Here is a 52,810-nt window from a genome sequence, read left to right on the forward strand (position 1 = left end):
ATTTCTTGTTGTTTATTGGGATAGATTCGAAATCGATAGGCTTTGTTTACCAGCAAGATTACTTCACTCCTAACAAGGAAACGTATGTTCTAATTATACACCACCAGCTTGTGTTTTGGGAAGTAATAACCTCATTTTCGGACAAGGAAGATGACTATTGTCATCTTTTGTCCGAAGGCGATTCATCTCCACCCTGGCTTCGCCTGAGGATGGAGTCTTCTCGCCTAAATCGATAAATATTGAATGGTGGAACTCACCTGATGAACGCGTGCAGCCGCCCGATAAACGTGAACGTGAGCAGCCGCCCGATAATTTATAGACTTACGCTTGCCGAGAGACCGAACTTCAGCAGTTTACGGTCATACTTCAACAGTTATCAGACAATCTTCAGCAGTTTACAGGCGAACTCCAGCAGTCAGAGCGCCATCTTCAGCAGTTAGAAGAAAATCCTCAACAGTCAGCCGCCCACCTTCAGTAGTTAGCAACCACTGTTCAGCAGTGAGCGGACCGACTTCTGCAGTCAGCGACCAATCTTCCGCAGTCTAACTTCAGTGTCGGCCTGCTCCTTTCCATTCTCTTGATTTTGATTCCGACCTGCTTTCTTCAAGCTTCTTTTGCAATTTAAGAATTCAACTGAACTTCTGAGCTGTATGTTTTTCCATTCTGGACGACTTGGACGATAAGGTACTGGCTTGACTCGCTCATTTCGTCAATTTGGATGGTCGCTTGAAATTTTCCTTCATTAATATTCGTTTCTTCAAGAATCGAATTTGTTTCAGAAAAATCATCTGAAATAATTGCGACTTCCAATTGCTCGACTTCTTCGGCTAAGTATACGGATAAGTTGTATTTATTTTCTTTAAATGGGATAGGCTCCAGTTCGATGCCTGAAATTCGTGGGTAGTCTGCTTCTTCTGTCACCAATGTATAGGGTAATGATACGCGTTCATCACCAACGCTGACGTAAACGTATCCTTCTAAAAGTTCTTGCGTTAATCGATCAGTCGATACACGCAATTCAACTGGAAAGCTTTCCGAGGTGCCGGGTGCAATCTCTGTTGTGAATGGTAACTTCCACTGGATTCCTGGTTGCTTTCTCGGTATTTCCCATCTAACGAGCATCGGATCTTCTTCATGATTTTCAATTGTAATTGAGCGTTGAATGGTTTGATCATCTTGATCGACTTTCCCAAAATGAATCGCTTTATCTTTTATCGTGTATTTTCTCTCTACGCTTCTCGCGATATCCGCTACTCCTGCCCCTTGGTCGATGGCAGATTGATTGAGTTCGTCTATTGGATTGGCATGAGAAATTAAGCGGTTTTTTAACTCTTCTGGTGATGCGTCTGGATCTTTTTCAATTAATAGCGCAAGCAGACCTGTTATATAAGGTGCCGCCATGCTCGTCCCTTGCAATTCAGCATAGCCGCCTGGAACGGTACTCAAAATGTTCACGCCCGGTGCAATAATGTCTGGTTTGCTTTGCCAGTTTGATGTGACCGGTCCTCGTGAACTAAACGTTGCAAGTTTGTCCGTTAGCTGTTCATATTTTGTCGTAAACCAATTACCTGCAGATTGTAGCTGTTTCGCATCATCCTTTGAAATATAGGCGACCGGAATTGGCAGTTCAACAAACTCCCAAGAATTCGGGTCTTCCTCACTGTACACAATTACTGCTGATGCTCCTTTTTCCATGATCGCCGCCATCATTTCAAGGTACGTCTTTTCTTTTTCGATTAAAATTACGCGGTCGTTGATGCTTTTTTCCAATTCCTCAACAGATGAGACTGTCTCTAATGGCATTCGTTTAGAAAAATTCCAAGCAGGACTCAAAGGAACTTGTGCTAAATCGATTCGATACGAATTGGCCAGTTCGATATATGGTTGATGCTGCACTGGCGCATAGGCTCCCACAGACATCGCTTTCTCTGCCGTCGCTGGTGAACCGACCGTCCATAAATCAGGGCCGCTATTTCCATTTGCTACAACGACGGGAACACCCAACTCGACCGCACGATTGACCGCTTCTGTCATGGGACTATCGGGACTGTTCACTTCGTTTCCAAGGGACAAATTGATGACGTCCATCCCATCGTCAACGGCTTCTTCAAGTGCTGCGATAATTTCAGCCGTCGTTCCTGTCCCACCTGGACCAAGTGCGCGATAAGCATAAATTTCAGCATCGGGAGCGACACCCGTGATCTCTCCTTTTGCTGCAATAATGCCCGCCACATGTGTTCCATGCATCGTCGGCACACCTTGTTCAACCGTCGTTTCCATCGGGTCTTCATCGAAATCGACCGTGTCGAATCCCGCTTGGTAATTCGCCTCTAAATCAGCATGTGTATAGTCAATACCTGTATCGATGACACCGACTTTTACGTTTTTACCTGTTTGCTCAATGTCTTCTGGATGATAGTTTGCTTTTGGTAAGGCTGAATTTTTTGTATGGGCGTGAGGCACTTGATACGTTTGTGCCGAGTGAATGGTTGTGACGAACGTTTCTTCATATAATTGCTCGATGTGCCGCTCTTTCCCTTGAACGGCAACCGCTTCAAGCAGCGTGTCATACATATGAAGAACTTCAATGAATGGATAATCTTTTTGCAGGATCGCTTCTAAGTCTTCTGGCGCATTTTCCATTTCGATGATCCATGTTTGCTCTTCGTCTGCTTGGACGATGTTGGGTAAAAAAATTAGCGCAATGATTAGTGTCATGCAGAATTTCTTATGCAACAACTCACCTCCGTTTCGCTCGGAGTTTAGTTTGTGCAATTAATGGAAATTCATGAGAGCGATTCTTATGTATGAAAATAAAACGTAACTAAGATGAAGGTCAACATGAGGTGAACGTGATCTGCTTCTTCGACTGTTGGCTGATAAGTGAATTGATAGCCTTTTTCTCTAATACCCCTACCGATTAACCTGTCATCGGCATATACCTCCACAGTATCACTCACGCCATATGTTTGAAATTTATATTGCTTTCCTTCTATGATTGCTTCAATCAGACCCTTTAATTTACTAGCATTTTTCATAGAAAGATCTGTTTGTACGCGACCAATTGCTTCCCCGTTTTTTTGAAGAATCCATTGATCATTTCCCCAAAGCTTATTTTCCTCTTGATTGACGAAAGCGAAATGGTCCCCATTCTCCATCTTTGCTTCTAGGTTTAAATACCAACGACCGGTGGAGCGCATGATATCGGCAATAAACATTTTCCAAGGAGATCTGTAAATTCTGCGGAAATTTCCTTTGCATTGTTGATGTGCATAAATTGGTTTCCAATTTGGCGTAATCGCATTTCCTAGCCGGAACATCCATTTCCCTTCACTGTTGAACGGTTGAAATGCTTGGTCTCTTCTCGTTTGATTTCGCAGAAAAAAGTAAAGGAGCACCGCAACCACCGGAAACACCAGCAAGATTGCGAGTTGGTAAAGTTCAAATTTGTCTAAGATGATAAATCTTAATGAAAGTCCAATCATTCCTGCTACAAACAGACTGATTAAATATCCCACAATAACATACATCCTTCCAACTCATCATTCGTACATTAATCTTATTATGACACAGGTACATATCATAAAAAAAGCCGATCCCTGAAATAGAGATCAGCCGCACCATCTATTATTTTGTACCAAAAAGTCTGTCACCAGCATCGCCTAAGCCTGGAATGATATAGCCTTTTTCATTCAGTCTTTCATCAAGTCCTGCAATATAAATATCGATATCTGGGTGCGCTTCTTGAACAGCTTCGACGCCTTCAGGTGCTGCAATTAAGCATACTAAACGAATATGTGATGCGCCACGTTTTTTCAACGATTCAATTGCTTCAATCGCCGAGCCACCTGTTGCGAGCATTGGGTCGGTTACAATTAATTCTCTTTCATGGATATCGGATGGTAATTTCACGTAGTATTCAACTGGTTTCAATGTTTCTGGATCACGATAGAGACCGATGTGGCCAATTTTAGCAGCTGGAATTAAGTCAACGATTCCATCAACCATACCTAAACCGGCACGAAGGATGGGAATGATGCCTAACTTTTTCCCTGAGAGGACTTTGGATTTCGCTTTTTCGACGGGGGTTTCAATTTCAATTTCTTCTAATGGCAATTCACGAGTGATTTCAAACATCATTAATGCGGATACTTCATCAACCAATTCACGGAAAGCTTTTGTTCCAGTATTTTTGTCTCTGATGAAAGTGAGTTTATGCTGGATTAACGGGTGATCAAAAACATAGAGTTTTCCCAATCTGAACAGCTCCTTTTTTTCACATATCCATTGAATTGTAGCGAACTATTGACCATATTTCAACATGCATCGACAAATTAAACGAAATGCGAAATTTCTCACAAATTGTTGTTGTTTAATTGCTGTGTATGCATAGCTTGTCTTAGTGGATTATGTAGAGAAAGAGCCCGAACTACTCGTTTAGTCCAAGCTCTCTCGTTGTATTACGATTCCGGGTCTTCCCCAATGATTTTCACTTCGCGTTCAAGTTCGACGCCGAATTTATCTTTCACTGTACGTTGCACCATATGAATAACATCAATGTATTCCGTCGCCGTTGCATGATCTTTATTAATGATAAAGCCAGCGTGTTTTGTAGACACTTCTGCCCCACCGATTCCTTTACCTTGTAGATCACTGTCTTGAATCAATTTTCCAGCAAAGTAGCCTGGTGGTCGTTTAAACACACTACCGCAAGATGGATACTCAAGCGGTTGCTTCGATTCACGCTTAAATGTGAGATCATCCATGACTGCTTTAATGTCTTCGTAATTTCCTTCTTTTAAATCAAAGCGAGCTTCCATGACGATATAACCATTGTCTGGAATATTACTCGTTCGGTACGCTAGATCTAAGTCTTCCGCTGCGAGTGTTTTCAGATTCCCTTCTCGATCGACGACGACAGCTTCTGTCAATACGTCTTTAATCTCACCGCCATAGGCACCTGCGTTCATAAATAACGCGCCGCCTACCGTTCCAGGAATTCCACATGCGAATTCAAGACCTGTTAATGATTGGCTAAGGGCTTCTCTAGAAGCATCGATAATACGCGCTCCACTTTGTGCAACTAAACGTGTACCGTCGACTTGAATGTCGTCAAGTTTTTTCAAGCTCAACACAATACCACGAATCCCGCCATCTTTGATGATCATGTTCGAACCATTTCCGATTAACGTAAACGGAACATTATGTTCATTCGCAAAACGAACGACTTGCTCTACTTCCTCATAACGACTTGCCGTAACGAATACGTCGGCATTTCCACCCATTTGGGTATACGTATGAGCATTGAGCGGCTCATTCACTTTTATATTCTCCGTTTTTACGATTTCAGATAAATCACGGATAAACGCATCATTGATTGTTACCACTGTCATTTCTCTCCTGACTCTTCACGTATGTTTCTATTGTAGTTTATTCACCTATTCAGTATTTGTTAAACCCTATTTATTCTACCATGAAACCGCGTGGATGAGTGATTTGTAACAAAATTGAAAGAAACATGTTGTCCTGTTAGTTTAGCATTTTGTAGCGAAAATATGAATGTGGGTTATATTTTGGGTTTGGTGGTGCGTTGGATTCGGTGAGTGTTTGTGTTTTTTGGCAGATTTAGGCTTGTTATCGGCGAGTTTTTGCATTTTATTGGCGGATTCTCGAACTTTATTGGCGGCTTTGAACGTTTTATTGGCGGGTTCTCGAGCTTTATCGGCGCCTTCGAACGTTTTATTGGCGGGTTTGCACGTTTTTTCGACGGGTCCAACGCTGAATTCGACGGCTGCTCGCGATTTTCCGACGGCTTCACAAAGTTTTTCGGCGGCTCGATCGCTTTTTTCGACGGCTCCTCAAAATGAACTAAAAAAGCAGCGGGATCACCGCTGCTTTTCTTTTTTATTCATACATTGGGAAGCGATCTGTCAACGCTTTGACGCGTCGTGTCGCTTCTTCTAGTTTATCCTCGTTACCAAGATTGTCCAATGTCAGTTTCATGATAGCTGCAATTTCATCCATCTCTTCAATTCCGAAGCCTCTTGTCGTGACGGCTGCTGTTCCGATACGGATGCCGCTAGTCACAAATGGACTTTCTGGATCGAAAGGAATCGTATTTTTGTTCGTTGTAATACCGACATCATCCAACGCTTTTTCGGCTACTTTTCCAGTTAAGCCGAGTGGACGTAAATCTAATAATAGTAAATGATTGTCCGTTCCACCGGATACAAGGCGAACGCCTTCTTTAACGAGCGCTTCACCAAGTCGTTTGGCGTTATCGATAATTTCTGCTGCGTATTCTTTAAATTCAGGTTCCAATGCTTCTTTAAATGCAACGCCCTTTGCAGCGATTACATGCATTAATGGACCACCTTGCATCCCTGGGAATACATTACTATCGATTTTTTTCGCGAATTCTTCTTTACAAAGAATCATGCCACCGCGAGGACCACGTAACGTTTTGTGCGTCGTCGTCGTCACGAAATGTGCATGCGGAACTGGGTTTGGATGCAATCCAGCTGCAACGAGTCCTGCGATGTGCGCCATGTCTACAAGTAAGTAGGCACCGACTTCATCCGCAATTTCGCGGAATTTCTCAAAATCGATGACGCGTGGGTAAGCTGAAGCTCCTGCAACAATCATTGCTGGTTTTACTTCGCGCGCACGCTCACGTAACGCCTCGTAGTTAATAAGTTCATCGTCTTCATTTACCCCATAATCAACAACATTATAAAGTTTTCCACTGAAATTCACCGGGCTTCCATGAGTCAAGTGGCCTCCATGATTCAAGTTCATGCCGAGAATGGTATCGCCTGGTTTTAATACAGAGAAATAAACGGCCATATTCGCTTGGGCTCCAGAGTGCGGTTGAACGTTTGCATGATCTGCACCGAACAGTTCTTTCGCCCGGTCACGTGCTAAGTTTTCTGCAATATCGACATATTCACAACCACCGTAATAACGACGGCCAGGATAGCCTTCTGCATATTTGTTGGTCAATACAGAGCCTGCTGCTTCCATTACCGCTTCAGAGACAAAGTTTTCTGATGCAATCAGCTCAATTTTATCGTGCTGGCGGCCTTTCTCTTTATTAATTGCTTCAAGCATTTCTGGATCGATTTCTTTTAATTTGTTTTTTAAGTGACTCATGTAACCCCTCCTTATTTATTGAACGCCAATCAATTGGCTGAAATCTTATTTTCGATGCACCGCACGTTCTCCACCAATCAGTTTTGGTCGAGTGAATGCATGGGTGACGTGTGCATTGCCGAGTTGCTTCGTTTTTAGCCGAAGTGGTACAACGACTGGTTTCAAATGCATTCCAATCAACGTGTCACCGATATCCATACCGTAATCAGCTTGGACATTTTCCACTAACACGGGATCGTCCATCTGTTGATAAGCATGGCTCGCCATCGAACCTCCAGCTTGTGGTTGAGGTATAGCATTCACCTCTGGAATTTGTAAGCGCTCTTGCACTTTTCGCTCCAGCACAATTGCTCGGTTCAAATGCTCACAGCACTGAAAGGCTAGGGAGACACCTGTTTCTTGTTGAAATTTCTTCATTGCTTCATAAATTGCTGAGGCAACTTCCTCACTACCTGCTGTTCCGATTTGTTCGCCGACAACTTCGCTCGTTGAACAGCCTATTAAGAACAGTCCTTCATCTCGAATGAAATCTTGATTCTTCCATTCTTCCATCATTGTTTGAAGGTCTTGTTTTACGGTTTCGATGGTCGTCATTTTGATTCCTCCTAGAATCGAAGTCATCCATATACTAGTGTAACAAATTTTCAGTCATTTTGGGTTGAAAATTTGACTATGTTTTTATGATAAACTAATTAAAGAATTCTTTACGATTTAGGACGTGTGTAAAAAATGTGGCTACTAGTGTTTTTGATCTTTATCTTCATTATTTCCATCAGTTTGATTTTTCCTATGGTATTCAAAGGTGAGCGGAAAGAAGCTACAGATGAAAAAGCCAGTATGTGGCTGGTCAGTTTCGTCTCTACCCTCCTGGCCTTACTCATCACTGCCATTTTCGGTGGCTTATCGCTCGTGTTGCTAGGTGCATTAAATGTTGCAAATATCGTGTTATCAATCGATGTATCGTCGTCAAAATTAATCGTGTTGACAGTTTGCTATTTTATTTATTTGTTTACGATTGAAACCGTTTTTGAAACAATCATTAACTTTCTTATTAGCATAAAATTATTTCAACAAATTCTACTAGCGCTTGTCCGAATTCTCGTCTTCGGACTCATTGCCACGTTAGTAGGTTTGAGCTACGACCAAGCTATACTGATTGCTACGGGTAGCGCTGCAGTTCTTTTAGTCATTGAACTACTTTATGAATTCAAACAAAAACCCGACCAACCTTCTCATTAAATGAAAAACTGGACGCCTTTTTCAGACGACCAGCAGCTTTTTACTGTTCTTCAAATTGTGTAATTTTATTCACGCGGTTTTCGTGACGACCGCCGTCAAACTCTGTTTCCAAGAAGTGTTTCACGATTTCATTCGCTAGTCCTGGTCCAATGACACGCTCACCCATCGCTAGCATGTTCGCATTGTTGTGCTGGCGGGTTGCTTTCGCACTGAATACATCATGCACTAATGCACAACGGATTCCTTTCACTTTGTTGGCGGAAATGCTCATACCGATTCCTGTTCCGCAAATGACGATTCCATAGTCGAACTCGCCTTTCGCAACACGTTCGGCCGCTGGGATGCCGTAGTCAGGATAATCAACTGACCCTTCACAGTCACATCCGATATCTTCAAATTCGATACCTAGTTCTTCCAGTAAATTCGAAACTTCTTGGCGTAAATTTTTTCCGCCATGATCTGATGCTAAGATGACCTTCATTGTGAAGTCCTCCTTCAAAGTCTATTCCATTCGATCGATGTGTTTTTCAATCTCATTCAATGTTTCGATATACGTATCAATCGATAACCCAATCGGGTCGGAGATACTGATATTTGTATTTTCTTCATGAACTGGCTGAACATATTCTATTAAAGTGAAAATTTTATCTCGATCGCTTGGGTAATCACTCATCAACATGACTTTATGATCTTCTGTCATTGTTAAAACTAAATCTGTCCAATCGATTAAATCCTTCGTAAGCGGTTGAGAGGCATGATTAAAGTCGATTCCTTTTTCTTGTAGCGCCTCGATCGCTTTTGGATTGGCTGCTTGTCCGTGACCCGCAAAAACCCCTGCGGACTGCACTTCCAAATCTGGACGTTTATGCTTTAATATTGCCTCGGCCATTGGGCTCCGGCACGTATTCCCTGTACAAACGAATAACACTCGATTCAATCCAGTTCCCTCCTGTCGACGTCTATTCAAAATATACCATACATTGTCCTGAAAACGGTAGCTATTTGCTGGAATTATGAGCATAAAAAATGCTCGGATCCGTTAAACAAATCCAAGCATAAATGATTACATAACCATTTGAATGCCGAGCCATAATAAAATCAAACCACCAATCGCTTCAGAGTACTGACCGAATAAATTTATTCCTTTACGTGATAAAATCATCCCGAGTGTCGCCAATAGAACACTCATCAAGCCGATCAATAGTACGACAACAAACTGGGAAATTCCACCCATTCCCATACTTAATCCAACCGAAAAACTATCCAAACTTACAGTTAGCGCAAGAGCCGCCAAGCCAGAATAATTCACGTATTTTTTCATATCTTTTTCAAAAACTGTCGCCAAAATCATTTGAACACCGATCATAATGAGTAGCCATCCGGAGATAATGTTTGCGATTACTCCGAGTTGATCGGAAATGATTTCACCGAGAGTAATTCCAATTAAAGGCATCAAAATATGCAACAAACCAACGACTAAAATAAAAAACAAAACCATTCTCAGACGAATCTTCATCAGACCTATTGAAAGACTAACAGAAAAAGCATCCATGCCTAGCGCAAAAGCGATTAGAACAAAGGGTGTGAATGTATCAAAAACAGCCATCATCATTTCCATCTCCCATCAACCGGACATGCTATTTCAATGTATGCATGTTTGTTGATGTTTAGAAGAAATTTTGAATGGCTGATACTAGGGTAAATTGTAGCCTTTTCCTTGAAAAGACTTCCATTGATTTTTGCTGGTGTAGCGGTAGCAAACGGATATGTGCCCTTTGGTGGAATTTATGTTCCCTTGAACAGATTATATGCTACCTAACCTTTCACATATGGAACCAAAGGCAAAATTTATGGGCCCATTCGAATGATATATGCTCCCTTTTTGGGATTATATGTGCCTTAGCAAGATTGATCACTGATGACCTGTGATTTTCACATAATATACGGCCAATCGTGTGATTTATGCTCCCATGAATGGGTTATATCCTACCTAACCTTTCACATATGGAACCAAAGGCAAAATTTATGGGCCCAACTATGGATAGATATGGGCCCTCCAACCAAATATATGTGCCTCGGAGCTACTTGATCTCGCTCGCCGCTCGTTCCAAACGATTCATTAATGCTTCACCGATTCCTTCTTTCGAAAAAGATTCAGCTAAGACGACGTCGTAATCATGCTCATCAATCTCTCTTAATCTTTGATAGAGCTGCTGGGTAATTTCAGCTATGTTTTCTCGTGAACCTAAAATAAATGGCTGTTCCAAGTTCATTTCGTGTGCGCGTTCTAAACTGACAAGGTAGCCAACTTTTTTCCCTTGGCCTTTCAACTGATTAGCAATTACCGCCATGTTCCCCGCTTCACGCACGAGCCAAACTGCTGTGTCTGGTGCATAATGTTTATATTTCATGCCGGGCGATCGTGGTTGCTCGCTAGCTGCTAACTTTCCGGTTACGTCAACCGGCCCGATGACGTCCTCGATTTGTTCACGGGTTACGCCGCCCGGCCGTAAGATCATTGGCGTTTCCATTGAACAATCAATAACGGTCGATTCAACGCCGACTCCGGTAATCCCTCCGTCAACAACACCATCGATTCTACCGTTCAAATCTGTGATGACGTGCTCAGCCAAAGTCGGGCTTGGTCGTCCGGAACGATTGGCGCTCGGTGCCGCGACAGGGATTTTCGCTGCTTTAAGTAACGCCCGGCCGACTTCATGATCCGGTATACGAATGCCAACCGTGTCTAGCCCCGCTGTCACATGGCTAGCTAATTGATTGCCTACAGGTAAAATGATGGTGAGCGGTCCCGGCCAAAAGGTTTCCATTAATTTTTTTGCATGCTCCGGTACCTCCGTCACCAGTTCACTGACGGCTTCTACATCTCCAACATGTACGATAAGCGGATTATCCGCTGGGCGTCCTTTTGCTTTGAAAATGTTCTTCACGGCTTGATCGTTCCTTGCATCGGCTCCGAGTCCGTAAACCGTTTCTGTCGGGAATGCGACGAGCTTTCCGTCTTTCAGCCAATCGGCCGCTTCATGTAAACGACGATCTTCAGGCGTATCTATTTTCCATTGTTTCGTGGTGTGATTCACTTCCATCTCGTTCATCCTTTAGTTTTTCTTCCCTTTATTATGCGTGGAAAATAGACATCTTGCAATTATGTGCTTTTCGAAACGGGTTGCAATTTTTTCTCATACCATTCTCCTGGCAGTTCTTCATTCAACGGGGTTTCATAGATTTTTTTAAACTGAATCAGTTCGAGTAATTCTGCGCGCACTTGGTCATTCACGCTGACGATCAATGATTCGTACCCTTGTCGTTCCGCTTCTTCTGCAATCCAGTCAAACACCAACAGGAAAACAGCCATTTTCGTGTTTGATCGAAACATTAATAGACGTCGTAACCATGCATGGGAACCTTCTACTGGTTCAATTACGAAGAAACAGATTTTCTCTTGTCCGAACTCCATGAAAAATCCATGCTCCCTCGCCCAATCTTCTTTTAAATATTCTTGTTTTTGTCGTTCATCTTGAAAAAATTCATCAATTTCCTGTTTAGAACAATGTTCGACTTTTGTTATTTTGACCATTTCTTCACCTCATTTGTTTGTTTCTAAAAAATATGAGGCAAAGATGGCAAATATGATTGTTTATAGAATTTTAATAGAGTGACACTTTTACGCAAAGAACGAAATGATTCCTTTAATCCATTCCCATAAAAAGAACTTCACTTCAGGCTCTTCCTCTTCTTCACCGTCGTGCTCGAGTACTGTCGTGCCATTGGAAAAGTCAACGAAGCACAACGGTGGGAATAACACGCACCACCAATTGTCGCCTTTTCCTTCTCCGATTGTAATCAAGACAGCTTCATAGGTGCCACCCGGATAAATATAATTGTCATAGATTTTATCTGGAAATTCTACGTTCCCGAAGTCTAGCTTATAGGATTGTTCCGTCACAATTTCTCCGACGAGCTCTTCCAATTGCGGCATATTGTTTTTAATTGTCTGGCGAGCTTTTTCAACAGACGTTAACTCTTCGACCCATTCCGTAATTTGTTCACTGACAGCATCGCGGACTTCTCGCTTGATCTCTTGGTCTTTTTCATCGTTGGAGTTTGCCAATATTCTTAGGCGAATCGCTTCATCTGGAATCACCTGACGCTCTTCATTTCCTTCGTGAGCTACTATTTTCGGATAAAACAGTTGTACTGAAATTAATAAAATTAATGTAATAACGATAAATCGCTTCATTTCCCCTCAACCTTTCTCGTAATCTATTAATCTCATTCTCGCCGGCTTCCCAAAGGTCTATACATCGAATGTGAAAATTGTTATGATAAGTTCAATATTTTTAAGAATTACGGTCGGGAGGCGGAATGGATGTTTACATATGAAGTGGATGAGGAAATATCATTGAAATTAATTGATGAAGGCGATGCTGAAACGGTCTTCAAGTTGACAGATCAAAGTCGGGACTACTTAAGAGAATGGCTTCCATGGATTGATATGACGACTGAAATTGGTGACACGCGGAATTTTATTAAAGCTTCGAAGAAAATGTATGCGGAAAGCAAAGGGCTGAACACCGTTATACTCTACAACGGAGAAGCGGCAGGCATTGTTGGTTACAATGAGGTGGATTGGCAAAATAAAATCGCTTATATCGGTTATTGGCTTGGGGAAGGCTTTCAAGGAAAAGGCATTATGACACGCGCAACACAAGCGTTGGTTGATTATGCGTTTGAGCAGCTGAACCTACATAAAGTTGATATTCGAGCGGCGGTGGAAAATAAAAAAAGCCGGTCAATTCCGGAACGTCTCGGATTCCAGGAAGAAGGAAAAATCCGTGCGGGTGAGTTGTTATATGGAAAGTATGTCGACCATGTCGTTTACGGGTTGCTGAAGGAAGAATGGGAGAAAATGAATGCTAGTGAGGCATAAAAATATTACTATTCGGAAAATGAAGGATGAGGATCTCCGTTTGATGATGAAATGGTTAAACGATGATCAAGTATTGGCTTTTTATGAAGAGCCACCTTCTGATTGGAATCGTATAGTGAAAAAATACCGACCACGGATTGAAGGCAATCATTATGTGACACCTTGTATAATTGAACACGACGACCAGCCAATTGGTTATATCCAATATTATGAGATCCAACCAAATAAGCTAGATGAATACGGCATCTTCCTGAACAACGGCAAGCTTTATGGAATCGATCAATTTATTGGCGAACCAACGTTGTGGGGTAAAGGGATTGGGACGCAGATGATTCGAATGGTATTGAGCGAATTAAGTCGCGAAGGTGCCACAAAGGTGTTGTTGGAAGTGAATTCAGCAAACCGACGGGCCATTCGAGCCTATGAGAAAAGCGGATTTCGTAAAATAAAAGATCTTGAAGATCACTTGCTGTTAATGGAATGGATCCCAGACAGCAATTAACCGCATCGTTTTTACTTTAACACTGAGCAAAAACGATGCGGTCTTTTTATTAAGCTCTGGTCTTTATATGCGATATTGGCGCAATTCCTTATTAAAGAAACGCACCCGATTGTTTTAAACAATATATTTATTTGTGCTGTTAAAAGAAACTTTTGTAGACCGAGTGTAAATCGTTTTAAATCCTTTTGTTTTTTCCTTTAAATCAAAAGGTTTATTTAGTATGTTAACTTTTTTATCGTAACATGTTCTTAATAAGCTTTTTAGCATTAACTGGTATTGCAGTATTAATTGAAAAATTCCATATGTGGTTTATCCTGTTTATAATAATATAACCTATCCTGTAATGTACCAGTATGAAATTCAAATTTATGCCCATCGGGATCAGTAAAATAAATAGATTTTTTATCTCTTTCATCCCTAGAACGCCCAGTTAAAATATTTACTCCTAGTTTTTCCAACTTATCATAAGCATAATGAAAATCAGCATCCTCGATTGTAAAGGCTATGTGGGTATATGATTGGCTTATTTCACTACGAGGAATATCCTGTTCTAAATTTAGTGCCAACCAAATTCCATTCAAGTCAAAGTAGACTGTGTCTCTTCCTTTAACCAACAATTTAGCATCAAATACACTTTGATAAAATTTAATGGATCTATCTAAATCAGAAACAGAGAACGTTAAATGATTAATTCCTTTTACAAACAACTACATCACCCTAAAAATTTTTATACTACAATCTGGCCCTTATACCAATACTGGCGCTTCTTTTTATTAAGGAATTGCGCCCGATTCCTGAATAGTAGACGTTAGACCAGTACCAATGACAGCAAGAGAAGGTTTAGTATCTTTGCTTTCTTAGCTCCTAAGCCTCTTTCATAAATATAAGGTTAACGATTTAAAGCTCTACGAAAACCGTCAAATATGCTGATTGTTGCTGATAAAACAAGGATGATTATTGCACCCCCAACTAACCAAAATTTAAATTGTGAAGATGAAATATTAAACAGATCACTCATATACGAAAGAAATTCGGGTTGAAATAGATTCGGGTTGCTTAAAATCACAATAAACAGACTAGTTGAAATAAGTTCAATTACCGTATTAAAGATTGCTATTTTTGTTGTCCATTTCCCTATAATTAGTTTATAAATAGAAGAACTTACTTCAAGTAGGATGACTACGAGAACCAATGGCCAATAGCTCATTAAGACTCCCTGAGTTAAGGCTGGCATCACAAATTCAAGTCCAACTTCACTACCTTCATATACACCTATCAATTGATTGGCATAAAAATATAACGTTGCCCAAACTGTTGTCCACATCAAAGATCCAAATACCCTTAGCTTCGTAATCGAATTTTCACCTGAAATATAAGCGACGTTTTTTAAATCATTGGGAGTCCATTTTTTGAAATTTGTTGCTAAGGGTTCCCCATATTTGCCTTTATCCGTTCGTTCTAAAATGGCAAACACAAGCGTTAACCAGAAAAAAACTTGGATACCAACTTGAATAACAACCCATATTCCTTCACCTATGATATGGAGTACAGCATTTAAGATAGCCTCCTCCTCACCGAAAGCACCAAAGTACTTCGCTATCATAGAAATTAGTGCGACAACGGCAGCAATCGGTACAATCATTTTCAGCAACGATACATAAATATCAAAATAACGTGGACCAATCAAATGCATTGGCTGGTCTCGATACTCGCTGGCTAATGCTGCTGGATTCCCCAATTCTTGAAGAACAGTATTTACATCTTCTTCGTCATAATCATCAGGTAGCGTATCCTCAATTGTAGACCTTAATTCAAGACCAATGTCAGCACGGTTTTTTTCAGGTAACCTGCGAGTGACTTCCTGTATATAGACATCAATCAGATTCATTTTTTCCTCCTCCTTCTAATAATTTATAAAGCACCTTGGAGTTTTCAATCCATTCTTCTTTTAACTGCAAGTAAATTTCGTGTCCATATTCACTTAAAACATAATATTTTCGTGGTCTATTTTCAGATTTATCCCAGCTACTCGTAACTAACTCCCGTTTCTCTAAACGACGAAGCAATGGATATAAGGTGCTCTGATCAATATCGATTCCTGATTTCTCCAATAACTGAACAAGTGAATATCCATACTGAGGAGTTCCCAATTGACTTAGAACTGCTAATGTCAACGTTCCTCTCCTAAGCTCTGTCGCTAAAGAATTCTTCAAATCATCCATACACCCACCTCATTTCATACTATACATCACACACTGTATATCGTACACTATGCAATATACACTATTATTGTTATAAAAGCAACATATTTTTCAAACCGTTGGACATTACTCTTGCCTTTCGAGAAAATCATTCCAAAAAATGGTCCGTTTCTTGATTAAAAATAATTAAATATTGCAAAATTACTTAGCCTTAATGGATTATAAAAAGCCGTTCGATTCCGGATCGTCATAGATTTCATGAAGAAGGAAAAATCTGCGCGGGTGAATGGTTGTATGGAAAGTATGTCGATCATGTCGTTTACAGGTTGCTGAAGGATGAGTGGGAGAAAATAAATGCTAGTGAAGCATAGGCATATAAAGATTCGAAAAATGAGGATTGAGGATCTCCGTTTGATGATGAAATGGTTAAACGATGATCAAGTATCGGCTTTTTTAAGAGGAGCCACCTTCTGACAGCAATTAACCGCATTGTTTTTGCTTTAACACTCAACAAAAACGATGCGGTCTTTTATTTGGCTTTGGGCTTTATACGCGATATTGGTGCAAAACGCGCCCATTTCTGGAGCAAAGCACCTCATAAACCATCAACATATTGTTTTGCCTCTAACAACGAAAGCCCAAAGGCTTGCCTTACCTCTTTAACAGCTTGAACTTCTTTTCCCTCTTTAAGCAGAACTCGCAGTTTTTCAGTTAGAGAATCACGCCCGCTTCCAGAATACTACTTACCAAATACTTCTTGATTTTCGAATACCCGTCTTCTTGTATAATGGCGAATCGAAAAACCATAGATCGTAAATAACAGCATTACTAATACCCATATAGCGTCTCTATACGTTTCATATGGTATGATCGTTATAATTCGGTGATAAAGTTCCAAGGCAAGCCAGCCAACAGGAAATACAGGAAGTGCGTATTTAGCTGATTTGGCTAATATTATTTTCCCTTTTTCGTTTTTGGAATTCTCGCTTCTTGAAAATTTGATATGTATAATAAGAGCATATATAAAAAATGGAATTATCAATGCGCCTATAATAAGCATTAATGATCGAATCCCCCTTAAAATAGTTCTAACATTAGTTCCCTTTTATTCTGCTATGTGGCCCAATTGAAACGTAGTCCTTACTAAGCAATTGCGCACATCTATGAAAGATCATGAAATTTAAAACACATGTTAATCATTAGTAATTTTTAATATTCATAAGCTGTACATGTATAGCTACAAGAACTTCATCTGGTATATTTGTATGGAATTTCTCTACTTCAGGCACAGTACTTCTTCCATAACTGCGCCCGATTGATGTATAACTTTTTTCTAGGAAAATATTGAAATTAGTAAACTGAGAGCAAAAAGAATAAATGCAAACAGTATCGTAAAGTACATAATTAACTCAAGTGAGGTAAGTTTTCTTTGTTTTTTAGTCTTTTCTAAATCCCTTAGATAAAAGCCAGCACTTATAATAAGCAATGCGCTAGCTACAACTCTTAAAATTTCCACTAGAAGATCCAATTATATAACCCCTTTCCCCACAAAGCATTTTTCCGTTTCCGGAATATAAATCCGTACTCATTTAAAGCGCCCGATTGCTGATAGATACTATTTTACAGAGTCAACAATTTTTTCGCATCTATCAATGACAAACCGTATTTCTCTCTCAATGATTTCACAGTCTTTACTTCCGTTGAACTTTTTAATATTTCTTTTGCTTCATTTTTCATATCGTCATATTCTCCAGTTTTCTTCAAAAGCCTAAGGTTTTCTTTTTTTAGAGCACTGTTTTGACTCATTAAACTGATACTCCAACCTAAGAGCAATAGCATAATTAATATTGAGCTTATTTCTGACCACTGCATCTAAATGACCTCCCTATAATTTATTTCATAATCTGGCCCGATTCTAACTCAAACCTTGCACGACAACCGCCCGAAGCAATAGAGGTGTCGAGCATTCTAGCATTCACGCTTACATCCCCTCCTAATTCATTTTTTGCTGCAATCTGGCATGACTAAACGAGAGGATGAAGCATTAAAAAAGGTCTCAATTGTTCATTATTATTTAGGTAATACTCTCAAACACTTTTATAAAGATGAATGGTAATGCTGTGGCTATTGAAACACCAATCATAGTGGAAGAAGCTACTAATAGTCTGTATTTTTGTTTTGATATTTCCTTTCTCTTTAATGCAATATTTAGCGCCTTAATTATTGTACTAATCGCCATACAAATAATTATTATTGAATTAAGACTAACTAAAGATACCTCCATATTTCCCCTCCAATCGTAAACACCTTTTATAAAACAAACTATGTAGTTAAATAGCCGGTTTGTTGAAGAAAAATAATTCTATATTTTAAAATTACTTAGCCCTAATGTATCATAAGTTTCTGTGTTTTGAAGAAGATTTCCTAAAATAATCAAGTCTTTTTTTGTTACGTTATTGCTTCGATCTTGAATACTGGTTCTAAAACCTTCCTTATAGAAATTTGATGTCAGCCGAGTGTGTGGTCGATTTCATTAGACCGACTTGAAGCTGGTTAGATATGTCATATATTTACTTCCTAGTTTGTCAGAGATAACAGTTCGGAAAGATAAAAAGCCAAGTTCCATACTGATTTTTCAGCAAGGAAATTGGCTTTGATTTCACTTGAAGACGTCTCAAACGATGATCACTTAAGCATTCATGAAGACCTCTTCTAATGAACGTTCTTCTATTTTCATTTCATACAGATGAACATCCGATTGAATAATCTTTTTGGAGACTTCTGGCAAATCTTCTTCTGAAGGTACCTGTAGGAGTGTAGAATCTCTTTTAGCTTCCATAAAGATTATGTCTGTGTTCATTTTCTCGGACAGTTTTTGAATATCATCTTTCTGCAAAATCGGTTTTGTTCTAACGGAAATAGTAACGCCTGCACCTTTGTCTTCTTTTAATTGACGTGGGGTACCTAGTTTTTTAATCTCACCATCACTGAGAATGCCTACCCGATCACTTACTTTATCAATTTCATCTAAATTGTGTGAGGTAAGGAAGATCGTTTTTCCTTCTTCCTTCAACTTTATTACTAAGTCTCGTATCTTAATTGCTGATTCTGGGTCAATTCCTGATGTTGGCTCATCTAGAATAATTAAATCAGGATTTCCTAGTAACGCTTGAGCTATACAAATTTTCTTTTTCATACCAAAGGAATAGGACTTGATTTTTTTCTGTGCGGCGCCCTCTAGGCCTACTTCTTTCATTAATGTTTTCAACTCTGGCTTGTTACGCTTATCGCCTGCTAACTTCCCCATGTAGCGTAAAAAGTTTAACCCTTTCATATTTTCATATAAATTAGAGACGTCTGGCATAACACCTATTCTTTTTTTGACATGGTTGAGTTGCCTGTCTGAAAAGCCCATTATTGTAAAAGAGCCTGAGCTTTTATTCGTTATACCTGTAATCGTATGAATGAAGGTAGATTTCCCAGCTCCATTATGACCTACAAAACCAAAAACCTCACCTTGGTAGATTTCTAAGTTAATATCTTTTAACACTTCCGTTGTTCCGTACTTTTTAGTTAAATGATTCACTTCGATTATACTCATATCTATAAATCCTTCCTTTGCATAATGAACACAGATATTAAAAAGTAGAACGCTCCAATAACGATGGGAACGAACATCAAAGCGATCGAACCTTCTAAATATCTATAAGGTAATAAGTATTTGAACGGGACTAAATACCAATTATTCGAGACAGCTGAAGCTAGCCCTAAAATCGGTAAGGCAATACCGAATAGAATACCTAAGAACATTGTTAATTTTGACTTTGTGAATACGGTGGAAACTAAAACGACAAAGCTAACAATGTAAAATAAAAATACGAAGGAATGAAAATAATCTTTTAAAAACCATGAACCAGAGATGATGAATATAACTGCAAATGATATCGTTATCGTAGCTACCCAAAATAACAATGTGCCTAAAAATTTACCTACCATGATCTGCACTCTCGACGTTTTCGTCACGAGTAAACGCATCGTTTTTAATTCGATTTCCTTGTTGATTAAATCATGAGACGTCGCAAAAACAAATAGAAATCCAAGTATTAATACGATGAGAGCGATTGCTGCAGTATATACTGTTCCTTCCTCACCACCGATTTTTACAATTTCTTGAATCAAACCTGGGTTGCTATCAATGAACGTAGCTGATTGATAAGATACAAATGTAATAAATAATATAATTAGGATGGACCGCACACTTTTAAAAGACTCAAGAAACTCTCTTGTTAATATATGAATCATTTTGCTTTCTCCTTTTGTCATCTATTTATTTCAAGTCATGAGATGTCATTTTGTCCAATTCCTGTTTTCTCTTTTTTTCGAGAGATTCTCTACCTGATATCCAATCTCCCAGTAAAATCGTTGTGCCTAAAATGGCAATAAACCAAAAGTCTCTTGAGCCGACGTCCATTTTTCCTGATAGAAGAATGTAAATCAGGAGTATGACATAGCCTACTGGTAGTATACCTCCCCAAAAAACTTTATTTCTTGTTGAAAGAAAGTGTTGAAGAACGAGTATGAAAATCGCGAGTAAAATATTTAGAGACCAATGCATTGCTACCTCTCCTTTTCTTTTTTATATTTTTCAATAATTAATTTTGCTTCTTCCAAATTGATTCGATCATCAATTGATAGCTTTTTAATAAACTGAATAAATTCTTCATTTTCCGCTGCATCATTTAATTTTATTTTTTCAATTAACCGATCTAACTTAATCCTTACCGTCGGATAAGAAACCTCATACACTTTTGCAATTTCTTTTAAAGAACCTGAATTCATGACGAATTTTTTGATGAACTCCACATCCTCTTGGTCCAATGACAAGATCCAACTTGGTACATCTCTTATATCCATTTAATCACCTCATCTCATCAAATGTGTAATTTTACTTTAACATTAACTTTAATTAAATTAAAGTATATTTTAATATTATTTAAAATTTATTTATGTCATGTTAAATTTTATTCCATAAAAAAGAAGCCTCTCAATAGTTCAGTAGACTAATGAGAGGCTTCGCTTTAACACGCAGCAAAAACGATGCGGTCTTTTTTATTAATGTCTTGAATAATTTCAGGGCTGGAAGCAGAGAAGGCTTGCTGAATTAACTTGCTTACTGCCTCACCTTGTTGATAGCCAATTTCGAAGGCGAGCTGCTTTGGCTCTAGTCGCTTTGCTTGTGCAATGATTTGTTCATAAGCATACAATCCGTTATTTTCTGCAAACAATGCCATTTCCGGGTCGAATATGACCGTATCGCTCAAGCTGTCTCGGTCTGATTGTGCGATGTATGGTGGGTTGGAAACGACGACGTCAATGTTGTGACCAGCTTCGATTACGGGTTCTAAAAAACTTCCTTGGAGAAACTCAATGTCCGCGTCATGGGTCATTGCATTTCGACGAGCGATTTGAAGGGCTTCGTGCGATAAATCCGTTGCAAGCACACGTAAGTCAGGCAGCTCTTTTTTTAATGAAATCGCAATGATACCACTTCCTGTACCAACATCAACAACGGTTTCTGTTCCAGAGAGTTTGCCGAGCAAGTATTGGACTAATTCCTCAGTTTCCGGGCGTGGAATAAGAACATTTTCATCGACGTAAAAATCGCGTTCATAAAACGTCGCTGTATTCGTGAAATGTTCGAGTGGTTTGCCTGTTGCTGCATGTGATTCAATCCACTCGACGAATGTTTCGTACGTTTTCGTTTCCAGTTTTTCATGAGCATCCATAAATAAACCGCTCATCGTCGCATCCAACAAATAACACAACATGAGATCTGCTACGCGTTCTTCTCGATTATGTGTTTGTAAAAAAGAAGAAGCCCATTTGCGAGCTTCTTGAATCGTTGGTTGTTTCATGTATGTCACCGTTTCTATCGATTATTCCGTAATTTGATCAAGTTTCGATGTTTGTTCTTCAATCGTTAACGCTTCGATAATTTCAGAAAGTTTTCCTTCCATAATTTGATCGAGTTTATTGATCGTCAAATTAATGCGGTGGTCTGTCACACGGTTTTGTGGGTAGTTGTACGTACGGATTCGTTCCGAACGATCGCCTGTACCGACTGCTGACTTACGGTTTTCATCGTATTCTGCTTGTGCTTCTTGTTGGAATTTCTCATATACACGAGCGCGCAGAACTTTCATCGCTTTTTCTTTGTTCTTGATCTGCGATTTTTCATCCTGACAAGATACGACTGTTCCCGTTGGCACGTGGGTCAAACGGACAGCTGACATTGTCGTGTTAACACTCTGTCCACCTGGTCCACTGGAAGCAAACGTGTCGACACGAATATCTTTTTCATGAATATCCACTTCGACTTCCTCCGCTTCAGGAAGTACAGCGACCGTTGATGTTGACGTATGAATCCGTCCACCCGACTCGGTCTCAGGTACACGTTGTACACGGTGTGCACCGTTTTCGTATTTCAATTGAGAATACGCGCCTTTACCGGTAATCATGAAGATGATTTCTTTATAACCACCCATATCGGATTCGTGCGCGTCGATGATTTCAGTTTTCCAATTATGGGCTTCCGCATAGCGTGCGTACATACGGTAAAGGTTTCCGGCAAATAAAGCTGCCTCTTCCCCGCCTGCTGCACCACGAATTTCCATAATAACGTTTTTATCATCATTCGGATCTTTCGGAACGAGCAGTAATTTCATCTCTTGTTCCAGTGGTTCGATTTGTGGCTCGAGTTCGTTCAGTTCTTCTTGAGCCATTTCCACCACTTCTTCGTCAGACTCTTCTTCTAGCATCGTTTTCGCTTCGTCTATTTGTTGCCGAATTTCTTTATATTGACGAAACTTCTCGACGATTGGCTGCAGGTCTGATTGCTCTTTTGAATAATCGCGTAATTTATTGGAATCATTGATGACTTCTGGGTCCATCAGTTTTTCAGTCAATTGATTGTAACGATCTTCGATATTTTCCAATTTCTCGAACATATGCTGTTCACCTCTACTTTTTCCTTCATTATTATATTACAGTAATGGGCTACCGTCAAAAACAGCAAGCACTAATCGATTGTCAGTGCTTGCTATGTTATCTTATTGATTCATTTCTGATTTTGATACGTGATACAAATGTGGGTGATTTGGCACTTCATGATGGTGACGGCAGCGTGGCTCGTACGATTCAGAAGCACCAACCATAATTACTGGATCGTCATATGAAGCGGGTTCACCATCAATCAGACGCTGTGTACGCGTTGCCGGGGATCCACACACGGGGCAAATCGCATGCAACTTTGATACCATTTCACTATTCGCCATTAATAGTGGCATCGGACCGAACGGCTCTCCTCTGAAGTCTTGATCAAGACCAGCCACAATGACGCGAATGCCTCGATTCGCTAATCGTTGAGTCACTTGAACGATTTCTTCGTCAAAGAATTGGACCTCATCAATCCCAATGATATCCAGGTCATCCGTTACGTATTCTTCGATTTCTGAAGCTTGTCGAATCGGATGAGCAATGATGGCATTCCCGTTATGAGAGACGACTGAATCATCTTTATAGCGGTTGTCGATTGCTGGTTTAAATACAGCAATTTTTTGATTGCCATATGTCGCTCGCTTCACACGGCGGATGAGTTCTTCTGATTTTCCAGAAAACATACTTCCGCAAATAACTTCCATCCAGCCTTTATGGTTCATTATATACATCATGAGAGGCACCTCTTTTTTCGTAGTTTCGATTTATTTGTTGAATCATTTTCGTAGGTAATGCTTGCGGTTTTTGTCAAAATGACATGAATTATCATACCCGCAGATGGTCACTTATCATTCTACCGAATCCGCGGGGGAATAAAAAGGGTTAGTTTTTCCTAATTTTGATTTTTGTCATCACATTGTTTAGATAAAAGTAGATTCGCTTGGCTTTGATTAGATGAAGGTTTTTTATTCGAGTCTGACAGATTTAGGGCTAGCCGCCCGATAAAACGGTCTAGACGCCCAATCAGGAGGCTGAGACACCCGATTATGCGTTCCAGCCGCCCGATTACGCGGCCCAGACACCCGATTACGCGTACCAGCCGCCCGATTAAGCGGTGCAGCCGCCCGATAAAATGTTTCAGCCATCCAACAAAGAACCCTAGCCACTCGACATAAAAAGAAAAAAGCTGACCGCGATCAGCCGCATCCCTTTGATAGGTGATTGGCTGAATTACGGTCAGCGTTTGTTTTCTCATCTTATTAGTTAAGATTGTATTTTTTCTTGAATCGGTCTACACGGCCACCGACTTTGTCAGCTTTTTGCTTACCAGTGTAGAAAGGATGTGACTCTGAGCTGATTTCAACTCGGATTAATGGGTACGTATTGCCGTCTTCCCATTCGATTGTTTCGTCAGAATTAAGAGTAGATCCAGACAAAAATTTGAAATCAGAACTTGTATCTAAGAATACAACTTTGCGGTATTCCGGATGAATATCCTTTTTCATGGTTAACCCTCCTTGCCCTGAATCCTGTGGAAACAGAGTTTTTTCAAAACAACGGTGTGCTTTGTCTTTTCATACAGAGTGATTATATCAACTGCATGTTCATAATGCAAGAAGTTTTTACTGTGCTAAGACTAGTTTTTCCCTTGCATTTCATCTTCCATTCGTTTGAAGAATTCATCGTTCGTTTTCGATTGTCTTAATCGCTTCATGAAGCGTTCGAGGAATCCATTTTGATCCTGCATCGTTTTCCGGATGGCCCACATTTTATCGAGTTGATCTTTCGGTAACAACAGCTCTTCTTTCCGTGTGCCGGAGCGCAATACATCGATTGCTGGGAAGATTCGACGCTCGGCCAAGCTTCGGTCGAGGTGAAGCTCCATGTTCCCCGTTCCTTTAAATTCTTCGTAAATGACATCGTCCATGCGTGATCCTGTATCGACTAAGGTCGTTGCCAAGATGGTCAAACTGCCGCCTTCTTCGATATTTCTCGCCGCACCGAAGAAACGTTTTGGACGGTGGAAGGACGCTGGGTCGATCCCTCCGGACAATGTTCTTCCACTTGGCGGGATGACGAGGTTGTAAGCACGCGCTAAACGCGTAATACTATCCATGAGAATTACGACATCTTGTTTATGCTCAACAAGTCGCATCGCTCGTTCTAACACAAGTTCGGAAACCTTAATATGGTTTTCCGGAACTTCATCGAACGTGGAACTGACAACGTCTACCTCATCAGCGACAGAGCGTTCGATATCCGTCACTTCTTCTGGACGCTCATCGATTAAAAGTATGATCAATTTGGAATGTGGATGATTTTTCGTAATCGCATTCGCCATTTCTTTTAATATCGTTGTTTTCCCCGCTTTTGGCGGGGCAACGATGAGGCCACGTTGACCAAAGCCGACGGGTGACATCATATCAACAATCCGAGTTGATAATACATTGCTCGTCGTTTCCAAGTTCATTTTCCGATCAGGATAAAGAGCGGTCAGGCCTGGAAAGTGGATTCGTTCTTTCGCGCTTTCCGGGTCGTCACCATTGACGGCGTCGACGTGTAGTAGGCCGAAATAACGCTCATTTTCTTTTGGTGGACGTGCTTTTCCGGAAACCAAGTCGCCATTTCTTAGGTCAAAACGACGGATTTGGGATGCGGAAATATAAATGTCTTCCGGACTCGGCGCATAGTTAATCGGACGCAAAAATCCGAAGCCTTCTGTCGGGATAATTTCTAAAATCCCATCAACGAATAGCTTGCCGTCTTTTTCAGCTTGCGCTTTTAAAATCGCAAAAATCAATTCTTTTTTGTTTAGTTTTGCATAGTAAGAAACGCCGAAATCACGTGCAAGGGCATAGAGGTCCTTGAGTGTTTTCGTTTCTAACTCTGCGATTGTCAATGTTTTTGACAAATCATTACACCACGCTTTTATTTTATATTATTTTTCATTCAAATTTATTTTGGAAATAAAGGGATGATCTCTTGGGTTGGGAAGAGAAAATCTTGGGGTAAAATTATGACTCTTCCATTGTATCGATTTTACTGTCAGATAGCAAGAAAGAGTCTGATTTTTTATTGGGATTTACTGTTAAAAAGACTGGCTAGGAAGTTCTAGCCAGCTTACGTTCTTTTATAATTCTAATGCTATGTTGCGGGTAAGGCTCCGGATTGTGATGAAAAGGCCGACTAATATGATCAGCGTTCCGGTTAGTGAGATGAAAAAGTGAGATTCCCAAAAATTATTGAAGTCTATTCCGTTTATTGTGATTACAAGAAACTCATTTTCCCAAAAGTAATCTAGTATTCCAAATAAAAACAATGAAATGATGATGGCAATCGTCCCTCCAAACCAACCAAGTCTGTAAAAGGATAACCCGATGGTCCATCCTATGAAAAAGATGGCCAGCGAAGAGAGGTAATAACCGACTGAAGCAAGGAGAAGGTTTTCACCGAAACCACCTAATTCAAGCGTGCCATTAATAGGCAGTTGAAATACGTTCTTTGCAACATATGCCAAACCGAGAAACACAAGTGCAATCAATAAAGAAAGAAATGTTGTTTTGATGGCAGCTGCGATGGTCCCTTTCAAGTAATTTTTACGAGTAACACCATGGAAAGCGAGCAACGTAAGATAAGGATAAACCGCCATGACTCCAAAGACTATCATGACGACAGAATAAGCATCAAATGCCGTGGTGAACACATCACCTGTCTCTACGCTAAAAATAACTTTTACGATTGTGACACCAATTTGTAATACGAGTAATACGGTTGCTACGATGAGTATCCATGTGGCGAAAAATCGTTGTAAATCATTCGTTACTAGTTTGCTCATCACTACGCTTCCCCTCCTGTCAAATGGATAAATAAATCTTGCAAAGACACATTGCCGATTTCAAGCTCTTGCTTCTTCGCTTTCTGACGCTCTTCTTCGCTTAATTCACCGTAGATTGTCACGGATTTCGTCGGGCCCAGTCGTTGTTCGTTCAGTACTTTTTTCCCAGAAACGAATTGATCGACAGCATTTGCTTCACCGATCACTGTCTGCCCTTTCAGCGTCATTGCTTCGTACTCATCGTGAAGCAGTAATTTCCCTTGGTGAATCATAACAATCTCATCGAACAAATAGTCCATTTCCGAGACGAGATGTGTTGATAGAATAAACATGCGTGGGTGTTCCGCTTGCTCATCAAGGACTTCATTGTAAAATTTCTTTCGCGTCGGTGCGTCCATTCCTGTGTAAACTTCATCAAATATTGTGATTGGCGCTCTGCTTGCTAATCCTAAGACAACTTGCAAGGCCGACCTCATTCCTTTCGACAATTCACTCATACTTTTTTTTGTTGATAAGTTAAATGTTTTGATTAACTCATCCGCATATATTCGGTCGAAATTCGGACGGAATGTTTCAGTCATATCAAGCATTTCTCTGACTTTCAATGATTGATCACGTTGGGAGTCTGATAGGAACATGACCTGTTGCATCCGTGATTGATTTTCAAAGATAGGCTCCCCATCCAAAGTGATTTCTCCTTGATCTGACTGCTTAAGCCCAGCAATTAAAGAGAGCAACGTTGTTTTCCCTGCGCCGTTTCGACCGATCAGTCCAACGATTTTATTTCCTTCGACATTAAAGTCAATTTCATTAATTACTTCATGCTTTTTAAATGACTTTGACACTCGCTTGATTTCCAATTTATGACTCATTCTCTTCACCTCTCTTAATCTTTCGAATCAACTTGAGCATTTCTTTTTCCTCAATCGCTAATTTCTCAGCTTCTTGCACCATCGGAGAGACGTAATTATCCATAAAGGCATCCCGACGTTTCTGCACTAACTTTGACTTTGCACCCTCCGCGACAAACATGCCAACACCTCTTTTCTTAAATAAAATTCCTTCGTCGACGAGTTGATTCACTCCCTTTGCTACCGTCACATGGTTAATCTCGTAAAACTGAACTAGCTGATTGGTTGAAGGCGCTTGATCTCCTTCTTTTAGTTGATTGTTAACGATTTGGTCTTCAATACGCTCTCGCACCTGTTGAAAGATCGGCTTCCCTTCATCAAAATCTCTTCGCATTGTCTTCACCGCCTTATTGTTTGGCTTTGTTGATTTATTGTGTTTGCTTGTTGTTTGTTGGTTATATAGTTGAGTATATAACCATAATGCGTTTAGGGTTTGAGTTTGTCAATGGTTTATGAAGTAATTTGTTTATGAATGCATTTTTCTAAGGATGTTTGTGAGAGGTAGGCAGCTGGAATGCGGTATAGGGCAGCTTCCACTCTTTTATCGGCGGGTTTTTTGCGTTTATTGGCGGGTTTTTTGTATTTATCGGCGGGTATGTTCAGTTTATCAGCGGGTTTAACTCATTTATCGGCGGGTTTTCATCTTTTATCAACGGGGTTTATCTTTTTATCGGTGGGTTCAATTCATCTCCGAGTTTGGCTCCTTATTGCAGTCAAATTAGATAAGTAGCTAAAATCCTCTGAATTGAAGTCATAATAGAGATGATATTTTCTGAACTTCTTATCTCCCTTCTTTTTGAATGATGCTTTGTTTAACATATCCCTCGCTGTACTGTTAGCTCTAAGTAGTGCGAAGTCACGAAACTTTTGGTTTGTTATGATGGGACTCATCAATAAGAAATAATCTTTCAATGTATTTTCATGTGCGTTGCTGGAACGGTGGCCACAACCAACACATTGCCATCTGAGTTTGTACATCTTCATGCCTACCACTCCACAATTCATACAAATTACACCTTTTAAAATATCCTCTGCGCTGACTTTCGATGTTTTTAATATATCTGGAATATAGGTTTGATGGTGATTGGAAATGGTTTTAGTGAGGTTACTCATTTCATTTAACGTCAGTAGATCTTGTTGATATTTTTTGATAAGTTCGCGGAAAAGAGAAGGTAACCGTTGAAGAGAGATAACTTTTTCAGCATGGTGATTATTTGTAGGATCAATTCGTAATCGTGTTTGAGAATTCGTCATGACAACGTAATACTCAATTGGCAAATTACTGTATCCTAGTTTCTCTAACCATACCGCGAGTTGATATGCTTGCTCTTCAGCTTGAAGAACGGGATCATCGAATACTTTTATTTGCTGATCTTTTTTCTGGATTACTTGATGAACTGTGTCATCGAACATTAGATCATCACTATAATATTTTGATTCAAGAATGAGTAGAAATTTAGATGTGATAATTAAAAAATCTATTTGAAAGTAGGATGAGTGAAGATATAGGCGAGTGTTTTGTAATATGTTGTGTGGAGTTGGAATTTTACTGAGTGGATAATATAATCTTGATTCACCGTATAAACCAGAGAGTTCATTTCTGATCCTTTTTTCAACAAATGGGTAACGGCTGTGATTCTGAGGTAGACGGTGGTACAGAGCTTGTAGCTTGAGAACGTGAGGGGGTATCGAGGACTTTCTATCAATAGACAAGTTATATCTCTCCTTATATGTAATTTTAATATTATTATAGCTTATAGTTTGTCGCTGACAAGCAACTAGAGGCTTGAATACTGAATTCAACATTGTTGCTTTATTTATCAGCGGCTTTTTTGCATTTATCGGCGGCTGTGCTCAGTTTATCAGCGGCTTTTTTGCATTTATCGGCGGCTATGTTCAGTTTATCAGCGGGTTTAAGTCATTTATCGGCGGCTCTCCCCTCCTTTCGTCAAACGACTAGACCACTGCTTTGGAGCTACAACGGCAACATAAAAAAATGCCCATTTTTGCCTAAGCAAAAATGATCAACTTAATAATTTAAAAAACCAACCGCCACAGCGGTTGGTTTCCTTAATGAATTTACTCATCTGTCATGACGAGGTTTGGTTTTGTTTTGAGGCGGTGGGTACCGTCAACGAAACGGATGGTACCTGATAGCGCGCGCATAACTAGGGTTTGTGTTGTTGCGCGGTCGCCTTTGAATTGCACACCTTTCAGCAGTTCACCGTCTGTAATGCCGGTGGCTGCGAAGATGGCGTCGTCACCTGAGACGAGGTCTTCCATTGTGAGTACACGGTTCGGGTCGTCAATGCCCATTTTTTTGCATCGTTCGATTTGTTCGTCGTTTTCTGGTTTCAAGCGGCCTTGGATTTCTCCGCCGAGGCATTTTAATCCGACGGCAGCGAGTACTCCTTCTGGTGCACCGCCTGTTCCGAATAAGATATCAACGCCTGTATGGTCAAATGCTGTATTGATTGCGCCGGCAACGTCGCCTTCTGGAATCAGCTTAATCCGTCCACCGTTTTCACGGATCTCATCAATGATATGTTGGTGTCGAGGTCTGTTCAACACACAAGCGACGACATCTTGTACAGCTTTTCCTTTTGCTTCGGCAACAGCTTTCAAGTTGTCTGTGACAGAAGCATTCAAGTCAATTTTCCCAACAGCTTCCGGACCGACAGCAATTTTTTCCATATACATGTCCGGCGCGTGAAGCATATGTCCGCGGTCTGCAATCCCGACGACTGCAAATGCCCCCCAACTACCTGATGCAACGATGTTCGTTCCTTCGACTGGGTCAACCGCGATATCTACATCCGGTCCACCTGTCATTCCAAGCTCCTCACCGATATAAAGCATCGGAGCTTCGTCTCTTTCGCCTTCACCGATGACAACTCGTCCATTCATTGGAATTGTATCAAATACCGTTCGCATTGCTTCCGTTGCTGCGTTGTCCGCTTCTTCTTTCTCTCCTCGGCCCATCCAACGTGCAGAGGCCATAGCTGCCGCCTCCGTTACACGAACGATTTCCATTGATAAACTTCTTTCCATATAGGTTCCTCCCCTTTTGGTGTAGCGATTCCCTCGTCTGTTTGTTTATATATTTTGATAAAATTTCTGATCTTCTTCTGTCATTGCTTCTTTCCATACGACAGCGCCTAAATCAGTTAATTTTTTCGTTATGTCATGGTAGCCTCGTTCGATATGCTCTAGTCCTACGATTTCTGTAATGCCGTCAGCCAGCAATCCTGCAGCCACTAATGCCGCACCTGCACGTAAGTCGCTCGCTTTTACTTTGGCACCTTCTAATTGAGATGGCCCTGTTATAATGGCTGAGCTTCCTTCAATCTTAATAGTAGCATTCATCCGGCGTAGCTCGTCGATATGTTTGAATCGCGCGCTGTAGATTGTATCGGTAACGACGCTCGTGCCTTCCGCTTGCGTCAATAATGTTGTTAATGGTTGTTGTAAATCCGTCGGAAAGCCTGGATATACAAGTGTCTTGATATCACACGAATTGAACGGCCGATTGCCACGAACGATTAATCGCTCGTCTTCCGCTTCAATTTCAACACCCATTTCACGTAGCTTCGCTGTTAACGACTCCAAGTGCGTCGGGATGACATTATCGATAATGACTTCTCCACCTTTGGCTGCGGCCATAATCGTGTACGTACCCGCTTCAATACGGTCCGGAATGATGGTATGCTTACATCCCTTCAAATCATCCGTTCCTTCAATGCGGATGACATCCGTACCGACTCCTTTGATGTTTGCTCCCATACTATTCAGTAAGGTAGCTACATCAATAATTTCCGGTTCTTTTGCGGCGTTTTCGATAATTGTTTTCCCTTTTGCCCGGACAGCAGCAAGCATAATATTAATGGTCGCACCGACGCTGACAACGTCCAAGTAAATCTTTGCGCCGACTAACTCATCTGCACGGAGATAGACTGCACCTTGTTCATTCGTCACTTTGGCACCGAGTGCTTCAAAACCTTTAATGTGCTGGTCAATCGGACGTGGTCCTAAATTACATCCGCCAGGCAAGCCGATGACTGCTTTTTTGAACCGACCAAGCATAGCGCCCATAAAGTAATATGACGCACGAAGTTTTTTCACTTTTCCGTTTGGTAATGGCATGTCGATCATATTCGTCGAGTCGATCGTCAAATCTTCACCTGTTTGTGAAACTGTTCCGCCGATGTCTTCAAGCAGCTCTTTCAATATTTGAATGTCTGAGATATCTGGCAGGCCTTCAATCGTCACTTCGGATTCAGCTAAAATCGTAGCTGGCAATAGAGCGACAGCGCTATTTTTTGCTCCACTGACCCGAACAGTGCCGTTTAATTCGTGGCCTCCCTCGATGAGTAGTTTTTCCATTTGTGATACTCCTCTAAAGTTATTCTAGTCCTTATTATACGGACTCTTCACAAATTCATGCTTGATTTGCTTTTTCCCAGTCTGCTAAAAATTTCTCAATACCTTGATCCGTCAATGGGTGCTTCACCAATTGTTGAATGACATTAAATGGAATCGTTGCGATGTGTGCGCCGTTGATTGCCGCTTCTGTCACATGCATTGGATGTCTAACGCTTGCTGCGATAATCTGTGTGTCAATTGCATGACGGTCAAAAATCTCTGCAATTTCAGCAATTAAGTTCATTCCGTTTTGACCGATATCATCCAATCTGCCAAGGAAAGGAGACACGTATGTCGCGCCTGCTCTTGCTGCAAGCAATGCTTGGTTCGCAGAGAAAACGAGTGTGACGTTTGTTGTGACGCCTTTGTCCGTCAACTGCTTACAAGCTTTCAATCCTTCAAGTGTCATTGGTACTTTAATCGTAATATTCGGTGCGATTTTAGTAAGCTCTTCTGCTTCTTTCATCATTCCGTCAACATCTTCAGAAACGACTTCCGCACTGACAGAACCTTTCGTCACTTCTTGAGTAATTTCTTTCAAACGATCGTGGAAAGAAACATTTTCTTTTGCGACAAGTGATGGGTTTGTTGTAACTCCTGCTAAAACACCTAATGCGTTTGCTTCTTTTATTTCATCAATATTTGCTGTATCAATAAAAAATTTCATTCGAATTATCTCCTTTAGTTTAGTTATTTTCTACGATGTTCTCGTTCCATGACGAAAAGGCCAACCCAATCATGGATTAGCCTTCTAAAGAGACAATATTACTGTGTGTTATTGATGGTTTATTGATATCCATTTGCAACAAATTAAGCATGGAAACTAACGGCACAGCAAATTTCCTCCTACTTGCATGGACTTTGGCGAGATTTCGTCCTTCGACGGGCTCTCGAGATTAAAACGTATTATGCAAAAATGCAGATGTTCACCCTTGCATCAATTGAAAAATGTTCATGCACAATCTACCTATAGGATACCAAACTATGCATTAGCTCCGCAACTTCATCTGTCCATTATTCAGAGATATTTGCTAAATCACACAAATTTTTCTCAACAATTTGAACGATATCTGCAATATTAAATGGCTTTTCAATAATTTCTACAATTTCGCCTGTTCGAACAATGTTGTGCATTTCTTCTTTATCCGTTCCTGTCATAAGGATTACTGGGATTCTCCAACCTTCTTCCCTAATCTCATGGACGAATTGATCACCCTTCATTTCAGGAATTCGGTAATCGACTAAAATGATTGCTGGTTTTTTTTCGTTTATCGCCACTTTGGCGTCTAACGGATTTGAATAAGTGAAAACATTGTATCCTGATCGTGCAAATACCTCTTTTAACATCATTCTTATGCCTTTTTCATCATCAATGATGAACAAGGTAGTGTTTTTCATGCCATCACCTTTCTCCGTTCCAACCATCCACTAATAGCTTAGATGAAATGGAAGAAAAACACAATACGTTTCATAAGTTTTTTTACTCTTTTTTGGAATTAACTGGTTTATTTCTGCAAGTTCATACATGCCCCGACAAATTCCTTAAACAAAGGCTGTGGTCGTGTCGGGCGTGATTTAAACTCTGGGTGGAATTGGGATGCAACAAACCATGGGTGATCTTTCAATTCCACAATTTCAATTAAATGATGATCTGGACTTTGACCGGAAAAAATTAAACCTTGTTCTTCCATCTGCTCTCGGTATTCATTGTTGAACTCAAAGCGATGGCGGTGGCGTTCGTAAATGATTTCTTGCTCATCATATGCTTCATATGCTTTTGTATCTTTCATTAGCCTACAGGCATAGACACCTAAGCGAAGTGTTCCACCTAAGTCTTCAATATTCTTTTGTTCCGGCAATAAATCAATGACTGGGTAAGGTGTTTCTGAATCGATCTCTGCTGAATGTGCATCTTTCAGTCCAAGTACGTTCCGAGCAAATTCAACTGTTGCCAGCTGCATGCCTAAGCATATGCCTAAGAATGGAACATCATTTTCTCTTGCGTAACGGATTGCTTCAATTTTCCCTTCGATTCCACGGTCACCAAAACCACCTGGTACGATAATTCCGGATACGTCACTGAATTCTTCAGGTGCATTTTCTGCAGTTAACTTAGCTGAATCAATCCATTTCACTTTGACGTCTGCGTCAGCAGGATAACCAGCGTGTTTCAACGCTTCAACGACAGAAATATAAGCATCTGGTAAAGCGACATATTTTCCGACTAAGCCGATTGTAACGGTTTTGGAAAGATTGGTTACCCGATGGATCAGCTCTTCCCATTCAGTCATGTCCGCTTCAGGGCAATCTAAGTGGAAATGCTCACAAGTTAGCTGGTCGAGTCCTTGCTTTTTCATTTCCAAAGCGACTTCATAAAGTACTTCTTGGTTGTGTGCTTCAATGACCGCTTCTTCTTTAATATCACAGAATAAAGCTATTTTTTGTTTCATGCCTTCACTAATATCTTTTTCTGTTCGCAACACGATAATATCCGGTTGGATGCCAAGTGAACGCAACTCTTTTACTGAGTGCTGTGTCGGCTTTGTTTTCAATTCGCCGGCAGCCTCCAAATAAGGAACGAGTGTACAATGAATATACATGACATTCTCGCGTCCAAGGTCGCTTTTTAGCTGGCGAATCGCCTCAAGAAACGGCAAGCTTTCGATATCCCCTACTGTACCGCCGATTTCGGTAATCACGACATCTGCGTTCGTCTCCTTGCCCGCTTTGTAGACACGGTCTTTAATTTCATTTGTAATGTGCGGGATCACTTGAACCGTTCCACCTAAATATTCACCACGACGCTCTTTCCGAATAACGGAAGAATAAACTTTTCCCGTCGTGATGTTGCTATACTTATTCAAATTAATATCGATGAATCGCTCATAGTGCCCGAGGTCCAAGTCTGTTTCTGCACCGTCTTCCGTGACAAAAACTTCACCGTGCTGGTATGGACTCATCGTCCCTGGATCTACGTTCAAATACGGATCGAATTTTTGAATCGTTACATTTAAACCTCGGTTTTTCAGCAAGCGCCCTAAAGATGCTGCTGTAATTCCTTTTCCAAGCGAAGAAACAACCCCGCCTGTTACAAAGATATACTTCGTCATGTTCGTTCCTCTCTTTCTGTCATTACCATTTATTTTGAATAAAAAAATGAATTTTATGATATGAAAAGCTGCTTATAAAAACAAAAAAAGCTCCCGAACGAATCGGGAGCTGACATTTTTTAAGAGCCCACATAGAATATTACTGTTTTATCTTGTGAAAGTCAAGGTGGTTATGTCCTGGAAGAATTATTTTTCTTCCTCGTCCTCTTCATCGAAGTCTTCCACTTCTTCGTCTTCATCGAAGAATTCATCTTCGCTTTCTTCTTCGGCTTGACCGAAAAGATTCCCATCGTCTTCTTCAGAGAATCCTGCATCTACATCTTGTAGATCTACGTTCAAGTAATCCTCTTCTGGTTCATCCTCAATTGTATCTGTATCCGACTTTTTACGCTTTTTCTTTTTGCGTTTTGGTCGTTCTACTTCTTCAAGCTTGATGATATCCTCTTCTGTTTTATCAAATGGATACCACTGTTTCAATCCCCAGACATTTGAACCGACTGGAATAAAACGGCCATCAACATTTAAATCCGTATAAAACTGTGAAATGAACGTCTTTTTGTCTTGCTCAGACATTTCTTTTTCTTCGGCAATTTTATTATATAAATCACTGAATGAAACAGATTGATTTTCATCTTGTAAATATTCATAAGCGATCTCAATCATTGAAATTTCTTTCATATCTTCATTTGCATACTTTTCCAAACCCATTGTCAGCACTCCTTTAAGACCTTAATCATCAAATGGTTTCCTATTTTATCATGCCGTATGGAAAAATCAACTGAACATGATTCTCCGTTTGAAATACTATCATTTTAATATAGATATGTGCATTTTACCACATTATCCTAAAAATTAATCTACTGAAATAAAAAGAAAGCAAACATTGGAAAAAAGGTGCCTATCTTCAACTACACTAAACCTATGAAGCAGTTGGTTTTTCGACAAACAAAGCTCGTGTTTTCTCGTCATAATTCTTATGAGTTACATATTTCGACTGAATGTTCTAAAATAAGAGTAAGAGTTATTTGGAAAAGGATGATGCGAATGAATGGCTGGCCATTATCAGAAGTAATCCGATTCGTGATTCAATCATTTTGGAAAAATCCAATCATCATCATTTTTATGTTGATCACACCATTATTATTGCTATTTTTAAGTTCAACTATCTTACAAGAGGAAGCATACGAGCCGACAATCGGTGTCGAAGAAATTTCTGAGCGGATGCAAGCTTCTTTGTTACAGCAGGATGTAAACGTTGAACAGATTACGACAGCAAAAGCATTGAATAAATTATCAGCAGGTCAGTTGGATGCCTTTTTCACTGTCGAAAATCAAGGTGGATTTTTGATGTTGGAAGGGAGCAAGCCACACGCCAACTACAACACGGACCTAGCTCTCAATAAGATGTACGTCAATTTAATGTACGACGATCACGCTTTTGATTCGTTGTATATACACGGTACATCGCAAAACAACTGGTATGATTATATCGGCCCTGGCTTAATCGCATTTTTCACCTTTGCCTTTACGTTGATTTGCAGTGCGATGCTGTTTTCGAGACAAATTCAAACCTATGAATTTCATTTAAATGGCACGCGATTCATTACTGTTTACTTTTTATTGTTCAGCATCCTTTCATTGATTCAGTCCGCAATGCTTTTAAGTTATAGCATTTATCAATTAGATATGTATTTTGCAGGTTCTTTCTGGGGTGCATTGTTAACCGCCTGGCTCATTGGCCTCGTCGCGATAAGTCTCGGCATGGTAGTCGCAGCCTTCACTCGCACATTTTTCCAATTCGGCTTTACGATTTTCTTAATTCTTCTATCGCAATTTTACTTCTCTGGTATTTTGCCTAGTGAAAATGTTGCATGGATGAACCGAGTCGGCTTATTTATGCCTGTCTCCTACTCCGTTGAAGGTTTGCGTGACATCATCATTCGCAACGAACAATTTATCCAAATCTCAACCTATGGATTGATTTTAATTATTTTTATTGCGATCAATTTACGTCTAGTTGGTTATAAATTGAGAAAACAGGCGAATGTAGCGCCGTAGATGAGTTGGGGTGGCAGTCGTTTGAACGGTTGGCGCGTCCATTTGAACGGTTAGCACGTCCATTTGAACGGTTAGCACGTCCATTTGAGCGGTTGGCGCGCTCGTTTGAACGGTTAGCACGTCCATTTGAACGGTCAGCAAATTGATGATAGCAACATCAATAAAAGCCTCCCTTCACCGGTTGGCTTTTTCTTTTTGTTTCGCTGTAAGTTGTAGAATCGATTGAACACTTTCATCTAAATCTTTATTTTCTATAATTAAATCCACTTGATCCGGCATGCCAAATTCGTTCTTTTTCTTAGCTTCTTCTAATCGGCTTTGAATCTCTTCATCCGTACTTCCCCGTCGTTTCAATCGTTCTACTAACAGTTCTTTTGTTAACCGAATGAAAACAACTTTCGTATATTTAGGATATTTTCTCTGCATTGCTCTGGCACCATTCATATCCATACAGATCACCAATTGATCGTGCTGCGTTAGCTTTGTATCGACTTCTATAATGGTTAATCCATAATGATTACCCGCATACTCACTTTCTTCAACTTTATCGAGCCTTTGGAATTCCTCTTTTGAAACAAAATGATAGTCGTGATGATTCACTTCTCCCTTTCGCATTGAGCGAGTGGTCGTCGTGATCAGTCTTTTGAAGCCATGCGTTTCCAGTCGATGTGCAATCGTTGTTTTTCCTGAGCCGCTTCCTCCGACGATAACGATAATTGTCTTCATTTCAATCGCTCCTTTGAAGTAAATTCTACACGAAAACGTTGTGCGTATGTAATTTAAATGTTCATTTTTATTTGGTAACGTATTTACGACCACCTTATGCATGGTGACATGTACGATAAATCGTAATGTTGGCTGTATTTCTTCCGGGTTATTCTGTTGGCCTTCAGCGTTAATTCGCGAGCCTTCAGGGTTAATGCGGAGAGCTTCAGGGTTAATTCGCAGGCCTTCAGCGTTAATCTGCGGACCTTCAGCGTTAATTCGCAGGCCTTCAGGGTTAATCTGTGCTCCTTCAGGGTTAATTCGTTTTCCTTCAGTGTTAATTCACTATCCTTCAGGGTTGATTCGAACTTCTTCAGGGTTGATTCGAACTTCTTCAGTGTTCCCCCACACTCCTGCAGCGTTGACCACAAAACTGACTTCCACAATCTACGCAAAAAACCGAACGAGACAGATTAGCCTCGTTCGGATTTGTGTTACTACATATTTCTTCTGTATTGTCCGCCGACTTCGTATAGTGCATGGGTGATTTGTCCAAGGCTTGCGACTTTCACGGTTTCCATTAGCTCTTCGAAGATGTTTCCGTTTGAAGCGGCTACTTTCTTCAAGCGTTCCAAAGCTTCTTTTGCTTCTGCTTCGTTCGCTTTTTGGAAGTCACGTAGATTCTTGATTTGTTGTTCTTTTTCTTCTTGCGTTGCACGGGCAACTTCCATTGAGTTAATTTCGTCCTCTGATTGAGGGTTTGGATTTAGATACGTGTTCACCCCGATGATCGGAAGCTCTCCAGAGTGTTTCATGCTTTCGTAATAAAGCGACTCTTCTTGAATTTTTCCGCGCTGGTATTGACGTTCCATTGCTCCTAACACGCCTCCACGGTCGTTGATTCGCTCAAACTCTTGTAAAACAGCGTCCTCAACTAGTTCCGTTAGCTCTTCAACGATGAACGATCCTTGAATGGAGTTTTCGTTTTTAGTCAGGCCGAACTCTTTATTGATGATCATTTGAATAGCCATCGCACGGCGAACGGATTCCTCCGTTGGTGTCGTGATCGCTTCATCATAGGCATTCGTATGCAAGGAGTTCGTATTGTCTTGAATGGCCAATAAAGCTTGAAGCGTCGTCCGGATATCGTTAAAAGCAATTTCTTGCGCGTGTAACGAACGGCCGGATGTTTGGATATGGTATTTCAGCTTTTGACTTCGGTCATTTGCGCCGTATTTTTCTCGCATCGCAATCGCCCAGATTCGACGTGCAACACGTCCGATGACAGTATACTCTGGGTCGAGCCCGTTCGAGAAGAAGAACGATAAGTTTGGTGCAAATTTATTAATATCCATCCCACGGCTTAAATAGTATTCAACATACGTAAATCCGTTTGCAAGCGTGAATGCCAGCTGACTGATTGGGTTCGATCCCGCTTCAGCGATATGATAACCAGAAATCGAAACAGAATAATAGTTACGAACTTCGTTATTGATAAAGTATTCTTGAATGTCACCCATTAAGCGCAAGGCAAATTCTGTTGAGAAGATACATGTGTTTTGTCCTTGGTCTTCTTTCAAAATATCTGCTTGAACAGTACCACGCACGACGGAGATCGTTTCCTTCTTAATTTGCTCGCGCTCTTCGTCGTTCGGTTCACGACCATTTTCTTCTATAAATTTATCAATTTGCTGGTCAATTGCCGCATTGAAATAAAACGCTAGAATAATCGGTGCCGGCCCATTAATCGTCATGGATACAGAAGTCATCGGGTGCGTTAAATCAAACCCATCATACAACTTTTTAATATCTTCGACTGTACAAATGTTAACGCCTGATTCCCCAACTTTTCCGTAAATGTCCGGGCGTTCGTCTGGGTCTTCGCCGTACAATGTAACGGAGTCAAAGGCTGTACTGAGTCGCTTGGCTTCCTCATTTTTCGATAAGTAATGAAAACGACGGTTTGTTCGCTCTGGTGTACCTTCTCCAGCAAATTGACGGGTTGGATCCTCGCCTTTTCGTTTAAACGGGAAAACACCTGCCGTATAAGGGAATGAACCTGGTACGTTTTCTGTCATCAACCAGTATAGACGGTCTCCCCAATCGCTGTACTTCGGAAGAGAAACTTTAGGAATCTTCAACCCAGAGATTGATTCTGTATTCAAATCGACAGTGAATTCCTTGTCACGTACCTTATATGTCAACTGATCTTGTTGATATTGTTTCTTAAGCTCATCAAAGTTTTCGAGTTGCTCTAAATTGTCACGATCGATTTGTTTTTCGTATGTTTCGATCAACTCATCAATCTCTTTCACTTCTGCATCGTTCATTGCTTCTTTAGCGCCTTTTAGTTGATACAACTTGCGCGCAGCTTCACTTTGCTTTTCGGCATCTTTTTTATAATTTTGCACCGTGTCTACAATATCTCGCAAATATTGACGACGTTCTGGTGGAATAATTAAATTTTCTTTTTCGACAATTTTAATTTTCGTATCAAACGGTACTTCTACATCCCAATTATAGCGTTCATTCAACGTTTCGATGATGGAAGCGAATAGCGTATTTGTGCCTCGGTCATTGAACTGACTCGCAATTGTTCCAAATACCGGGAAAGTTTCAGGGTCTTGGTGAAACAGCATCCGGCTTCGTTCGTACTGCTTGCGAACTTGACGGAAAGCATCTTCTGAACCTTTTTGTTCGAATTTATTAATGACGATAAAGTCAGCAAAGTCGATCATATCAATTTTTTCAAGCTGTGTAGGTGCACCGAATTCCGCTGTCATCACGTACATGGAAAGGTCGGTGATTTCAGTAATTTCTGCATCCCCTTGACCGATACCACTCGTTTCAATAATAATGAAGTCAAAATCAGCCGCTTTTACGACTTGAATCGCTTCTTGAATCGACTTGGACAGCTCACTTTTCGAATCTCTCGTTGCTAGTGAGCGCATGTAAACACGCGGCGTAAAAATGGCGTTCATACGAATTCGGTCCCCGAGTAACGCACCACCGGTTTTCTTCTTCGTTGGGTCGACAGATAAAATTGCGACTTTCTTATCCGGCACTTCGTTAATGAATCGGCGAATTAATTCATCCGTCAATGAACTTTTACCAGCACCACCCGTTCCTGTAATCCCTAAAACAGGTACATTATCATTATTCGTTGATAGCTTACGAATGATATCTTCACTCGCGACATCTTCATTTTCCACATGACTAATTAAACGGGCAACTGCTTGATAGTCGCCTTTTTTAACAGCTTCAACGTCCTTATCAATATCCATCGGTGTCGGGTGATCACATTCCTCAAGCATATTGTTGATCATCCCTTGAAGACCAACTTCACGCCCATCATCCGGTGAAAAAATTCGTGCGACACCGTATTCGTGCAGCTCTTTAATCTCACGAGGTAAAATAACCCCGCCGCCTCCACCGTATACTCGAATGTGACCGGCACCTTTTTCGTTCAATAAATCAACCATATATTTGAAGTATTCAACGTGACCGCCTTGATAAGAAGAGATTGCAATGCCTTGAACATCTTCTTGAATCGCTGCATTCACGACATCTTCAACCGAACGGTTATGCCCTAAGTGGATGACTTCCGCACCGCTCGCCTGCAAAATTCTTCTCATTATATTGATAGAAGCGTCATGCCCATCAAATAAACTGGATGCCGTAACAAAACGGACGTCATGTTTTACATGATACGGTTTCGTTTGTTGCATGATTCATTCCTCCCTCATATTAACTCGCTTGAAAAGCCAATTGGCTCTTCAGTAATTGAAACTGCATTTCCATATATTCTTGAAGCGTAAATTCTTTTTGAATTAACCATCTACGAAAGCCCCACATTTGCCCTTGTACATATACATTATTGGCGACCAACTTCACATTTTTTTCATCTAATACATTGGCATAGCTATTGCTGATCACTCGCTCGAGAATCCCAACCATTTCACGTTCTTTTTGCATGACATATTCTTGCTCTTCTTTTGGAAGGGCTTTCAATTCTTGGTATAAAATCAATACTTCATCTTGCATTTCATCCATGATTTGAAAATACGCGAACACTGCTTGCCTGAGGGCTTCTTCTGAAGTGGAGTTTCGATCAATGACATTTTCCATTCGTGTCTTGACTTCATCATGTACGGCATCGCAGACTAAAAATAAAACGTCTTCTTTTTTCCGAATATATTCATATAATGTTCCGATGCTGAAACCTGCCGCTTTGGCGATTTCCCGGGTCGTCGCCCGGTGAAATCCCTTTTGTTTAAATAATTGGACAGCACCTTTTTGTAACTGGTTTAATCGTTTCTTAACCAGCGCTTCATCTTTCGTTGATGAAGTGATCCGGTGATCCATCCAGTTCACCCTCTCTTTTTCTCTTTCCACTCTTTGTACCAGGCTTCGGCCAACGCGTATGAGTTATCCTCAGTTTGAAGCGTCTGCTGCTTTGATTCATCTGTTTCAATAAAGCTTTCAACATCTTTCCAAATAGCTTCCTGGATTAATTCGTAAACTTCATGACGCAGCTTGTTCGCACGTCTTTTCTTTCCAAGATCCGTATCTTCTAGGAATTGTTGATGATTTTCTATCGCTTCAAACCATTTATCGAAGCCAAAGTTTTCAACGACACTCGTTTCAACAATTTCCGGCTCAAATGCACGATTTTCGCTGGAAAGATGGATGAGGTCCTTAAGCTGACGTTTTAATTTTTTTACTCCAGGAATATCGGCTTTATTTAAAATAAATAAATCAGCAATTTCCATAATGCCTGCTTTGAACACTTGTAATACGTCGCCGCTATTCGGAGTTAGGACAACAGACGTCGTATCGGCAACTTTCATAATATCGAGCTCTGACTGACCAACACCGACTGTTTCAATTAAAATATAATCGAATCCATAGGCATCACATGCACGGATGGCGTCTTTTGTCGCACGCGCCAATCCGCCAAGACTCCCACGGGTAGCCATACTTCGAATGAAAATGTTTTCATCAGAAAAGTGTTGTGTCATTCGAACTCGGTCACCAAGTAGCGCTCCTCCACTAAATGGACTCGTCGGATCGACCGCGATGACAGCAACCGTGAAGCCTTTTTCGCGTAATAATGTGAGAAATCGATCGACCAATGAGCTTTTTCCTGCACCCGGTGAACCGGTAATCCCGATATAATGCGACTTTTTATCGCTCCGACTAATCAAATCCATTAGTTTCAGCTTTTCTGGATGGTCGTTTTCAATCATCGTAATGGCACGCGCAAGCGCTCGCTGGTTCCCTTGTTGAATTCTTTTTACGAGTTCTTCCATGTGGATCTCCTTCCAGAGATACTTACTAAATCCCAAAAATTCTGAAAATATTTGGTAAAGCGGTACTCAGTTTCGTACCGCTTTGTATAGAAACTTATTTTGTCACCATACGTCCTACGACTAGACGCTGGATTTCCTGTGTTCCTTCGTAAATCTGTGTAATTTTCGCATCACGCATATATCGTTCGACTGGATAATCTTTCGTATAACCATACCCACCAAATACTTGAACCGCTTCTACAGTTACACGCATCGCCGTGTCACCAGCAAATAGTTTCGCCATCGCGGATTCTTTTTGGTAAGGCAAACCTTCTGACTCATTGTAAGCCGCTTGGTACGTCAAGAGACGAGACGCTTCAACTTCTGTCGCCATATCTGCTAGTTTGAAAGAAATACCCTGGTTTTTAGCAATTGGCTTACCGAACTGTTCACGCTCTTTTGCGTAATTTGTCGCAGCGTCAAGTGCACCTTGTGCAATACCGACAGCTTGAGCGGCAATTCCGTTACGACCGCCATCGAGTGTCGTCATTGCAATTTTGAATCCGTCGCCTTCTTCACCGAGCATATTTTCTTTCGGGATGCGGCAATTTTCGAAGATCAATTCAGTTGTAGGGGATGAACGAATCCCTAGTTTTTTCTCTTTCTTACCGAATAAAAAGCCTTCTGTTCCTTTTTCTACGACAAAAGCCGAGATGCCTTTGTGCTTCGCATCTTGGTCCGTCTTCGCAAATACGACATACAAGTCAGCGACTTCACCGTTTGTGATCCAAACTTTGTTTCCGTTTAAGATGTAATCATCGCCATCTTTTTTCGCTGTCGTACGCATGGAAGCAACGTCACTTCCTGCACCTGGCTCAGAAAGGGCATAAGCACCTAATGCTTCACCGGTCGCTAAACGTTGAAGGAAGTTTTGTTTTTGTTCTTCATTTCCGTATTTATAGATCGGCCAGCTCGCCAAGGAAATATGAGCGGATAATGTAACACCGATTGATGCATCTACACGGGACAACTCTTCGACAGCAATCGCATAGCTGACAAAGTCTGCGCCAATTCCACCATATTCTTCAGGCCAAGGAATACCCGTTAGGCCAAGCTCAGCCATTTGATCAAAAATTTCTCTGTCGAAACGTTCTTCTTCATCACGTTCCGCTGCTGTTGGTTCGACATCTTTTGTCGCAAAGTCACGAACCATTTTTCGTAACATTTGTTGTTCTTCTGTTAGTTGAAAATTCATATATAGTCCTCCTATAAACTGTGAATTAACTTATCGTTACCGCTACAGAAATACACTACGCTTTCCGCGGGCTCGCGATCAGCCTCCTCGTTCGCAAAGAACGCTCACTGCGGGGTCTGTTCGTCTTCGCTTTCCCGCAGGAGTCTACGTGTATTTCTTTCGCTGGTTTTGCGTTCATCTATTCTTTTAAAAGTATTGGGCTCTCATTACCAAAGTGACCGCATCTTCTCTTGAAAACCAACCCACAATCCTACTTCAACAACTGCCTACTAATGACAACATTTTGTATCTCGTTTGTTCCTTCATAAATTTGTGTGATTTTCGCATCGCGGAAGTATCGCTCAACTGGGTAATCTTCTGTGTAGCCGTAACCTCCGAATACTTGAACCGCTTCAATTGCTGTATTGACTGCTGTTGTAGAAGCGAATTTTTTCGCCATCGATGCTTCCTTGCTCGTATCTAGGCCTGCTTGGTATTTGGATGCAGCGTTATAGACTAATAGTTTCGCTCCTTCGACAGCTGTCGCCATGTCTGCAAGCTTAAATGAGATTCCTTGGTTTTTAGCAATCGGTTTGCCAAATTGTTCGCGTTCTTTTGCATAGTCGGCTGCCGCTTCGAGTGCCGCTTCAGCGATACCGAGCGCTTGTGCCGCAATGCCGATACGACCGATATTCAAGTTAGCTAAGGCAATCTTAAAGCCTTCTCCTTCTTCTCCAAGACGCTGGCTTGCTGGTACTTTCATATTGTCAAAATTTAATGACACCGTGCTAGAGCCGTGTAGACCCATTTTCTTTTCGGATTTACCGATCTCAAGTCCTGGCGTATCTTTTTCGACGATAAAAGCTGTAACCCCTTTGTTGCCTTGCTCTGGGTCCGTACTGGCAAAAACGATAAATGTATTAGCGTATTCACCGTTTGTAATGAACACTTTCGAACCATTAATGATATAGTCGTCGCCGTCTTTTTTTGCTTTCGTTTTCAAAGAACCAGCGTCACTACCTGCTCCTGGCTCTGTTAAACAAAAGGCTCCAAGATACTCACCGCTCGCTAGCTTTGGTACGTATTTTTCAAATTGCTCTTTTGTTCCAAATTTCAATATCGGAAAAGTTCCGACGGATGTGTGAACGGATAAAATGACACCTAGTGTGGCACTCACTTTGGAAAGCTCGTTAATGGCGATGATATAAGATGTGTAATCCATACCTGCCCCGCCTTGTTCCTCGCTGACAGGGATTCCCATCAATCCAAGCTCTCCCATCCGTTTAATAATCTCTGATGGAAATTCTTCATTCTCCATTGACTCAACTTTTGGAGCAACTTCTTTCTGGGCGAAGTCACGGACCATTTTGCGCATCATTTCTTGTTCGTCTGTAAATCGCAAATCCATCCTACGCCCTCCTTTCTAGTAAATTCTTGTTAGTTATCGTTTCATAGATTACTCGTAAACGTAAAATCCTCGACCGGATTTCTTCCCTAGCCATCCTGCATTTACATACTTACGCAGTAATGGACATGGTCGGTATTTGCTGTCGCCAAAGCCTTCATGCAAGACTTCCATAATATAAAGGCACGTATCCAACCCGATAAAGTCCGCCAACTGTAAAGGACCCATCGGATGATTCATACCGAGCTTCATCACTTCATCAATCGCTTCAGGCTCTGCTACACCTTCAAAAACCGCATAAACCGCTTCGTTGATCATCGGCATCAACACCCGGTTGGCCGCAAATCCAGGATAATCATTCACTTCGACCGCTGTTTTATTAAGTTTTTCTGCTGTTTCAGCAATGGTTTGATACGTTTCATCAGAAGTTTGGATTGCTCGAATCACTTCAACGAGCTTCATAACCGGTACAGGGTTCATGAAGTGCATACCAATCACTTGCTCAGGACGTTCCGTAACGGCTGCAATGTCCGTAATCGGAAGTGACGATGTATTGGATGCTAAAATCGCGTGTTTCGGTGTAATTTGATCAAGCTGTTGAAAGACTTTCGTTTTGACGTCCATATTTTCAACGACTGCCTCAATGACTAAATCACAATCATTTGCCTCATTCAACGAGGTTGTCGTTTCGAGATTGTTCAATGTGTTCGTCTTGTCCGCTTCGTCCATACGACCTTTTTCCACATTTCTTGAAAGATGCTTTTCAATTGTTGCAAGACCTTTTTGTAAACTTTCTTCTGCAATGTCATTTAGTTTCACCTGGAAGCCAGACTGAGCGAATACTTGGGCAATTCCTGCACCCATTTGTCCGGCTCCGATGACCATTACTTTTTCGACTGCCATCTATATAACCTCCTGTCGTGAAAAGTTTCGTTTATTGTTTTGGTACTTCGATTAACACAGCATCACCTTGGCCGCCACCTGAACAAATTGCAGCGATGCCAAGTCCGCCACCACGGCGTTTCAATTCATAAGCTAATGTCAAAATAATTCGTGCACCACTCGCACCGATCGGGTGACCAAGCGCAACGGCTCCACCGTTCACGTTCACTTTTTCTGGGTCAAGGCCTGCGATTTCACCACTAGCCAAGCTGACCGCTGCAAACGCTTCGTTCACTTCGAATAAATCAATATCATCAATTTTATAGCCTGTTTTTTCTAAAAGTTTATTAATGACAAGACCTGGCGTTTCCGGGAAACGATCCGCTTCAACGGCTAATTCTGCATTTCCGAGTACTGTCGCAAGTGGTGTTTTGCCAAGCTCTTCAGCTTTCTTATCAGACATCAACACCATAGCTGCAGCACCGTCATTCACGCCTGGTGCGTTCCCAGCTGTAATCGTTCCGTCCTTGTCAAAAGCAGGGCGCAATTTAGCTAATGCTTCTTTTGAAGTTTCACGAGGCGCCTCGTCCGTATCAACAGTAATCGGATCTTTTTTCCGCTGAGGTACTTCTACAGGTACGATTTCTTCAGCGAGTTTGCCCTCTTCAATTGCTTTTAGCGCACGCTCATGACTTTTCGCAGACCATTCGTCTTGCGCTTCACGAGTTAATTTGAATTTTTCCGCTGTACGGTTGCCGTAAGTTCCCATGTGGACATTTTCAAACGAGCAAGTAAGTCCATCATGGACCATGCTGTCGACAACTTTTTTGTCACCCATACGTAGTCCCCACCGAGCCTCCGGCAAAACATATGGCGCATTGCTCATCGATTCCATTCCACCAGCAACGATGACTTCTTCTTCACCTGAACGGATTAACAGATCGCCGAGTGTCACACTGCGAAGACCTGATGCACATACTTTATTAATTGTCTCCGTTTTCGTTTCCCAAGGAAGTCCTGCTTCGCGCATAGCCTGTCTGGATGGAAGCTGTCCTTGCCCACCTTGCAAGACATTTCCGATAATGACTTCTTGCACGTCTTTTCCTTCGATCTCAGCACGCTTGACCGCTTCTTTAATAGCGATTCCACCAAGTTGTGCCGCTGTTAACGGTGCAAGAGCTCCACCAAACTTACCGAATGGCGTACGAGCGCCAGCTAAAATAACTGTTTTTGTCATGAAAATTCCTCCCCTTTTTGGTTTCTCATTTCAAATATGTTGACTGAATATTTTATCTTGTAAACGTTATCATCCATTATAACATACTTTCGACTGAACGCTCGCTCAATTTGGAATTTTTGTGAAGGAATTAAGTAGATATACTTTTTTTACACCCTTTTTGGGCATTAATAGCTACTCTTCAAAAAACAACCAAAAGTTTTAAAAGAAAAAAGGAAATATCAATTATTTATAGAAGTAATATACTATGAAATTAATGTTATATTGAACATTATTTAGAAATGAGGTTAAAACAGTGATTTTAGATGTACAGAACGTTCATAAGTCCTACGGAAAGGAAAAAATATTAAAAAATCTTTCTTTTGCTATTGAAGAGCCAAAAATGGTCGCTCTAGTAGGACCAAATGGGTCAGGTAAAACCACTCTTCTTAATATAATTACTGACCTAGTGAATGCTGATTCAGGTGTGATTAAGATAATGAATTTAAGTAATAAAAAACCCGAAATATTTAAAGAGACTTCATATATGCAAGATAATTCAGTCCTTTATGATTATTTGACAGGCTATGATCACTTACAATTCATCGGAGATATTCAGGGGTTATCAAAGCAACAAATATTTTTGGCAGCTGAACGTATAGGTATGGAAGGCTATCTCTTTAAAAAAGTTAGTAAGTATTCTTTAGGGATGAAACAACACTTATTATTGACAATGGCTATATTAAATGATCCAAAATTGCTTATCTTAGATGAACCATTAAACGGTTTAGATCCATCTAGTGCTATTAGAATACGGAACATTCTTTGGGAACTCTATAATGAAGGTAAAACAATTTTGCTATCTTCTCATAACCTTTCTGAAGTGGATCGTTTAACATCACATATTTTGTTCTTGAAAGAAGGCCATCTAATTGCTGAGGATTTATCTCTTAATCAAAGAACACTTTATGAAATAACTGTTAATGACCCACGGGCAGCTGAAAAGTATTTAGAAAATCATAATGTGGGGGTTAAACATATGGGAAATAACCAAATAGCTGTATTTATGCATGGGGATACTCTCCAAAATGTTTTGCAATCATTATTAGATAACAAGATAAAAGTACTCGATTTGAACAAGAAAGTTACGGGCTCTGAAGATCGTTATCAAATGGTTTTTGAACAAAAGGATGTTTAATGATGAACCTGCTAAAATTTGAGATCAAAAAGATTTGGAGACAGAAAAAGATATTTTGGTTACTACTTATTTTGATTTTATTTATGAGTTTCCAATATTACCAAAATACATTACACCAAGATAGTTTTATAGATCGTTTATACGAGTCAACTGAACCGTTAAAGGCCAACGTAACTGAAATTGAAAGGGAATTAGATGAAAAAAGAGTAAATAACCAGTTAAATGAGTTAGAAAAACAACAATCTGTATATATTAAAGATATGAAGGCTGCCCTTCAACATTGGAGAAGTGCCATTTATTCAGAAGAGTTACATAACCTCCCTCAGCTAGAGCATGAATTTCTAAAAAGCTTGCAAAATTACTTGAATAAAGATGGTGAGTTTGAAGCTTTAACTGGACTTAATCTAGAATATGTAATCCTAAAAAATACCTGGATGATTGATCATAATTTATCTATTGAAGATGAGGACTATCCCATCTCACCACATTTATTTATGTTAGAGACAGGAGATTTATTATTTGGTGTTCTTGGAATCATCCTGTTATTGCTTATTTTCGGGAATATATTATCCATTGAAAGGGAACAACAAACGTGGTTTACATTGAAAACTCAACCAATTAAAAAATCCAGCATTATACTGTCTAAATATTTTACATTAATAAGTATGTTGTTTCTTTATGTAGTTGTGGTTGTGTTTATCGGAATGTTATTGCCTATTATACTAAATGATCACCATTTACTTTTAAACTATCCTCAAATCATATTCTCTGAAAACAAAATTAGGATTATTTCTTCGTTAACATATTTTTTATTTAAATCACTATTGTTCTTTGGAGCTGGAATTATATCATTTAGCCTATTATTACTGATTAGTATGGTTTTCAAGAAATCGTTTAGTAGTTTAATAGCAACTTTTTTCGTTTTACTAATTGGCCATTATCTAACTACGATTACAGATTTTTCAGCTCCCATGAATTTGTTTCATCATTATCAACTCGGAGATATTATCATCGAAAATCGAGATATCTGGTATTATCCATTATTTGCAGTTTTATGGGCTATATTAATAGTACTAATAACGCTTTACATCCCAGAAAGACAAGCAGACCTTTTAAACGCCCAGTATCAAAAATCGGTCTTTAATTCAGGTGATACAAATTCAAAAAGAGGAGCACTTATAAATACGGTTATATTTGAATTAAGGAAACTGTTTCGAAAAGGTTATTTTCTGCAAGTAATATCCATTCTTTTTTTGTTAATTGTTATAGGTTATTTTTTTCTTAATCAAGAAGCAGATAAAATAGAGACTGAATACTTTAAACAATTAAACGATGAAGCGGTTGCTATCCAAGAAGAAATGATCCCTATGTATGAAAAAAAATTATTTGAATACGAGGATAGGTATGAGAAAACCAACGATAAAAGTGAACGTGAATATATTAAAAAATACATTGACGGAACAACCCAAGTTATTAATTTATATAAAGAACGTGTAGAAAAAATCGAAAAAGGAGTTAAGGAATATGAACTAGGTAACTGGGAAGCATTTCACGAACTACAACTATTTACAATAAAGTTGGTAAACGGCGATTTTGATGAGTCTTTACATTATATAGAACATAATTTCGATCATCAATTCCAGTATGAAGTAAGTGTCGAAGAAAAGGAATGGTCTATTAAAAATAATATTCAACCTATTTTTCCTGGTGAATTTAGGCCTACAGTCCACGATGACTGGGGAGATAATCCTCAGGGGGAAATCAATCGTGATGCTTGGGAGGAAAGAAATCATAAGGTTAATTCAAGTGGCTTATATACCCTTTATCACTTCTATGAATACTATCTTTATCTAATACCGCTTGGTTTGTTTTTGTTTCTATTAGGTGGTGGATATGCCGCTGAAAGAGGTAAGAAAAATACAATTCATTTTCTTCAAACGCAACCAATCTCTAAAACAACTATTTTTTTAGGAAAAATTTTGTCCTCTTCCTTGATTTTCATCGTAAGTTATATTGGGTTAATGGTTTTACTCCTTTTTCTAGGTACGATTACTGATCGATTCGGGGATTGGAACTTTCCTATACTACACTATGATAGTTTAAGTTCAACGTCTTCAGTAGGTTATACGGGCACTATAACAGATTATGAAAATTATGGATTTCACTTCACACCATTAGGCAACTATTTATTGAAATGTATAGGTCTTCTTTTCATGTTAACCATTTTGGTTATTACTTTATCTGGTTTCATATCAACCTTTATCAAAAACACCTTTGCTGTGATGGTTTTTACAGTTTTAGTACTAGTTAGTGGACATTTTATTAGCATTGAATACCTATCAAAGTGGGCATTTTTATCACCTTTTATATACTTGGATCTGTTTAAAGTTTCAAATGGTACAATGGCAACCTTATTAGATCAAAGCTTAATTAATACTACTATGGGAATCGTAACTTTATTTGTTTCCAGTTGTTTACTGGTTTATTTTAGTTGCATTATATTGAAACGAGATTAGTAACTGATAATTTATTTCCTTTCCCTTAAAGTTACTTCTTTACTAACACAAACTTAACACTTTTTTCTTCCAGTAACTTTTAAATTTCTTATGATGTTTCGGTTGATAATATACTCGTTCAGAAAACTCGATAATTATCTATAAAAATATTTTTATAATTTTCAAATAATTTTTAAAAATTTATTTATAATATAAACCATTTATAGTATAATTGGGAAAATAAAAAGAAAGGAGGTTAAAAACTTTAAGAATAATAAAGTAATAATAATATCAATATTTATGGTTCTGTCAATGCTCTTCATTTCAACTACAGCTTCTGCCTACGCACCTGACAGAATAGAGCGGATGTTCCAAGAGGTTACAAAAAAAGGTGATTATGAGTTTTATGGAACAACTGCTTACCAAAGGTATTACCGAGGATATCTACCTTATTTAGGACTAGGACTATCAGGAAACTTTCATATTTATTCGGGTTATCTTTATAGAGATGACTTACCTTATCCTATTTACTAGATTAAATGATAATTACACCGGTAGCCTATTACACGGATTGTTTTCAAATTTAAAATTCAATAATAAACATATGAGTAACTTAGTCATAATTCAGGAAATAGCCATGGAGAGGCTGGGACAAATCTAAATTATAAACTCAGAAACACGAATGACAATCTAATTTTAGCGTAGGAAATATACGAAGACTTCTGCGGGAGCAAAAGCCTAGGTGAGACCCCGCAGTGCGAAGCACGAGGAGGCTCAACAGCTGCCAGCGATATAGAAGACACTGCGATTTATCGCAGATGTCGCCTTATGCCCTGTGGGTAAAAGCGGAGTATATTTCCGAAGCGAGTTTTTTTCCGCATTACTAAATTAGAATGTTCGTATCTGAGTCAACTTTAAAGATTTTGTCCCAGCTGTAGACGTCAAGTAGATTTTTACACTTTTTGCTCGTATCCTTTTTACACTTCCGCTTGAAAAATGCTTTTCCTGTT

The 52,810-nt window shown here is 40.1% G+C and carries 56 protein-coding genes and 1 pseudogene; 8 read left to right on the plus strand and 49 right to left on the minus strand.

Annotated elements, in window-relative coordinates:
- From FPQ13_RS13990 to murB, 5 genes are all read right to left on the minus strand, one after another.
- Positions 1–56 (minus strand): helix-turn-helix domain-containing protein (locus FPQ13_RS13990; protein WP_419465999.1); only part of this gene is annotated, 56 nt, incomplete at its 3' end.
- Positions 57–621: 565 nt separating this feature from the next.
- Complete coding sequence (locus FPQ13_RS09040) at positions 622–2,736, minus strand: S8 family serine peptidase (RefSeq protein WP_144089018.1); 2,115 nt, start codon at positions 2,734–2,736, stop codon at positions 622–624.
- A 65-nt stretch (positions 2,737–2,801) separates the two neighbouring features.
- Positions 2,802–3,530: a tubby C-terminal domain-like protein gene (locus tag FPQ13_RS09045; protein ID WP_144089019.1), complete on the minus strand. Its 729-nt coding sequence runs from the start codon at positions 3,528–3,530 to the stop codon at positions 2,802–2,804.
- A 97-nt stretch (positions 3,531–3,627) separates the two neighbouring features.
- Complete coding sequence (gene upp / locus FPQ13_RS09050; RefSeq protein ID WP_144089020.1) at positions 3,628–4,257, minus strand: uracil phosphoribosyltransferase; 630 nt, start codon at positions 4,255–4,257, stop codon at positions 3,628–3,630.
- A 203-nt stretch (positions 4,258–4,460) separates the two neighbouring features.
- Complete coding sequence (murB, locus tag FPQ13_RS09055) at positions 4,461–5,378, minus strand: UDP-N-acetylmuramate dehydrogenase (protein WP_246065462.1); 918 nt, start codon at positions 5,376–5,378, stop codon at positions 4,461–4,463.
- Positions 5,379–5,609: 231 nt separating this feature from the next.
- Here murB and FPQ13_RS09060 point away from each other — a divergent pair, with 231 nt between their 5' ends.
- Positions 5,610–5,867 carry a hypothetical protein gene (locus FPQ13_RS09060; protein ID WP_144089022.1) on the plus strand — a complete coding sequence of 86 codons (258 nt, stop codon included), beginning with the start codon at positions 5,610–5,612 and terminating at the stop codon, positions 5,865–5,867.
- Between the two features lie 37 nt (positions 5,868–5,904).
- Here the strand turns inward: FPQ13_RS09060 and glyA are convergent, their stop codons facing one another.
- Both glyA and FPQ13_RS09070 read right to left on the minus strand, forming a co-directional pair.
- On the minus strand, positions 5,905–7,152 hold the full coding sequence (gene glyA, locus FPQ13_RS09065) for a serine hydroxymethyltransferase (RefSeq protein WP_144089023.1): 1,248 nt from the start codon (positions 7,150–7,152) through the stop codon (positions 5,905–5,907).
- A gap of 45 nt (positions 7,153–7,197) precedes the next feature.
- On the minus strand, positions 7,198–7,737 hold the full coding sequence (locus tag FPQ13_RS09070) for a TIGR01440 family protein (RefSeq protein WP_186279635.1): 540 nt from the start codon (positions 7,735–7,737) through the stop codon (positions 7,198–7,200).
- Positions 7,738–7,881: 144 nt separating this feature from the next.
- Between FPQ13_RS09070 and FPQ13_RS09075 the strand changes: the two genes are divergently transcribed.
- A complete protein-coding gene (locus FPQ13_RS09075) occupies positions 7,882–8,391 on the plus strand; it encodes a hypothetical protein (protein ID WP_144089025.1) in 510 nt (169 codons plus the stop codon).
- 40 nt (positions 8,392–8,431) lie between these two features.
- Here FPQ13_RS09075 and rpiB read toward each other — a convergent pair whose 3' ends face one another.
- The 6 genes from rpiB to spoIIR all read right to left on the minus strand — a co-directional run bounded on the left by rpiB (position 8,432) and on the right by spoIIR (position 12,649).
- Positions 8,432–8,872, minus strand: a complete 441-nt coding sequence (rpiB, locus tag FPQ13_RS09080) for a ribose 5-phosphate isomerase B (RefSeq protein WP_144089026.1) — start codon at positions 8,870–8,872, stop codon at positions 8,432–8,434.
- Between the two features lie 21 nt (positions 8,873–8,893).
- Positions 8,894–9,328: a low molecular weight protein arginine phosphatase gene (locus FPQ13_RS09085; protein ID WP_144089027.1), complete on the minus strand. Its 435-nt coding sequence runs from the start codon at positions 9,326–9,328 to the stop codon at positions 8,894–8,896.
- Positions 9,329–9,454: 126 nt separating this feature from the next.
- A complete protein-coding gene (locus tag FPQ13_RS09090) occupies positions 9,455–10,000 on the minus strand; it encodes a manganese efflux pump MntP (RefSeq protein WP_144089028.1) in 546 nt (181 codons plus the stop codon).
- A 472-nt stretch (positions 10,001–10,472) separates the two neighbouring features.
- Positions 10,473–11,495 carry an L-threonylcarbamoyladenylate synthase gene (locus FPQ13_RS09095; RefSeq protein WP_144089029.1) on the minus strand — a complete coding sequence of 341 codons (1,023 nt, stop codon included), beginning with the start codon at positions 11,493–11,495 and terminating at the stop codon, positions 10,473–10,475.
- Positions 11,496–11,554: 59 nt separating this feature from the next.
- Positions 11,555–11,986, minus strand: coding sequence for a hypothetical protein (locus FPQ13_RS09100; protein ID WP_144089030.1), 432 nt, complete (start codon positions 11,984–11,986; stop codon positions 11,555–11,557).
- 87 nt (positions 11,987–12,073) lie between these two features.
- Positions 12,074–12,649 (minus strand): stage II sporulation protein R, encoded by a 576-nt coding sequence (spoIIR, locus tag FPQ13_RS09105; RefSeq protein ID WP_144089031.1) that lies wholly within the window; start codon positions 12,647–12,649, stop codon positions 12,074–12,076.
- A gap of 129 nt (positions 12,650–12,778) precedes the next feature.
- On the opposite strand from spoIIR, the gene FPQ13_RS09110 reads away from it, so the two are divergent.
- Positions 12,779–13,339 carry a GNAT family N-acetyltransferase gene (locus FPQ13_RS09110; RefSeq protein ID WP_144089032.1) on the plus strand — a complete coding sequence of 187 codons (561 nt, stop codon included), beginning with the start codon at positions 12,779–12,781 and terminating at the stop codon, positions 13,337–13,339.
- On the plus strand, positions 13,323–13,841 hold the full coding sequence (locus tag FPQ13_RS09115; protein WP_144089033.1) for a GNAT family N-acetyltransferase: 519 nt from the start codon (positions 13,323–13,325) through the stop codon (positions 13,839–13,841). Before FPQ13_RS09110 ends, FPQ13_RS09115 begins: the two co-directional genes overlap by 17 nt.
- Before the next feature lie 284 nt (positions 13,842–14,125).
- Here FPQ13_RS09115 and fosM read toward each other — a convergent pair whose 3' ends face one another.
- From fosM to FPQ13_RS09225, 21 genes and pseudogenes are all read right to left on the minus strand, one after another.
- Entirely contained in the window at positions 14,126–14,548 is a 423-nt protein-coding gene (gene fosM, locus FPQ13_RS09120) for a FosM family fosfomycin resistance protein (RefSeq protein ID WP_144089034.1), read from the minus strand.
- A gap of 182 nt (positions 14,549–14,730) precedes the next feature.
- Entirely contained in the window at positions 14,731–15,729 is a 999-nt protein-coding gene (locus tag FPQ13_RS09125) for a hypothetical protein (RefSeq protein WP_144089035.1), read from the minus strand.
- Positions 15,716–16,063 (minus strand): PadR family transcriptional regulator, encoded by a 348-nt coding sequence (locus FPQ13_RS09130; protein ID WP_144089036.1) that lies wholly within the window; start codon positions 16,061–16,063, stop codon positions 15,716–15,718. The genes FPQ13_RS09125 and FPQ13_RS09130 overlap by 14 nt, the downstream gene beginning before the upstream one ends.
- 574 nt (positions 16,064–16,637) lie before the next feature.
- Positions 16,638–16,745: pseudogene (locus tag FPQ13_RS13995) on the minus strand (ribosomal protein L7/L12); the annotation flags it as partial.
- 36 nt (positions 16,746–16,781) lie between these two features.
- Positions 16,782–17,102 (minus strand): hypothetical protein, encoded by a 321-nt coding sequence (locus tag FPQ13_RS09140; protein WP_144089037.1) that lies wholly within the window; start codon positions 17,100–17,102, stop codon positions 16,782–16,784.
- A 560-nt stretch (positions 17,103–17,662) separates the two neighbouring features.
- Entirely contained in the window at positions 17,663–17,914 is a 252-nt protein-coding gene (locus FPQ13_RS09150; RefSeq protein ID WP_144089039.1) for a hypothetical protein, read from the minus strand.
- A 202-nt stretch (positions 17,915–18,116) separates the two neighbouring features.
- Positions 18,117–18,326: a hypothetical protein gene (locus FPQ13_RS09155; RefSeq protein WP_144089040.1), complete on the minus strand. Its 210-nt coding sequence runs from the start codon at positions 18,324–18,326 to the stop codon at positions 18,117–18,119.
- Between the two features lie 405 nt (positions 18,327–18,731).
- Positions 18,732–19,643: an ABC transporter ATP-binding protein gene (locus tag FPQ13_RS09160; RefSeq protein WP_144089041.1), complete on the minus strand. Its 912-nt coding sequence runs from the start codon at positions 19,641–19,643 to the stop codon at positions 18,732–18,734.
- Between the two features lie 2 nt (positions 19,644–19,645).
- The gene (locus FPQ13_RS09165) at positions 19,646–20,344 is read right to left on the minus strand and encodes an ABC transporter permease (protein WP_144089042.1); all 699 of its coding nucleotides are present in this window, start codon (positions 20,342–20,344) and stop codon (positions 19,646–19,648) included.
- A 25-nt stretch (positions 20,345–20,369) separates the two neighbouring features.
- The gene (locus FPQ13_RS09170) at positions 20,370–20,657 is read right to left on the minus strand and encodes a hypothetical protein (protein ID WP_144089043.1); all 288 of its coding nucleotides are present in this window, start codon (positions 20,655–20,657) and stop codon (positions 20,370–20,372) included.
- A 2-nt stretch (positions 20,658–20,659) separates the two neighbouring features.
- Positions 20,660–20,956, minus strand: a complete 297-nt coding sequence (locus FPQ13_RS09175) for a DUF2089 family protein (RefSeq protein WP_144089044.1) — start codon at positions 20,954–20,956, stop codon at positions 20,660–20,662.
- A 164-nt stretch (positions 20,957–21,120) separates the two neighbouring features.
- Entirely contained in the window at positions 21,121–21,957 is an 837-nt protein-coding gene (prmC, locus tag FPQ13_RS09180; RefSeq protein ID WP_144089045.1) for a peptide chain release factor N(5)-glutamine methyltransferase, read from the minus strand.
- Positions 21,958–21,978: 21 nt separating this feature from the next.
- Positions 21,979–23,049, minus strand: coding sequence for a peptide chain release factor 1 (prfA, locus tag FPQ13_RS09185; RefSeq protein ID WP_144089046.1), 1,071 nt, complete (start codon positions 23,047–23,049; stop codon positions 21,979–21,981).
- A gap of 102 nt (positions 23,050–23,151) precedes the next feature.
- Positions 23,152–23,769, minus strand: a complete 618-nt coding sequence (locus tag FPQ13_RS09190) for a thymidine kinase (protein WP_144089072.1) — start codon at positions 23,767–23,769, stop codon at positions 23,152–23,154.
- Between the two features lie 161 nt (positions 23,770–23,930).
- Complete coding sequence (locus FPQ13_RS09195; protein ID WP_144089047.1) at positions 23,931–24,293, minus strand: hypothetical protein; 363 nt, start codon at positions 24,291–24,293, stop codon at positions 23,931–23,933.
- 4 nt (positions 24,294–24,297) lie between these two features.
- Positions 24,298–24,543, minus strand: a complete 246-nt coding sequence (locus tag FPQ13_RS09200) for a type B 50S ribosomal protein L31 (protein ID WP_144089048.1) — start codon at positions 24,541–24,543, stop codon at positions 24,298–24,300.
- A gap of 131 nt (positions 24,544–24,674) precedes the next feature.
- Positions 24,675–25,949 (minus strand): transcription termination factor Rho, encoded by a 1,275-nt coding sequence (gene rho / locus FPQ13_RS09205; protein ID WP_144089049.1) that lies wholly within the window; start codon positions 25,947–25,949, stop codon positions 24,675–24,677.
- A gap of 219 nt (positions 25,950–26,168) precedes the next feature.
- Complete coding sequence (locus FPQ13_RS09210; RefSeq protein WP_144089050.1) at positions 26,169–26,873, minus strand: hypothetical protein; 705 nt, start codon at positions 26,871–26,873, stop codon at positions 26,169–26,171.
- 2 nt (positions 26,874–26,875) lie between these two features.
- Positions 26,876–27,745, minus strand: coding sequence for an ATP-binding cassette domain-containing protein (locus FPQ13_RS09215; protein ID WP_144089051.1), 870 nt, complete (start codon positions 27,743–27,745; stop codon positions 26,876–26,878).
- Complete coding sequence (locus FPQ13_RS09220) at positions 27,735–28,118, minus strand: GntR family transcriptional regulator (RefSeq protein ID WP_144089052.1); 384 nt, start codon at positions 28,116–28,118, stop codon at positions 27,735–27,737. Before FPQ13_RS09220 ends, FPQ13_RS09215 begins: the two co-directional genes overlap by 11 nt.
- A gap of 350 nt (positions 28,119–28,468) precedes the next feature.
- Positions 28,469–29,590 carry a nuclease-related domain-containing protein gene (locus FPQ13_RS09225; RefSeq protein WP_144089053.1) on the minus strand — a complete coding sequence of 374 codons (1,122 nt, stop codon included), beginning with the start codon at positions 29,588–29,590 and terminating at the stop codon, positions 28,469–28,471.
- Here FPQ13_RS09225 and FPQ13_RS13500 point away from each other — a divergent pair.
- Positions 29,571–29,744, plus strand: a complete 174-nt coding sequence (locus tag FPQ13_RS13500) for a hypothetical protein (RefSeq protein WP_186279628.1) — start codon at positions 29,571–29,573, stop codon at positions 29,742–29,744. The genes FPQ13_RS09225 and FPQ13_RS13500 overlap by 20 nt on opposite strands.
- A gap of 119 nt (positions 29,745–29,863) precedes the next feature.
- Here FPQ13_RS13500 and glpX read toward each other — a convergent pair whose 3' ends face one another.
- The 6 genes from glpX to rpoE all read right to left on the minus strand — a co-directional run bounded on the left by glpX (position 29,864) and on the right by rpoE (position 36,024).
- Complete coding sequence (gene glpX / locus FPQ13_RS09230) at positions 29,864–30,835, minus strand: class II fructose-bisphosphatase (RefSeq protein WP_144089054.1); 972 nt, start codon at positions 30,833–30,835, stop codon at positions 29,864–29,866.
- 45 nt (positions 30,836–30,880) lie between these two features.
- On the minus strand, positions 30,881–32,167 hold the full coding sequence (locus FPQ13_RS09235) for a UDP-N-acetylglucosamine 1-carboxyvinyltransferase (RefSeq protein ID WP_144089055.1): 1,287 nt from the start codon (positions 32,165–32,167) through the stop codon (positions 30,881–30,883).
- 55 nt (positions 32,168–32,222) lie between these two features.
- Complete coding sequence (fsa, locus tag FPQ13_RS09240; RefSeq protein ID WP_144089056.1) at positions 32,223–32,873, minus strand: fructose-6-phosphate aldolase; 651 nt, start codon at positions 32,871–32,873, stop codon at positions 32,223–32,225.
- Positions 32,874–33,220: 347 nt separating this feature from the next.
- A complete protein-coding gene (locus FPQ13_RS09245) occupies positions 33,221–33,604 on the minus strand; it encodes a response regulator (RefSeq protein ID WP_186279629.1) in 384 nt (127 codons plus the stop codon).
- 107 nt (positions 33,605–33,711) lie between these two features.
- The gene (locus FPQ13_RS09250) at positions 33,712–35,316 is read right to left on the minus strand and encodes a CTP synthase (protein WP_144089058.1); all 1,605 of its coding nucleotides are present in this window, start codon (positions 35,314–35,316) and stop codon (positions 33,712–33,714) included.
- Between the two features lie 186 nt (positions 35,317–35,502).
- Complete coding sequence (gene rpoE / locus FPQ13_RS09255; RefSeq protein ID WP_144089059.1) at positions 35,503–36,024, minus strand: DNA-directed RNA polymerase subunit delta; 522 nt, start codon at positions 36,022–36,024, stop codon at positions 35,503–35,505.
- A gap of 336 nt (positions 36,025–36,360) precedes the next feature.
- Here rpoE and FPQ13_RS09260 point away from each other — a divergent pair, with 336 nt between their 5' ends.
- Positions 36,361–37,374, plus strand: coding sequence for an ABC transporter permease (locus FPQ13_RS09260; RefSeq protein WP_186279630.1), 1,014 nt, complete (start codon positions 36,361–36,363; stop codon positions 37,372–37,374).
- 174 nt (positions 37,375–37,548) lie between these two features.
- On the opposite strand, the gene FPQ13_RS09265 is transcribed toward FPQ13_RS09260, so the two are convergent.
- The 9 genes from FPQ13_RS09265 to FPQ13_RS09305 all read right to left on the minus strand — a co-directional run bounded on the left by FPQ13_RS09265 (position 37,549) and on the right by FPQ13_RS09305 (position 48,128).
- Entirely contained in the window at positions 37,549–38,100 is a 552-nt protein-coding gene (locus tag FPQ13_RS09265) for a guanylate kinase (RefSeq protein ID WP_186279631.1), read from the minus strand.
- 83 nt (positions 38,101–38,183) lie between these two features.
- Positions 38,184–38,510, minus strand: coding sequence for a hypothetical protein (locus FPQ13_RS13505; RefSeq protein ID WP_186279632.1), 327 nt, complete (start codon positions 38,508–38,510; stop codon positions 38,184–38,186).
- Positions 38,511–38,576: 66 nt separating this feature from the next.
- Complete coding sequence (gene icmF, locus FPQ13_RS09275) at positions 38,577–41,807, minus strand: fused isobutyryl-CoA mutase/GTPase IcmF (protein WP_144089062.1); 3,231 nt, start codon at positions 41,805–41,807, stop codon at positions 38,577–38,579.
- Positions 41,808–41,826: 19 nt separating this feature from the next.
- The gene (locus tag FPQ13_RS09280; protein WP_144089063.1) at positions 41,827–42,444 is read right to left on the minus strand and encodes a TetR/AcrR family transcriptional regulator; all 618 of its coding nucleotides are present in this window, start codon (positions 42,442–42,444) and stop codon (positions 41,827–41,829) included.
- A gap of 5 nt (positions 42,445–42,449) precedes the next feature.
- Positions 42,450–43,391 (minus strand): methylmalonyl Co-A mutase-associated GTPase MeaB, encoded by a 942-nt coding sequence (meaB, locus tag FPQ13_RS09285; protein ID WP_144089064.1) that lies wholly within the window; start codon positions 43,389–43,391, stop codon positions 42,450–42,452.
- 94 nt (positions 43,392–43,485) lie between these two features.
- A complete protein-coding gene (locus tag FPQ13_RS09290) occupies positions 43,486–44,625 on the minus strand; it encodes an acyl-CoA dehydrogenase (RefSeq protein ID WP_144089065.1) in 1,140 nt (379 codons plus the stop codon).
- 250 nt (positions 44,626–44,875) lie between these two features.
- Complete coding sequence (locus FPQ13_RS09295; protein WP_144089066.1) at positions 44,876–46,012, minus strand: acyl-CoA dehydrogenase; 1,137 nt, start codon at positions 46,010–46,012, stop codon at positions 44,876–44,878.
- Between the two features lie 48 nt (positions 46,013–46,060).
- Complete coding sequence (locus tag FPQ13_RS09300; protein WP_144089067.1) at positions 46,061–46,912, minus strand: 3-hydroxybutyryl-CoA dehydrogenase; 852 nt, start codon at positions 46,910–46,912, stop codon at positions 46,061–46,063.
- A 31-nt stretch (positions 46,913–46,943) separates the two neighbouring features.
- On the minus strand, positions 46,944–48,128 hold the full coding sequence (locus FPQ13_RS09305) for an acetyl-CoA C-acetyltransferase (RefSeq protein WP_144089068.1): 1,185 nt from the start codon (positions 48,126–48,128) through the stop codon (positions 46,944–46,946).
- Positions 48,129–48,423: 295 nt separating this feature from the next.
- On the opposite strand from FPQ13_RS09305, the gene FPQ13_RS09310 reads away from it, so the two are divergent.
- Both FPQ13_RS09310 and FPQ13_RS09315 read left to right on the plus strand, forming a co-directional pair.
- Complete coding sequence (locus FPQ13_RS09310) at positions 48,424–49,305, plus strand: ABC transporter ATP-binding protein (protein ID WP_144089069.1); 882 nt, start codon at positions 48,424–48,426, stop codon at positions 49,303–49,305.
- A gap of 2 nt (positions 49,306–49,307) precedes the next feature.
- Positions 49,308–51,821 carry an ABC transporter permease subunit gene (locus FPQ13_RS09315; protein ID WP_186279633.1) on the plus strand — a complete coding sequence of 838 codons (2,514 nt, stop codon included), beginning with the start codon at positions 49,308–49,310 and terminating at the stop codon, positions 51,819–51,821.
- The last annotated feature ends 989 nt before the right edge of the window (positions 51,822–52,810 follow it).

This window comes from Allobacillus salarius, assembly GCF_007559425.1.
In the GTDB taxonomy this organism is placed as follows: domain Bacteria; phylum Bacillota; class Bacilli; order Bacillales; family Alkalibacillaceae; genus Allobacillus; species Allobacillus salarius.

What these genes read in the sequence shown, in the direction of transcription:
- FPQ13_RS09075 (WP_144089025.1), top strand. Translation starts at nt 7,882, where the DNA reads ATGTGGCTACTAGTGTTTTTGATCTTTATCTTCATTATTTCCATCAGT.
- FPQ13_RS09210 (WP_144089050.1), bottom strand. Translation starts at nt 26,873, where the DNA reads ATGAGCAAACTAGTAACGAATGATTTACAACGATTTTTCGCCACATGG.
- glpX (WP_144089054.1), bottom strand. Translation starts at nt 30,835, where the DNA reads ATGGAAAGAAGTTTATCAATGGAAATCGTTCGTGTAACGGAGGCGGCA.
- rpoE (WP_144089059.1), bottom strand. Translation starts at nt 36,024, where the DNA reads ATGGGTTTGGAAAAGTATGCAAATGAAGATATGAAAGAAATTTCAATG.
- FPQ13_RS09280 (WP_144089063.1), bottom strand. Translation starts at nt 42,444, where the DNA reads ATGGATCACCGGATCACTTCATCAACGAAAGATGAAGCGCTGGTTAAG.
- prmC (WP_144089045.1), bottom strand. Translation starts at nt 21,957, where the DNA reads ATGAAACAACCAACGATTCAAGAAGCTCGCAAATGGGCTTCTTCTTTT.
- FPQ13_RS09170 (WP_144089043.1), bottom strand. Translation starts at nt 20,657, where the DNA reads ATGCATTGGTCTCTAAATATTTTACTCGCGATTTTCATACTCGTTCTT.
- meaB (WP_144089064.1), bottom strand. Translation starts at nt 43,391, where the DNA reads ATGGAAGAACTCGTAAAAAGAATTCAACAAGGGAACCAGCGAGCGCTT.
- FPQ13_RS09265 (WP_186279631.1), bottom strand. Translation starts at nt 38,100, where the DNA reads ATGAAGACAATTATCGTTATCGTCGGAGGAAGCGGCTCAGGAAAAACA.
- fsa (WP_144089056.1), bottom strand. Translation starts at nt 32,873, where the DNA reads ATGAAATTTTTTATTGATACAGCAAATATTGATGAAATAAAAGAAGCA.
- icmF (WP_144089062.1), bottom strand. Translation starts at nt 41,807, where the DNA reads ATGCAACAAACGAAACCGTATCATGTAAAACATGACGTCCGTTTTGTT.
- FPQ13_RS09130 (WP_144089036.1), bottom strand. Translation starts at nt 16,063, where the DNA reads ATGGATGATTTGAAGAATTCTTTAGCGACAGAGCTTAGGAGAGGAACG.
- FPQ13_RS09045 (WP_144089019.1), bottom strand. Translation starts at nt 3,530, where the DNA reads ATGTATGTTATTGTGGGATATTTAATCAGTCTGTTTGTAGCAGGAATG.
- FPQ13_RS09140 (WP_144089037.1), bottom strand. Translation starts at nt 17,102, where the DNA reads ATGCTTATTATAGGCGCATTGATAATTCCATTTTTTATATATGCTCTT.
- FPQ13_RS09260 (WP_186279630.1), top strand. Translation starts at nt 36,361, where the DNA reads ATGAATGGCTGGCCATTATCAGAAGTAATCCGATTCGTGATTCAATCA.
- rpiB (WP_144089026.1), bottom strand. Translation starts at nt 8,872, where the DNA reads ATGAAGGTCATCTTAGCATCAGATCATGGCGGAAAAAATTTACGCCAA.
- FPQ13_RS09290 (WP_144089065.1), bottom strand. Translation starts at nt 44,625, where the DNA reads ATGAATTTTCAACTAACAGAAGAACAACAAATGTTACGAAAAATGGTT.
- FPQ13_RS09115 (WP_144089033.1), top strand. Translation starts at nt 13,323, where the DNA reads ATGCTAGTGAGGCATAAAAATATTACTATTCGGAAAATGAAGGATGAG.
- FPQ13_RS09100 (WP_144089030.1), bottom strand. Translation starts at nt 11,986, where the DNA reads ATGGTCAAAATAACAAAAGTCGAACATTGTTCTAAACAGGAAATTGAT.
- FPQ13_RS09110 (WP_144089032.1), top strand. Translation starts at nt 12,779, where the DNA reads ATGTTTACATATGAAGTGGATGAGGAAATATCATTGAAATTAATTGAT.
- FPQ13_RS09220 (WP_144089052.1), bottom strand. Translation starts at nt 28,118, where the DNA reads ATGCGAAGAGATTTTGATGAAGGGAAGCCGATCTTTCAACAGGTGCGA.
- FPQ13_RS09245 (WP_186279629.1), bottom strand. Translation starts at nt 33,604, where the DNA reads ATGAAAAACACTACCTTGTTCATCATTGATGATGAAAAAGGCATAAGA.
- FPQ13_RS09160 (WP_144089041.1), bottom strand. Translation starts at nt 19,643, where the DNA reads ATGAGTATAATCGAAGTGAATCATTTAACTAAAAAGTACGGAACAACG.
- FPQ13_RS09150 (WP_144089039.1), bottom strand. Translation starts at nt 17,914, where the DNA reads ATGCAGTGGTCAGAAATAAGCTCAATATTAATTATGCTATTGCTCTTA.
- spoIIR (WP_144089031.1), bottom strand. Translation starts at nt 12,649, where the DNA reads ATGAAGCGATTTATCGTTATTACATTAATTTTATTAATTTCAGTACAA.
- FPQ13_RS09190 (WP_144089072.1), bottom strand. Translation starts at nt 23,769, where the DNA reads ATGTATATAATGAACCATAAAGGCTGGATGGAAGTTATTTGCGGAAGT.
- glyA (WP_144089023.1), bottom strand. Translation starts at nt 7,152, where the DNA reads ATGAGTCACTTAAAAAACAAATTAAAAGAAATCGATCCAGAAATGCTT.
- FPQ13_RS09125 (WP_144089035.1), bottom strand. Translation starts at nt 15,729, where the DNA reads ATGAATCTGATTGATGTCTATATACAGGAAGTCACTCGCAGGTTACCT.
- FPQ13_RS09155 (WP_144089040.1), bottom strand. Translation starts at nt 18,326, where the DNA reads ATGGAGGTATCTTTAGTTAGTCTTAATTCAATAATAATTATTTGTATG.
- FPQ13_RS09090 (WP_144089028.1), bottom strand. Translation starts at nt 10,000, where the DNA reads ATGATGGCTGTTTTTGATACATTCACACCCTTTGTTCTAATCGCTTTT.
- FPQ13_RS09195 (WP_144089047.1), bottom strand. Translation starts at nt 24,293, where the DNA reads ATGAGAAAACAAACGCTGACCGTAATTCAGCCAATCACCTATCAAAGG.
- FPQ13_RS09235 (WP_144089055.1), bottom strand. Translation starts at nt 32,167, where the DNA reads ATGGAAAAACTACTCATCGAGGGAGGCCACGAATTAAACGGCACTGTT.
- FPQ13_RS09175 (WP_144089044.1), bottom strand. Translation starts at nt 20,956, where the DNA reads ATGGATATAAGAGATGTACCAAGTTGGATCTTGTCATTGGACCAAGAG.
- FPQ13_RS09225 (WP_144089053.1), bottom strand. Translation starts at nt 29,590, where the DNA reads ATGTTGAATTCAGTATTCAAGCCTCTAGTTGCTTGTCAGCGACAAACT.
- FPQ13_RS09300 (WP_144089067.1), bottom strand. Translation starts at nt 46,912, where the DNA reads ATGGCAGTCGAAAAAGTAATGGTCATCGGAGCCGGACAAATGGGTGCA.
- FPQ13_RS09305 (WP_144089068.1), bottom strand. Translation starts at nt 48,128, where the DNA reads ATGACAAAAACAGTTATTTTAGCTGGCGCTCGTACGCCATTCGGTAAG.
- FPQ13_RS09295 (WP_144089066.1), bottom strand. Translation starts at nt 46,012, where the DNA reads ATGGATTTGCGATTTACAGACGAACAAGAAATGATGCGCAAAATGGTC.
- FPQ13_RS09315 (WP_186279633.1), top strand. Translation starts at nt 49,308, where the DNA reads ATGAACCTGCTAAAATTTGAGATCAAAAAGATTTGGAGACAGAAAAAG.
- prfA (WP_144089046.1), bottom strand. Translation starts at nt 23,049, where the DNA reads ATGTTCGAGAAATTGGAAAATATCGAAGATCGTTACAATCAATTGACT.
- FPQ13_RS09250 (WP_144089058.1), bottom strand. Translation starts at nt 35,316, where the DNA reads ATGACGAAGTATATCTTTGTAACAGGCGGGGTTGTTTCTTCGCTTGGA.
- FPQ13_RS09165 (WP_144089042.1), bottom strand. Translation starts at nt 20,344, where the DNA reads ATGATTCATATATTAACAAGAGAGTTTCTTGAGTCTTTTAAAAGTGTG.
- FPQ13_RS09200 (WP_144089048.1), bottom strand. Translation starts at nt 24,543, where the DNA reads ATGAAAAAGGATATTCATCCGGAATACCGCAAAGTTGTATTCTTAGAT.
- FPQ13_RS09095 (WP_144089029.1), bottom strand. Translation starts at nt 11,495, where the DNA reads ATGGAAGTGAATCACACCACGAAACAATGGAAAATAGATACGCCTGAA.
- FPQ13_RS09215 (WP_144089051.1), bottom strand. Translation starts at nt 27,745, where the DNA reads ATGAGTCATAAATTGGAAATCAAGCGAGTGTCAAAGTCATTTAAAAAG.